The sequence below is a fragment of the Actinacidiphila epipremni genome (assembly GCF_012034175.1).
In the GTDB taxonomy this organism is placed as follows: Bacteria; Actinomycetota; Actinomycetes; order Streptomycetales; family Streptomycetaceae; genus Actinacidiphila; species Actinacidiphila epipremni.
Genome location: NZ_JAATEJ010000018.1, coordinates 1 through 57,671 on the forward strand (window position 1 = coordinate 1; position 57,671 = coordinate 57,671).

45 protein-coding genes and 2 pseudogenes (1 of these 47 running past the window's edge) are annotated in these 57,671 nt (G+C 74.6%); 19 read left to right on the plus strand and 28 right to left on the minus strand.

Features of this window, described 5'->3' with window-relative positions; genetic code table 11:
- Window positions 1–344 (minus strand): annotated as a pseudogene (locus HCN08_RS21070) (XRE family transcriptional regulator); the annotation flags it as partial.
- Window positions 345–509: 165 nt separating this feature from the next.
- On the opposite strand from HCN08_RS21070, the gene HCN08_RS21075 reads away from it, so the two are divergent.
- Complete coding sequence (locus HCN08_RS21075; protein ID WP_167984747.1) at window positions 510–680, plus strand: hypothetical protein; 171 nt, start codon at window positions 510–512, stop codon at window positions 678–680.
- Window positions 681–780: 100 nt separating this feature from the next.
- Entirely contained in the window at window positions 781–1,653 is an 873-nt protein-coding gene (locus HCN08_RS21080) for an aKG-HExxH-type peptide beta-hydroxylase (protein WP_206319055.1), read from the plus strand.
- Window positions 1,654–1,664: 11 nt separating this feature from the next.
- Here the strand turns inward: HCN08_RS21080 and HCN08_RS21085 are convergent, their stop codons facing one another.
- Both HCN08_RS21085 and HCN08_RS21090 read right to left on the minus strand, forming a co-directional pair.
- Entirely contained in the window at window positions 1,665–2,348 is a 684-nt protein-coding gene (locus HCN08_RS21085; protein ID WP_167984749.1) for a pentapeptide repeat-containing protein, read from the minus strand.
- Between the two features lie 123 nt (window positions 2,349–2,471).
- Window positions 2,472–3,785: a glycoside hydrolase family 10 protein gene (locus HCN08_RS21090; RefSeq protein ID WP_167984750.1), complete on the minus strand. Its 1,314-nt coding sequence runs from the start codon at window positions 3,783–3,785 to the stop codon at window positions 2,472–2,474.
- Between the two features lie 351 nt (window positions 3,786–4,136).
- Between HCN08_RS21090 and HCN08_RS21095 the strand changes: the two genes are divergently transcribed.
- Window positions 4,137–6,923, plus strand: coding sequence for a cellulose binding domain-containing protein (locus tag HCN08_RS21095; protein WP_167984751.1), 2,787 nt, complete (start codon window positions 4,137–4,139; stop codon window positions 6,921–6,923).
- 126 nt (window positions 6,924–7,049) lie between these two features.
- Window positions 7,050–7,907 carry a 3-hydroxybutyryl-CoA dehydrogenase gene (locus tag HCN08_RS21100; protein ID WP_167984752.1) on the plus strand — a complete coding sequence of 286 codons (858 nt, stop codon included), beginning with the start codon at window positions 7,050–7,052 and terminating at the stop codon, window positions 7,905–7,907.
- 33 nt (window positions 7,908–7,940) lie between these two features.
- Here the strand turns inward: HCN08_RS21100 and HCN08_RS21105 are convergent, their stop codons facing one another.
- From HCN08_RS21105 to infC, 9 genes are all read right to left on the minus strand, one after another.
- Window positions 7,941–8,855 (minus strand): ABC transporter ATP-binding protein, encoded by a 915-nt coding sequence (locus HCN08_RS21105; RefSeq protein WP_167984753.1) that lies wholly within the window; start codon window positions 8,853–8,855, stop codon window positions 7,941–7,943.
- A 40-nt stretch (window positions 8,856–8,895) separates the two neighbouring features.
- On the minus strand, window positions 8,896–10,056 hold the full coding sequence (locus tag HCN08_RS21110) for a PP2C family protein-serine/threonine phosphatase (RefSeq protein WP_240970297.1): 1,161 nt from the start codon (window positions 10,054–10,056) through the stop codon (window positions 8,896–8,898).
- Window positions 10,057–10,547: 491 nt separating this feature from the next.
- Window positions 10,548–13,031: a phenylalanine--tRNA ligase subunit beta gene (pheT, locus tag HCN08_RS21115; protein WP_167984754.1), complete on the minus strand. Its 2,484-nt coding sequence runs from the start codon at window positions 13,029–13,031 to the stop codon at window positions 10,548–10,550.
- Window positions 13,031–14,164, minus strand: a complete 1,134-nt coding sequence (gene pheS, locus HCN08_RS21120) for a phenylalanine--tRNA ligase subunit alpha (RefSeq protein WP_167984755.1) — start codon at window positions 14,162–14,164, stop codon at window positions 13,031–13,033. Before pheS ends, pheT begins: the two co-directional genes overlap by 1 nt.
- A 204-nt stretch (window positions 14,165–14,368) precedes the next feature.
- Entirely contained in the window at window positions 14,369–15,571 is a 1,203-nt protein-coding gene (locus HCN08_RS21125) for a sensor histidine kinase (protein WP_167984756.1), read from the minus strand.
- A gap of 43 nt (window positions 15,572–15,614) precedes the next feature.
- Complete coding sequence (locus HCN08_RS21130; protein WP_167984757.1) at window positions 15,615–16,475, minus strand: TrmH family RNA methyltransferase; 861 nt, start codon at window positions 16,473–16,475, stop codon at window positions 15,615–15,617.
- A 144-nt stretch (window positions 16,476–16,619) separates the two neighbouring features.
- A complete protein-coding gene (gene rplT, locus HCN08_RS21135; RefSeq protein ID WP_031515209.1) occupies window positions 16,620–17,003 on the minus strand; it encodes a 50S ribosomal protein L20 in 384 nt (127 codons plus the stop codon).
- Between the two features lie 98 nt (window positions 17,004–17,101).
- Complete coding sequence (gene rpmI / locus HCN08_RS21140) at window positions 17,102–17,296, minus strand: 50S ribosomal protein L35 (RefSeq protein ID WP_031515208.1); 195 nt, start codon at window positions 17,294–17,296, stop codon at window positions 17,102–17,104.
- Between the two features lie 105 nt (window positions 17,297–17,401).
- Window positions 17,402–18,094 (minus strand): translation initiation factor IF-3, encoded by a 693-nt coding sequence (infC, locus tag HCN08_RS21145; RefSeq protein ID WP_167984877.1) that lies wholly within the window; start codon window positions 18,092–18,094, stop codon window positions 17,402–17,404.
- Window positions 18,095–18,435: 341 nt separating this feature from the next.
- Between infC and HCN08_RS21150 the strand changes: the two genes are divergently transcribed.
- Entirely contained in the window at window positions 18,436–18,807 is a 372-nt protein-coding gene (locus tag HCN08_RS21150) for a DUF1844 domain-containing protein (protein ID WP_167984758.1), read from the plus strand.
- Between the two features lie 18 nt (window positions 18,808–18,825).
- Here the strand turns inward: HCN08_RS21150 and HCN08_RS21155 are convergent, their stop codons facing one another.
- The 4 genes from HCN08_RS21155 to HCN08_RS21170 all read right to left on the minus strand — a co-directional run bounded on the left by HCN08_RS21155 (window position 18,826) and on the right by HCN08_RS21170 (window position 23,245).
- A complete protein-coding gene (locus HCN08_RS21155) occupies window positions 18,826–19,629 on the minus strand; it encodes an aquaporin (RefSeq protein ID WP_167984759.1) in 804 nt (267 codons plus the stop codon).
- Between the two features lie 159 nt (window positions 19,630–19,788).
- A complete protein-coding gene (locus tag HCN08_RS21160; RefSeq protein ID WP_167984760.1) occupies window positions 19,789–20,523 on the minus strand; it encodes an SseB family protein in 735 nt (244 codons plus the stop codon).
- A 344-nt stretch (window positions 20,524–20,867) separates the two neighbouring features.
- Window positions 20,868–22,304, minus strand: a complete 1,437-nt coding sequence (mycP, locus tag HCN08_RS21165) for a type VII secretion-associated serine protease mycosin (protein WP_167984761.1) — start codon at window positions 22,302–22,304, stop codon at window positions 20,868–20,870.
- Entirely contained in the window at window positions 22,301–23,245 is a 945-nt protein-coding gene (locus HCN08_RS21170; RefSeq protein WP_206319049.1) for a hypothetical protein, read from the minus strand. The genes mycP and HCN08_RS21170 overlap by 4 nt, the downstream gene beginning before the upstream one ends.
- Before the next feature lie 930 nt (window positions 23,246–24,175).
- Between HCN08_RS21170 and HCN08_RS21175 the strand changes: the two genes are divergently transcribed.
- Window positions 24,176–25,378 carry an amino acid deaminase/aldolase gene (locus HCN08_RS21175; protein ID WP_167984762.1) on the plus strand — a complete coding sequence of 401 codons (1,203 nt, stop codon included), beginning with the start codon at window positions 24,176–24,178 and terminating at the stop codon, window positions 25,376–25,378.
- 76 nt (window positions 25,379–25,454) lie between these two features.
- Here the strand turns inward: HCN08_RS21175 and HCN08_RS21180 are convergent, their stop codons facing one another.
- Entirely contained in the window at window positions 25,455–26,483 is a 1,029-nt protein-coding gene (locus HCN08_RS21180) for a DUF2510 domain-containing protein (protein WP_167984763.1), read from the minus strand.
- A gap of 49 nt (window positions 26,484–26,532) precedes the next feature.
- On the minus strand, window positions 26,533–27,498 hold the full coding sequence (locus HCN08_RS21185) for a LysR family transcriptional regulator (RefSeq protein ID WP_167984764.1): 966 nt from the start codon (window positions 27,496–27,498) through the stop codon (window positions 26,533–26,535).
- Window positions 27,499–27,653: 155 nt separating this feature from the next.
- Between HCN08_RS21185 and HCN08_RS21190 the strand changes: the two genes are divergently transcribed.
- A complete protein-coding gene (locus HCN08_RS21190; RefSeq protein ID WP_167984765.1) occupies window positions 27,654–28,862 on the plus strand; it encodes a TDT family transporter in 1,209 nt (402 codons plus the stop codon).
- Here the strand turns inward: HCN08_RS21190 and HCN08_RS21195 are convergent.
- Entirely contained in the window at window positions 28,784–29,542 is a 759-nt protein-coding gene (locus HCN08_RS21195) for a helical backbone metal receptor (protein ID WP_322974594.1), read from the minus strand. The two genes, HCN08_RS21190 and HCN08_RS21195, sit on opposite strands and share 79 nt — an antisense overlap.
- Window positions 29,543–29,590: 48 nt before the next feature.
- Between HCN08_RS21195 and HCN08_RS21200 the strand changes: the two genes are divergently transcribed.
- The 3 genes from HCN08_RS21200 (at window position 29,591) to HCN08_RS21210 (ending at window position 32,258) form a co-directional block, all read left to right on the plus strand.
- On the plus strand, window positions 29,591–30,529 hold the full coding sequence (locus HCN08_RS21200) for a 5'-3' exonuclease (RefSeq protein WP_322974595.1): 939 nt from the start codon (window positions 29,591–29,593) through the stop codon (window positions 30,527–30,529).
- A gap of 116 nt (window positions 30,530–30,645) precedes the next feature.
- Entirely contained in the window at window positions 30,646–31,470 is an 825-nt protein-coding gene (locus HCN08_RS21205; RefSeq protein WP_167984767.1) for a polysaccharide deacetylase family protein, read from the plus strand.
- 95 nt (window positions 31,471–31,565) lie between these two features.
- Window positions 31,566–32,258, plus strand: a complete 693-nt coding sequence (locus HCN08_RS21210; protein ID WP_167984768.1) for a FadR/GntR family transcriptional regulator — start codon at window positions 31,566–31,568, stop codon at window positions 32,256–32,258.
- 101 nt (window positions 32,259–32,359) lie between these two features.
- Here HCN08_RS21210 and HCN08_RS21215 read toward each other — a convergent pair whose 3' ends face one another.
- The 3 genes from HCN08_RS21215 to HCN08_RS21225 form a co-directional block, all read right to left on the minus strand.
- Window positions 32,360–36,526, minus strand: a complete 4,167-nt coding sequence (locus HCN08_RS21215; RefSeq protein ID WP_206319050.1) for a carboxypeptidase regulatory-like domain-containing protein — start codon at window positions 36,524–36,526, stop codon at window positions 32,360–32,362.
- Window positions 36,527–36,694: 168 nt separating this feature from the next.
- Window positions 36,695–37,726: a helix-turn-helix transcriptional regulator gene (locus HCN08_RS21220; protein ID WP_167984769.1), complete on the minus strand. Its 1,032-nt coding sequence runs from the start codon at window positions 37,724–37,726 to the stop codon at window positions 36,695–36,697.
- Between the two features lie 40 nt (window positions 37,727–37,766).
- The gene (locus HCN08_RS21225) at window positions 37,767–39,464 is read right to left on the minus strand and encodes an MFS transporter (protein WP_167984770.1); all 1,698 of its coding nucleotides are present in this window, start codon (window positions 39,462–39,464) and stop codon (window positions 37,767–37,769) included.
- Between the two features lie 73 nt (window positions 39,465–39,537).
- On the opposite strand from HCN08_RS21225, the pseudogene HCN08_RS36940 reads away from it, so the two are divergent.
- The 4 genes and pseudogenes from HCN08_RS36940 to HCN08_RS21250 all read left to right on the plus strand — a co-directional run.
- A pseudogene (locus HCN08_RS36940) lies at window positions 39,538–41,523 on the plus strand (tetratricopeptide repeat protein); the annotation flags it as partial.
- Between the two features lie 938 nt (window positions 41,524–42,461).
- Window positions 42,462–43,088 carry a hypothetical protein gene (locus HCN08_RS21240; protein ID WP_167984771.1) on the plus strand — a complete coding sequence of 209 codons (627 nt, stop codon included), beginning with the start codon at window positions 42,462–42,464 and terminating at the stop codon, window positions 43,086–43,088.
- Window positions 43,088–44,431 carry a hypothetical protein gene (locus HCN08_RS21245; protein ID WP_167984772.1) on the plus strand — a complete coding sequence of 448 codons (1,344 nt, stop codon included), beginning with the start codon at window positions 43,088–43,090 and terminating at the stop codon, window positions 44,429–44,431. The genes HCN08_RS21240 and HCN08_RS21245 overlap by 1 nt, the downstream gene beginning before the upstream one ends.
- Window positions 44,428–45,411, plus strand: a complete 984-nt coding sequence (locus tag HCN08_RS21250; RefSeq protein ID WP_167984880.1) for an alpha/beta hydrolase — start codon at window positions 44,428–44,430, stop codon at window positions 45,409–45,411. Before HCN08_RS21245 ends, HCN08_RS21250 begins: the two co-directional genes overlap by 4 nt.
- A gap of 19 nt (window positions 45,412–45,430) precedes the next feature.
- Here the strand turns inward: HCN08_RS21250 and HCN08_RS21255 are convergent, their stop codons facing one another.
- Both HCN08_RS21255 and HCN08_RS21260 read right to left on the minus strand, forming a co-directional pair.
- Window positions 45,431–46,237, minus strand: a complete 807-nt coding sequence (locus tag HCN08_RS21255; protein WP_167984773.1) for a hypothetical protein — start codon at window positions 46,235–46,237, stop codon at window positions 45,431–45,433.
- 130 nt (window positions 46,238–46,367) lie between these two features.
- On the minus strand, window positions 46,368–48,053 hold the full coding sequence (locus HCN08_RS21260) for a cellulase family glycosylhydrolase (RefSeq protein WP_167984881.1): 1,686 nt from the start codon (window positions 48,051–48,053) through the stop codon (window positions 46,368–46,370).
- Window positions 48,054–48,377: 324 nt separating this feature from the next.
- Here HCN08_RS21260 and HCN08_RS21265 point away from each other — a divergent pair, with 324 nt between their 5' ends.
- The gene (locus tag HCN08_RS21265) at window positions 48,378–49,220 is read left to right on the plus strand and encodes a siderophore-interacting protein (protein ID WP_167984774.1); all 843 of its coding nucleotides are present in this window, start codon (window positions 48,378–48,380) and stop codon (window positions 49,218–49,220) included.
- 68 nt (window positions 49,221–49,288) lie between these two features.
- On the opposite strand, the gene HCN08_RS21270 is transcribed toward HCN08_RS21265, so the two are convergent.
- Genes HCN08_RS21270 through HCN08_RS21280 form a run of 3 tightly spaced genes read right to left on the minus strand, consistent with a single transcriptional unit; the run spans window position 49,289 to window position 51,764 of the window.
- A complete protein-coding gene (locus tag HCN08_RS21270; protein ID WP_167984882.1) occupies window positions 49,289–50,035 on the minus strand; it encodes an ABC transporter permease in 747 nt (248 codons plus the stop codon).
- Between the two features lie 29 nt (window positions 50,036–50,064).
- On the minus strand, window positions 50,065–51,072 hold the full coding sequence (locus HCN08_RS21275) for an ATP-binding cassette domain-containing protein (protein WP_167984775.1): 1,008 nt from the start codon (window positions 51,070–51,072) through the stop codon (window positions 50,065–50,067).
- Window positions 51,069–51,764 (minus strand): PadR family transcriptional regulator, encoded by a 696-nt coding sequence (locus HCN08_RS21280; RefSeq protein WP_206319060.1) that lies wholly within the window; start codon window positions 51,762–51,764, stop codon window positions 51,069–51,071. Before HCN08_RS21280 ends, HCN08_RS21275 begins: the two co-directional genes overlap by 4 nt.
- Before the next feature lie 272 nt (window positions 51,765–52,036).
- Between HCN08_RS21280 and HCN08_RS21285 the strand changes: the two genes are divergently transcribed.
- Entirely contained in the window at window positions 52,037–53,581 is a 1,545-nt protein-coding gene (locus tag HCN08_RS21285; protein ID WP_167984777.1) for an amino acid permease, read from the plus strand.
- 134 nt (window positions 53,582–53,715) lie between these two features.
- Here the strand turns inward: HCN08_RS21285 and HCN08_RS21290 are convergent, their stop codons facing one another.
- Window positions 53,716–54,420, minus strand: coding sequence for a TetR/AcrR family transcriptional regulator (locus HCN08_RS21290; RefSeq protein ID WP_167984778.1), 705 nt, complete (start codon window positions 54,418–54,420; stop codon window positions 53,716–53,718).
- A 147-nt stretch (window positions 54,421–54,567) separates the two neighbouring features.
- Here HCN08_RS21290 and HCN08_RS21295 point away from each other — a divergent pair, with 147 nt between their 5' ends.
- The 3 genes in view from HCN08_RS21295 to uca are tightly spaced (each overlapping or abutting the next) and all read left to right on the plus strand, a layout consistent with a single transcriptional unit that may run on beyond the window.
- The gene (locus tag HCN08_RS21295) at window positions 54,568–55,362 is read left to right on the plus strand and encodes an urea amidolyase associated protein UAAP1 (RefSeq protein ID WP_167984779.1); all 795 of its coding nucleotides are present in this window, start codon (window positions 54,568–54,570) and stop codon (window positions 55,360–55,362) included.
- Window positions 55,362–56,003, plus strand: coding sequence for an urea amidolyase associated protein UAAP2 (locus HCN08_RS21300; RefSeq protein WP_167984780.1), 642 nt, complete (start codon window positions 55,362–55,364; stop codon window positions 56,001–56,003). Before HCN08_RS21295 ends, HCN08_RS21300 begins: the two co-directional genes overlap by 1 nt.
- Window positions 56,000–57,671: the start of an urea carboxylase gene (gene uca, locus HCN08_RS21305; RefSeq protein ID WP_167984781.1), read on the plus strand. Its footprint extends 1,889 nt past the window's final position; 1,672 of the gene's 3,561 nt are visible here — the first part of the coding sequence; it begins with the start codon at window positions 56,000–56,002; its stop codon lies off the right edge, out of view. The genes HCN08_RS21300 and uca overlap by 4 nt, the downstream gene beginning before the upstream one ends.

The following is a 57,671-nucleotide window of genomic DNA, read 5'->3' on the forward strand; positions in this document are numbered from 1 at the left end:
GTGTGTCCCAGAAGGTGCGATGCAGCCGCAGCGGTGGAGTTGTTGAGGAACGACCTGCGGTTCACGGGCTGCTCCATATCGCCTGCGCAACTGTTCTGAGCCGTCGGTTCGAATCCAAGCTCTTCCAGAGAACACCCGAACACCGCCTCCAGGGCAAGCCGCGTACGCTTCCAGGGGCGTCGGGTTCTTCCCGTGACCCAATACCTCACCATGCGGTCGCTGACAGTGCCCTCTTCACCATGCTCACGCAGCCAGTCGTTCAGCACTTCGGCCAACTCCGCCTGCCCGAAGCCTGCCTCAGCGATCTTGCGCCGAAGAAGCGCATTGCCCGTCGATGCACTCACAGTAGCGACGCTGTGACATACGGGTGCCGGTGTCAAGGGACGGCCCCTTCGAGAGTTTCCGGTTCTCCGCGAGTGCGCCTCACGGAGCGTTTCCTCCTCAGGCGGATCGGCGACCCGTTCACTGAAGACCGATGCACACCGTTCCCTTCGGAAAGAGGTACGCCAGTGAAGCCCATGGTGCCGACGAGCGAGCCGGCCATCTCCGACGACGCCCTGAACGACCTGGTCTCCGCAATCAAGGAGGACCCGGTCGGGGTCGTGACCGGCGTGATGACGCGCGTGGTCGCGTCGAGGAGCGACGCGAACAACTGCATGATGGGCGGCTGGACCGCCTGACCGGCAGCCCGGCGCCCCGACTTCCGAACGCGCCCGGGGCGGGGACACCACGTCTCGGGCGCGCGCCAGACCACGTCAAGGGGGATCCCTCGTGCACTTCATGAACCTCGGCCACACCTACGAGAACACGGCGCGGATGGTCTCCGCGCTCATTCGCGAATACCCCACGGCAGAGGAACTGCCGGCCGCGTACCGAAAGGCCATCAGTACGCTCCGGCCCCTGCCGGCCCATTACAACGACGACAAGAACAACAACCACGCCGCCATCACCTTCGAGGACGGCGGATGGGCGGGCCACTGCCTCAACCACGGGATCTTCGACCACATCTTCGGCGGGGCCACGCCGAGCGACGCCGCCACTCGTGACGGCTGGCGGGGGAACATCACCGCGGCTCTCCGGCACCTCCGCGACGTGAGTCCGGGTCTCCACCGGATGGTCCGGCTGTTGGTGACGGACATCGTGGTCCTGAACTCGGGGGCGGACGGCGGAGGTTCCGCCTCCCAGATGCCCGGCGTCGTCGTCATGAGCCCTGGCCGCGGGTGGAAGGTGCCGCAGTACGCCGAGTGCCTGACACACGAGGCCATGCACCTCAACCTGTTCGTCGCAGACACGGTTTACGGCACCTTCGCCCTGCCGTCCACCGACCTGGAGGCCGACGAACACCGCGCTCTCTCGGCCGTCAAGATCGGCCGGAAGAGGCCGCTGGACAAGGCGTTTCACGCGGCAGCCGTCACCGTTCCGCTGATGTACCTGCAGCACCGGCGCGGCACCACCGAACTCATCGACCTCTACACGCAGTCGCTGCGCGACGCCTGCGCGGACCTGGCCTCGCACCGCAGCGTCTTCACCGACTACGGCGCGATGCTCCTGGACGAACTGTGCGGCTTCGCAGACGACATCGACTTCGCGCACGTCGCCAGGACCATCACCGATCCCGCGTACGCGGGATACCGGCCGGCGGTGGCCGCCTAGGCGGGCTCCCACTACTCGAAGAGGATTCCCACTTCGCGTGCAAGGCTCAGGGCCAGCTCCATTGCCCCTGGGCCTTGCACAGTTGCGCCTTTGAAATGGGCCACTCCCGCTACGTCGACCAGCGTCGAGTTCTCAAACCGGACGTTACCCATGGCGACGTTGCCGAACTGTGCACCCGTGAGGTCGCAGTTCACGAAACGCACGTTGTGCATCTCCGAGAACTGGAAGTCGGCTCCAGCCATACGGCAGTCGACAAACGCCACGGCGTAGATCTTCGCGTTCCGGTACATGGCCGGCGCACTGACACAGCTCTCGAAGGTCACGTCGCGAAAAGTGCCGGATTTCCACGAGGAGCCCGTCATACGGCTGCCCGTCACGTGACAGCGCACCAGCGACACGTTCTGCGCCGAGACCTCGGCGAAGTCACATGTCTCGATCCGCGAGTCGCTGATCTGACTCTGGCGCAGGCGAGTCCCGGCGAAACGCAGGTTGCTGAAGATGCAGCCCTCTATCTCAACCGCCTCGACGTCCCGGGCGGCCAAGTGGCTTCCGTCGTAACGCACCTGCCGAATGACCACATCATCCTCGAAGTCGTCCCTGGGGAATTCCGCTTGTCGCAGCACAGTGGGAAGGCGCGGAGAGGCCGGATTCTTCACTCGTGTGGTCTTGCCGAGTTTCCGGTCGGTTGGAGGCATGCGTCGATAGTCCGTTTCACCGATGGGGAAGCGACTGGATACTCCACCCTACGACGAGTCGGCGCTCCGTATCGACGATCTCCCTGCCACCGAAGGAGGACTCGTTCGGTTCAGCGCGTGAAATCAATGCCTCCGCCGCTGGGCGTAGCGGTCCTGGACGAGGGTCATGGCTCCCAAGGGGTCTGCGGCGACCTGCGAGGCCGAGAAGTAGACGTTGCCGCGGACCTCAGGGTAGTGGGCGCAGAGGTCGAGGTGGCGGAGGAGTTCGCGGGGGTCCTGCCACGGGGCCGGTTGGGTCGGGTCGCCGGCTTTGTAGAGGGCCTCGCCGATGTACAGATTCACACCGGTGCCTCGGACGACGTCGGACCACCAGGGGACGAGGGTCGCGTAGTCGGCGGCGGCGAAGCCGATGTTCCAGTAGACCTGGGGGACGATGTAGTCGATCCAGCCGCGCTTGACCCAGCCGCGGGTGTCGGCGTGGAGGTCGTCGTAGGTCTGGACGCCGGCGGTGGTGGCCGAGCCGAGGGGGTCGTTCGCGGCGTTGCGCCATACGCCGAAGGGGCTGATGCCGAACTGCGTGCCGGGGCGGATGGCCTTGATGCGGGCGGCGGTCTCGCGCACCAGCAGGTCGGTGTTGTGGCGGCGCCAGGCGTCGCGGTCGGGGAAGCCGGCGCCGTACGCGGCGTAGGCGGCGTCGTCGTCGAAGACCTGGCCGGCGACCGGGTAGGGGTAGAAGTAGTCGTCCCAGTGCACGGCGTCGACCGGGTAGCGGCGCACCGCGTCGAGCATCGCGTCCTGGACAAAGCGGCGGACCTCGGGCAGGCCCGGGTTGTAGTAGAGCTTGCCGCCGTAGGTGACGGTCCACTCCGGGTGCCGGCGCGCGGGGTGGGTGGGGGCGAGCAGGGCCGGGTCGGCGCTGTTGGCGACACGGTAGGGGTTGAACCACGCGTGCAGCTCCAGGCCGCGGCGGTGCGCCTCGCGCACGGCGGTGCCCAGCGGGTCCCAGCCGGGGTCGCAGCCCTGCGTGCCGGTCAGATACGCCGCCCACGGCTCGTACGGGGAGGGCCAGAAGGCGTCGGCGGTCGGGCGGACCTGGAACATCACGGCGTTGAGCCGGCGCTCCACGGCGAGGTCGAGCAGGTCCAGCAGCTCCTGGCGCTGCTGGGCGGGCGGCAGGCCGGGGGCGGAGGGCCAGTCGGTGTTGGCCACCGTGGCGATCCACATGCCGCGCAGCTCCCGCCGCCGGCCCGGCCGCCGGTGCCGCTCCCCCGCCGGCGCCCCAGCCGCAGCCGCGGCCTGAGCAGCCCGAGCCCCAGGCTGAGCAGCCCCCACCCCAGCCCCCGCCCCAGCCCGGGCCTGCGCCGGCGCCGGCAGCGCGATGGCCGCCGCCACCCCGACCGCGCCGGTTGTGAGCGTTCGCCGCGAGAGCCCTGCCATGCCTGCCTCCTGACGTCGCGCCGGCCCCGCGGCCGGGCATCGTCCATCCCTGCCCCGCGCGCCGCGCCCTTGAACGTACCGGCGCACGCGGGGCGTACGGACGGCGTCCCGCATGACGCACCGTCAACCCGCCGGGCGAGCCGGCCGGTGAGCGGTACGAGCCCCCCGTGCGCCCCGCCGCCCGCCCCGGCAGGGCGGGACCCCCGCGGCCCGGCACCGGCTCACAGGGCTTCTCCGGGAGGAATGCGAGCGCTATCATCGGACCTCTCGTGGGAGCGCTCCCACGCGCATGCACCTCCCCCACCCGCACCGCGCTCCCGTCCGTCCACCCCCACACACAAGGACGTACGCATGCTTCGCAGACCCCTCGCCGCGCTCGTCGCGGCGCTCTCCCTCATCGGCGGCGCCCTGGGCGTCGCGTCGGCCACCGCCGCCGCCACCGGCGCCACCGGCGGCTCCGGCGCGGCGGCGCAAGCCGCACCCGCCGCCGTGGCGGACACGTACACCTGGAAGAACGTGCAGATCGAGGGCGGCGGCTTCATCCCCGGCATCGTCTTCAACCAGTCGGAGAAGAACCTCGCCTACGCCCGCACCGACATCGGCGGCGCCTACCGCTGGAACCAGTCGACGAAGTCCTGGACCCCGCTGCTGGACTCGGCCGGCTGGACGGACTGGAACCGCAACGGCGTGGTGAGCCTGGCCACCGACGCGCTCGCACCCGACAAGGTGTACGCGGCGGTCGGGATGTACACCAACTCCTGGGACCCGGACAACGGCGCCATCCTGCGCTCCTCCGACCGCGGCACGACCTGGCAGGCGACGGCGCTGCCCTTCAAGCTCGGCGGCAACATGCCGGGCCGCGGCATGGGCGAGCGGCTGGCGATCGACCCGAACAAGGACAGCGTGCTCTACTTCGCCGCCCCCAGCGGCAACGGCCTGTGGCGCAGCACCGACTCCGGCGTGACCTGGGCGAAGGTCGCCTCCTTCCCCAACGCCGGCACCTACGTCGCCGACCCCACCGACAGCACCGGCTACCAGAGCGACAACCAGGGCGACGTGTGGGTGACCTTCGACCCGCGCACCGGCACCAAGGGCAGCACCACGCAGACCATTTACGTCGGCGTCGCCGACAAGGACAACACCGTCTACCGCTCCACCGACGGCGGTACGACCTGGTCGCGGCTGGCCGGCCAGCCCACCGGCTACATCGCGCACAAGGGCGTCCTGGACAGCGTCAACGGCTACCTCTACCTCGCCACCAGCGACACCGGCGGCCCGTACGACGGCGCCAAGGGCCAGGTGTGGCGGTACGCGACGGCCACCGGCACCTGGACGAACGTCAGCCCGATGTCGGACGCGGACACCTACTTCGGCTACAGCGGCCTGAGCGTGGACCGGCAGCACCCCGGCACGGTCATGGTCACCGGCTACAGCTCCTGGTGGGCGGACACCCAGATCTTCCGGTCCACCGACAGCGGCGCCACCTGGACCCGCGCGTGGGACACCCCCAGCTACCCGACCCGCAGCGACCGCTACACCATGGACATCTCCGCCTCCCCGTGGCTGAGCTGGGGCGGCAACCCGGCGCCGCCCGAGGAGGCGCCCAAGCTCGGCTGGATGACGGAGTCGCTGGAGATCGACCCGTTCGACTCCAACCGCATGTGGTACGGCACCGGCGCCACGCTCTACGGCACCGACAACCTCACCAACTGGGACACCGGCGCGAAGTTCACCGTCAAGCCCAACGCCAAGGGCCTGGAGGAGACCTCCGTGCAGGACCTGATCAGCCCGCCCACCGGCGCCCCGCTGATCAGCGCGCTCGGCGACCTCGGCGGTTTTAGGCACACCAGCCTCGACACGGTGCCGCCGATGATGTTCACCCAGCCGAACTTCACCACCACCACGAGCCTGGACTACGCCGGGACGAACGCGAACATCGTCGTCCGGGTCGGGAACATCGACTCCGGCGCGCATGTCGCCTTCTCCACCGACAACGGCGCCAACTGGTTCGCCGGCACCGACCCCTCGGGCGCGAGCGGCGGTACGGTCGCGGCGGCGGCCGACGGCAGCGGCTTCGTGTGGAGCCCGTCGGGCACCGGCGTCCAGCACACCACCGGCTTCGGCTCCTCCTGGCAGGCGTCCACCGGCATCCCCACCGGCGCGGCCGTCGCCTCGGACCGGGTGAACCCGAAGAAGTTCTACGGCCTGTCCGGCGGCAGGTTCTACGTCAGCACCGACGGCGGCGCGACCTTCACCGCGACCGCGGCGACCGGGCTGCCCGCCGACAGCGGCAAGCTCAAGGCGCTGCCCGGCACCGAGGGCGACGTGTGGGTCGTCGGCGGCTCGGGCTCCACGTACGGGCTGTGGCACTCCACCAACTCCGGGGCGTCCTTCAGCAAGCTGGCCAATGTGCAGGAGGCCGACACCATCGGCTTCGGCAAGGCCGCGCCCGGCGCCTCCTACCAGGCGCTCTACACCAGCGCGAAGATCGGCGGGGTGCGCGGCATCTTCCGCTCCACCGACGCCGGCGCGAGCTGGGTGCGGATCAACGACGACGCCCACCAGTACGGCGTGACCAACGCGGCGATCACCGGCGACCCGCGGGTCTACGGGCGGGTGTACGTCGCGACGAACGGGCGCGGGATCATCTACGGCGACACGTCGGACACCTCGGGCGGCGGTACGACCCCGCCGACGACACCTCCGACCACTCCCCCGACGACCCCGCCCACCACGCCGCCCACCACACCTCCGACGACTCCGCCGACCACACCGCCCACGACCCCGCCCACCACGCCGCCGACGAGCGCGCCGGCCGGGGCGTGCACGGTCGGGTACACGATCACCAACCAGTGGCCCGGCGGCTTCCAGGCGTCGGTGACGGTCACCAACAAGGGCAGTGCGGCCGTGGCCGGCTGGAAGGTCGGCTGGTCCTTCGGCGCCGGTGAGACGGTGACGTCGCTGTGGAGCGCGGACTACTCCCAGAGCGGCGCGGCGGTCACGGTGACCGCGCCGGGCTGGGCGACCACGATCCCGGCCGGCGGCAACGCCGTCTTCGGCTTCACGGGCGCCGCGCCCGGCACCCCGGCGGTACCGGCCGCCTTCACGCTCAACGGCACGGCCTGCGCCAAGGGCTGACCGACCGCCGGGCCCGCCCGTCCGCCGCGAGCCGGCGGGCGGGCCCGGCGCCGCGTCCGCCGGCGGCCCGGGTAACGTACCGGAGGGTAGGCAGGTGGCGGCGGAGCAGCGTGAAGGGCTGGTCGAGTGGGAGACATCGAGCGCGTCGGAGTCGTGGGCGCCGGTCAGATGGGGTCCGGTATCGCCGAGGTGTGCGCGAAGGCCGGGCTGGACGTCCGGGTCGCGGAGACCACCGGTGAGGCGCTGGAGCTGGGCCGGGGGCGGCTCACCAACTCCCTCGGCAAGGCCGCCGAGCGAGGCAAGATCACCGAGGAGCAGCGGGACGCGGCGCTGGGCCGGCTGAGCTTCACCACCGACCTCGGCGAGTTCGCCGACCGCGACCTGGTCATCGAGGCGGTCGTGGAGGACGAGCGGGTCAAGACCGACATCTTCAAGGTGCTGGACCAGGTGGTGCGGCGCGAGGACGCGATCCTGGCGTCCAACACCTCCTCGATCCCGCTGGTACGGCTCGCGGTCGCGACGTCACGGCCGGACCGGGTGCTCGGCATCCACTTCTTCAACCCCGCGCCCGTGCAGGCCCTGGTGGAGCTGATCCCGGCGCTGACCACCGGCAGCGAGACCTTCACGCGCGCGGAGGACTTCGTCGCGAAGGTGCTGGGCAAGCACGCGATCCGGGCGCGGGACCGCTCGGGCTTCGTCGTCAACGCGCTGCTGGTGCCGTATCTGCTGTCGGCGATCCGGATGTACGAGTCGGGTATCGCGACCCGCGAGGACATCGACAACGGCATGGAGATGGGCTGCGCCCACCCGATGGGGCCGCTCAAGCTGTCGGACCTGATCGGCCTGGACACGGTCGCGGCGATCGCCGACTCGATGTACGCGGAGTACAAGGAGCCGCTGTACGCGGCGCCGCCGCTGCTGCAGCGGATGGTGGACGCCGGACGGCTCGGCCGGAAGTCCGGGGCGGGCTTCTACCCGTACTGAGCGGGTTCGCGGGGCCGCGGCGGCCCGGGCCCGTCAGCCGGCCGGGCCCGGGGGGCCGGGGTCTGCCGGCCCGGGGCCGTCGGAGTGCGACTCGTACGCCTTGACGACGTCGTCGGTGGGGCCGTCCATCAGCAGCTCGCCCTTCTCGATCCACAGCACCCGGTCGCAGGTGTCGCGGATGGCGTTGTTGCTGTGGCTGACCAGGAAGACGGTGCCGGCCTCCTTGCGCAGCTCGCGGATCCGCTCCTCCGAGCGCTTCTGGAAGGCGAGGTCGCCGGTGGCCAGCGCCTCGTCGATGAGCAGCACGTCGTGGTTCTTGGCGGCGGCGATGGAGAAGCGCAGCCGGGCGGCCATGCCGGAGGAGTAGGTGCGCATGGGCAGGGAGATGAAGTCGTCCTTGTCGTTGATGCCGGAGAAGTCGACGATGCCCTGGTAGCGCTGCTGGATCTCCTCCTGGGACATGCCCATGGCCAGGCCGCCGAGGATGACGTTGGTGGCGCCGGTGAGGTCGTTCATCAGGGCGGCGTTGACGCCCAGCAGGGAGGGCTGGCCGTCGGTGTAGACCCGGCCGCGCTCGGCCGGCAGCAGGCCGGCGATGGCCTTGAGCAGGGTGGACTTGCCCGAGCCGTTGGAGCCGATGATGCCGATGGCCTCGCCGCGGTAGGCGGTGAACGTCACGCCCTTGACGGCGTGCACGGTCTGCACGGTGGGGGCCTGCTGCCGCAGCAGCAGCCGGCGGAAGGCGGCGGTGGCGTTGCCGCGGCCGGTACCGGAGCCGTAGACGCGGTAGACGACGTGCAGGCCGTCCACGATGACGGTCGGGACCCGCGGCGGCTGCGGCCCGCCCGGCGGCGACTGCGGCGGGGCCGCCTCCCGCGCGGACTGCTCGGCCACGGCGGTCCTCCCTCGGTGGACGCGGACGCTTCCCTTCCGTCCACCGTCGCGCATCGGCGCGGGCGAGGCCAGCGATGTTCTCCGAACGGGCGAGCTAGGTCGCCGACAGGGCCGTGTCGAGGGGGATGCCGGGGCGGGGGCCGCCGTCGCGCAGGAGGACCAGCAGGGCGAGGTCGTCGTCGCAGCGTCCGCCGGTGTGACGCACGACCGCGGCGCGCAGCAGCGACGCGACGTCCGTGCCGCGCACCCGGCGGGACGCCAGCTCCGCGACGGCCTCGGACAGCGCGAAGAAGCGGCCCGCGGCGTCCCGGGCCTCGGCCACGCCGTCGGTGTGCAGCAGCAGGCCCTCGCCGGGCTCCAGCCGGTCCCGGCTCACCAGGACGGGAGTGCCGGCCGGGTCGAACAGGCCGAGCGGCGGCAGCGGCTCGGCCAGCGGCAGCAGACCCGTGCGCGGGCCGAGGACGTACGGCGCGGGGTGGCCGCAGTTGACGGCGAGCAGCGCGCCGTCCTCGGTGAGCTGCACGATCTGCAGGGTCGCGAACTCCTCGGCGTCCTCCGCCTCCTCCGGCGCGGCGCCCGCCGCGCCGGCGCGCTCGGCCAGGTGGCGCTGCATCGCGCCGTCCAGCCGGCCCAGCACGCCGGCGAGTTCCGGCTCCTGGTGGGCGGCCTCGCGGAAGCTGCCCAGCAGGGCGGCGACCAGGCCGATCGCGGGCAGGCCGTGGCCGCGGGCGTCCCCGATCAGGACGCGCACGCCGAAGGGGGTGGCCAGGACCTCGTAGAAGTCGCCGCCGATCCGGGCGCCGTGGCTGGCGGAGACGTATTCGCCGGTCACCAGGAGGCCGCCGACCTTGCGGGGCAGGGAGGGCAGCAGGACCTGCTGGGCGGCGGCGGCGATCTCGCGGGTGCGGTCGAGCTCGGCGGTCATGAGGGTGTGGCGGCCGGCGGTCCACATCCCGGCGGCTATCACCGCGAGCACCGCGCCGGCGGCGCCCGCGGCGGTGCCCGCCGAGAGCTGCACGGAGTCGTCCGCGATGTCGGTGCCGAGCGCGGCGAGGGCGAGCGTGCCGCTGGCCAGGACGTCGAGGCGGCGGGCGCCGGTCGCGACGGTGAGCGCGGGGGTTGCCACGAGGGCGGGCAGGACGTCGGTGCCGTCGGGCACGGCCCAGGCGAGCAGGCCCATTGCGGTGAGCCACCCGGCCGACATCACGGCCCACGGTGCGCGGGCCCGCCCCCAGAGGGTTCGCTTCAGCCTCATCCAGCCGGCTCCCCCTTGCGGCTCGCGTCGACGCGCACCATTCTTGCGCCCCGAGCTCGCCCTTCGCGCCTCCCGAGGCCCACCCTCACCCGAACGAGCGAGCTTCCCCTCCCCCCGTTGCCGCCCCACCCTGCCCCTCGGGCCCGTCCCCCCCCCGGGGCTGCGCCCCGAAGAGCCCCTTGAGCCCGTCCCGCGAACGTCCCTTTCGCCATGGCTTGCCGCGCAGTTCCCCGCGCCCCTGGTTTGCCGGCCCGCGCGGCAAAAGGCCGGCTCACGAGGGGCCGGCACGTGCGCGTGAGGGCAACCAATCAGGGGCGCGGGGAACTGCGCGACCAGCCCACGTGGACGGATGGTCGCAGGACGGGCTCAAGGGGCTCTTCGGGGCGTAGCCCCGGGCGGGGGACGATCGCGGGGCGGGCTCAAGGGGCAGGGCGGGGCGCAGCCCCGAGGGGGAAGGGCGGGCGCCCCTCCCCCCGGGCTCGCGGTGAGCGTTATGCGCCGCGGAGGGTGGCGTCCGTGTGGCTCGCCGCCGAGGCGATCGCGGCGTCGCGGGCGGCGGAAGCCTCCTCCGCGGTGAGGGTGCGGTCGGGGGCGCGGAAGCGGAGCGCGTAGGCGAGGGACTTGCGGCCCTCGCCGATCTGCGGACCGGTGAAGATGTCGAAGAGGCGGACGGACTCCAGGAGTTCGCCCGCCCCCGCGCGCAGCGCGGCCTCGACGTCCGCGGCGGGGACAGCCGCGTCCACCACGAGCGCGACGTCCTGCGTGGCGACCGGGAAGGTCGACACGCGCGGCCCCGTCGCCCGTTCGCCGCCCGCCGCGGCGAGCAGGTCGAGGTCGACCTCCATCGCGGCGGTGCGCTCGGGCACCCCGAAGGCCTTGCTCACCCGCGGGTGCAGCTCACCGGCGTGGCCGACGACCTGCTCGCCGGCGAGCAGCACCGCGCACCGCCCGGGGTGGAAGGGCGCGTACTGCCCGGCCCGCACGGTGAGGGCGACGCCCGTCTCGCGGGCCACCGTACGCGCCGCCTCGATCGCGTCCGCCCAGCTCGCGGGCTGCGCCCCGCCCCACCAGCCGGCGAGCTCGCGCGCCCCGGCGAGGACCACGCCGACCCGGCGCGGCTGCTCGGGCAGCGCGGCCTCCAGCGCGGCGATCTCCTCGGCGGTCGGGCGCCGGTCGACCGGCAGCCGCGGCGGGAGCAGCCGCTCGGCGCGGGGCAGGAAGACCAGCCCGGTCTCGAAGAGCGCGACGTCGTGCGCGCCCCGCCCGACGTTGCGGCGCAGCGTCGCCAGCAGCCCGGGCAGCAGCGTCGTGCGCAGCGACGGCTCGGTGTCGTCGAGCGGGTTGGCGAGCCGTACGGTGCGGCGCCGGGCGTCGTCCGCGTCGAGGCCGAGCTGGTCGAAGGTCCCGGCGCTGACGAAGGGGTAGCTGGGCGCCTCGACGTATCCGGCGCCGGCCAGCGCCCGGCCGACCCGGCGGCGCAGCAGCTGGTTGCCGGTCAGGCCGCGGCCGGCGGGCGGCTTGGGCAGCGTGGAGGGCAGGTTCTCGTAGCCCTCCAGCCGGATGACCTCCTCGGCGAGGTCGTTGACGTAGTTCAGGTCGGGCCGCCACGAGGGCACGGTGACGGTCAGCTCGTCGGAGCCGGTGACGTCGCAGCCGATCTCCTGGAGCCGGCGCACGACGGTCTCGCGGCCGTACGCGGTGCCGGCGACCTTGTCGGGGTGGTCGGCCCGCATGGTGATGGCGGTCGGCGCGACCGGCGCGGCGATCTCGGTGACGCCGGGCCCGGCGGTGCCGCCGGCGAGCAGCACCAGCAGGTCCACCGTGCGCTGGGCGGCGGCGGAGGTGGCGAGCGGGTCGGTGCCGCGCTCGAAGCGGCGGGACGCCTCGGAGCCGAGCTTGTGGCGGCGCGAGGTGCGGGCGATCGGGATCGGCGCGAAGTGCGCGGCCTCGATGACGACGTCGGTGGAGCCGCCGTCGGCGATCTCGGTGCCGGCGCCGCCCATGACGCCGGCCAGTCCGACGGGCCCGGAGTCGTCGGTGATGACCAGGTCCTCGGGGTCGAGGGTGCGCTCGGCGCCGTCCAGCGTGGTGAGCTTCTCGCCGGCCCGGGCGCGGCGCACCACGATGGGCCCGCTGAGCCGGGAGCGGTCGTAGGCGTGCAGCGGCTGGCCCAGCTCGATCATGACGTAGTTGGTGACGTCGACGGTGAGCGAGATGGGCCGCATGCCGACCTTCTGCAGCCGGCGCTGCAGCCAGATCGGCGAGGCGGCCTCGGGGTCGATGCCGGTGACGGTGCGGGCGGTGAAGCGGTCGCAGCCGGCCGGGTCGGCGAGGGTGACGGGGTAGCCGTCGCCGTTGTGCGCGGGCACGTCGAGCAGCGCGGGGTCGCGCAGCGGCACGCCGTAGGCGATGGCGGCCTCGCGGGCGACACCGCGGATCGACAGGCAGTAGCCGCGGTCGGGCGTGACGGCGATGTCGAGGACCTCGTCGACCAGTTCCAGCAGCTCGATCGCGTCGCTGCCGGGCTCGGGGCCGGGCTGGAGCACGATGATGCCCTCGTGGTCGTCGCCCATGCCCAGTTCGCGCGCGGAGCAGATCATGCCGTGCGAGACATGGCCGTACGTCTTGCGGGCGGCGATCTGGAAGTCGCCGGGCAGGACGCCGCCGGGGAGGATGACCACGACGAGGTCGCCGACGGCGAAGTTGCGGGCGCCGCACACGATCTCCTGCGGCTCGCCGGTGCCGTTGGCGTCGCCGACGTCGACGGTGCAGAAGCGGATGGGCTTCTTGAAGCCCTCCAGCTCCTCGATGGTCAGCACCCGGCCGACGACGAGCGGGCCTTTGACGCCGGCGCCGAGCTGGTCGACGGTCTCGACCTCCAGGCCGGCGGAAATGAGCTTGGCCTGGACGTCGCGGCCGGTGACTCCGGCGGGCAGGTCGACGTACTCCCGCAGCCAAGAAAGCGGGACCCGCATCAGATCTCCATCCCGAACGGGAGGGTGAAGCGCACGTCACCCTCGACGATGTCTCGCATGTCCTCGACGTTGTGGCGGAACATCAGCATCCGCTCGATGCCGAAGCCGAAGGCGAAGCCGCTGTACTTCTCCGGGTCCACCCCGCACGCGGTGAGCACCCGGGGGTTGACCACGCCGCAGCCGCCGAGCTCGATCCAGCCCTCGGAGGAGCAGGTGCGGCAGGGGCGGTCGGGGTTGCCGACGGACTCGCCGCGGCAGACGTAGCAGAGCATGTCCATCTCGGCGGACGGCTCGGTGAAGGGGAAGTGGTTGGGCCGCAGCCGGGTCGTCATGCCCTCGCCGAACAGCGAGACGACCATGTGGTCGAGGGTGCCCTTGAGGTCGGCCATGGTCAGGCCCTCGTCCACCGCGAGCAGCTCGACCTGCGCGAAGACCGGGGTGTGGGTGGCGTCCAGCTCGTCGGAGCGGTAGACGCGGCCCGGCGCGATCACGTACACCGGCAGCTCGCGCTCCAGCAGGGCGCGGATCTGCACCGGCGAGGTGTGGGTGCGCAGCACGACACCGGACTCTCCCCCACCGGAGCCTCCGTCCTCGGGTCCGGCGACGAAGAAGGTGTCCTGCGTCTCGCGGGCCGGGTGGTCGGGCGGGAAGTTCAGCGCGTCGAAGTTGAACCACTCGGCCTCGACCTCGGGGCCTTCTGCGACCTCGTAGCCCATGGCCGTGAAGATGTCCTCGATGCGCTCGGACAGCGTCGTCAGCGGGTGCCGGGCGCCGGCCGGGCGGCGGTCGTAGGGCAGCGTGACGTCGACGGACTCCTCGACGAGCACCCGGGCGTCGCGCTCGGCCTCCAGCTCGGCCTGCCGGGCGGCGAGCGCCTGGTTGACCGCGCCGCGGGCCTGGCCCACCCGCTTGCCCGCCTCGGCCTTGGCCTGCGGCGGGAGGGCGCCGATCTCCCGGTTGGCCAGCGCCAGCGGCGAGCCGCCGCCGGTGTGGGCGGTCTTGACGTGGGTGAGCGCTTCCAGGTCGCCGGCCGCGGCGATCGCGGCGAGCGCTTCGGCGCGCATCCGCTCGATCGCTTCCGGCTTCAGCGCCTCGACCTCGACAGGGTCGTAGGACTTGTTGGGTGCCGACATCTCTTCCCGTTCCGAAAATGGACGATGGTGGTGGGCGCCGTCGCGGGCCACCGCATGGCGGTGGGATCGCGGTGGAGGCTGTGCTGCGTTGTGCTGCCTGTGCTGCCCGACCGGACACATGCCAGGACCCGAGTCTACTGGCGCCGGTACGACCGGCGGTTTCGCCCGTCGTGACCTTCCCGGAGGCCCGGCGGCGGTGCCGCTTCAGGCCAGGTACGCGGGGGCCCCGATGGGCAGCGTAAATCGGAACTCGGCGCCGCCGCCGGCGGCCCTGCCGACGGTGATCGTGCCGCCGTGCGCCTCGACGATGCCCTTGACGATGTAGAGCCCCAGGCCCGTGCCGCCGCGCTTGCTGCCCCGCCAGAAGCGGGTGAACACGCGGCTCATGGACTCCTCCGGGATGCCGGGACCCTCGTCGCTCACGGTGACCGCGGTCGCGTCGGACCGCCGCTCGCCGTCGTCGCCCGGGACGTCGGGCGCCACCTCGATGGTGACGGTTCCCTCGCCGTGGCGCACCGCGTTTTCCAGCAGGTTGCCGAGCACCTGGTCGATCTTGTCCGGGTCGGCCCACAGCGCGGGCAGCGGCTGCGCGACCCGGACGTGGAAGCGGTCGGGCTGCTGGCCCGCGGCGACGTGCGCGTCCACGTGCCGGCGTACGGCGGCGGCGAGGTCGACCGGCTGGCGGCGCACCTCCAGGCGCCCGGAGTCGATCCGGGAGATGTCGAGGAGCTCGGCGATGAGCCGGGTGACGCGGTTGGCGTCGGCGTCGACGGTCTCCAGCATGAGCTTCTTCTGGTCGTCGGTGAAGCGCTCCCATTTCGCGAGCAGCGTCGCGGTGAAGCCCTTGACCGACGTCAGCGGGGAGCGCAGCTCGTGCGCGACGGTGGCGATCAGCTCGGCGTGGCTGCGTTCGGTGCGCCGCCTGGCCTCGGTGCCGCGCAGCGTGACCACCAGCCGCAGCACCGGGCCCGCGGGCCGCTCGCGTACGTACCGGGCGGCGACCAGCACCTCGCGCCCGCCGGGCAGCAGCAGGTTGCGCTCCGGCTGGCCGGTGCGGATGGGCAGTCCCCCGTACGGGTCGGTCAGCGGCCACCAGCGGCGGCCCTCCAGGTCCTCCAGCGGCAGCGCCTGCTCCACCGGGCGGCCGAGCACGTCCTGCGGGCGCAGCCCGCTGATCCGGGCGGCGGCGGCGTTGAAGCACACCACCCGGCCGGTGCGGTCGGCGACCAGCAGCCCGTCGGGCAGGTCGTCGGGGTGCAGCGCGAAGCCGTCGGCGGTGCCGCCCGCGGGGCTGCCGGCCGGGCCGGGATACGGGCCGGGCGCCGGGCCCTCGCCGGGGTCGTGGGGCTGTGCGGCCAGGACCGTCACCCCGCCCTGCGCAGCCTTGTCTGACGCCGTGACACCCATGAGCGCCGCCCCCCTTTCCGGGTCGCCCGGGCGAGCCACCCTACTAGGTGGACGTAACGCTGCGGCACCCTCCGGGCGCACGCTGCTCCCTCGCGGAGGCGTAGAGGCACACCGCGGCGGCGGTGGCGAGGTTGAGGCTCTCGGCGCGCCCGTGGATGGGGACGCGTACGACCTCGTCGGCCAGCGCCCTGGTCTCCTCGGGCAGGCCCCACGCCTCGTTGCCGAAGATCCACGCGGTGGGGCCGCGCAGCGTGCCCTCGTCCATCTCCGCGTCGAGGTCGCGCTGCCCCGCGCCGTCGGCGGCCAGGAGGCGTACGCCGGCGGCGCGCAGGCCCTGGACGGCCTCGGTGACGGGCACGCCGACGGCGACGGGCAGGTGGAACAGGCTGCCGGCCGAGGCGCGGACGGCCTTGGGGTTGTAGAGGTCGACGGAGGCGTCGGTGAGGACGACGGCGTCGGCGCCGGCCGCGTCGGCGCAGCGCAGCACGGTGCCGGCGTTGCCGGGGTCGCGGACGTGGGCGAGCACGGCGACCAGCCGGGGGCGGGTGCGCAGCACCTCGGCGAAGGGCGTGTCGAGGAAGCGGCAGATCCCGACGACGCCCTGCGGGGTGACGGTGTCGGAGATCTCCGCCATGACCTCGGGGGTCGCGGTGAGCACCGGCGCCCCGGCGGCGCGGGCGGCGGCCACCAGGTCGGCGTGCCGCCCGGCGGCCTCGGGGGTGGCGTACAGCTCGACGAGGGTGCGCCCGGCCGGGCCCCCGGAGTGCGCGATCGCCTCCCGTACCGCCTGCGGCCCCTCGGCCAGGAACCGCCGCTCCTTGCCGCGGAAGCTGCGCCGGGCCAGCCGGTGCGCGGCGGTGACCCGCGCGGAGCGCAGCGAGGTCAGCTCGGGGGTGGTGGCCATGGGGGTGGTGGCTCCAGGGGGTTCAGTGGCCTCGGCCGGGTGCGGCGCCAAGTCCGGGTCCGGGTCCGAGGGGGCAGCGAACGGGCCCGCGGGGGCGATGCCGCCCACGGGCCCGGGGTACCGCGCTGTGCGCTCGGTGGGGTGTCACGCCGCCTTCGGGGCGTTCACGTCCGCGGGCAGCGCCTTCTGCGCGACCTCGACCAGCGCCGCGAAGGCGTTGGCGTCGTTGACGGCGAGCTCGGCGAGGATCTTGCGGTCCACCTCGACGTTGGCGGCCTTCAGACCCTGGATGAAGCGGTTGTAGGTGATGCCGTTGGCGCGGGCCGCGGCGTTGATCCGCTGGATCCACAGCTGGCGGAAGTCGCCCTTGCGCTTCTTGCGGTCGTTGTAGTTGTAGACCAGGGAGTGGGTGACCTGCTCCTTGGCCTTGCGGTACAGGCGCGAACGCTGACCGCGGTAACCGCTGGCCTGCTCGAGGACCGCCCGGCGCTTCTTCTGGGCGTTGACTGCCCGCTTGACGCGTGCCACTTGATAACTCCTTCTAGGGGACCGCGGACGTACTCACGCGGCCCGAAAGCGAATGGACTCCCGACCCGGGACGGCGCGCCCCGGACGGGGCACGGCCGTCACTTGCCGAGCAGCTTCTTGATCTTCTTGGCGTCCGGGGCGGCGACCTCGACGGTGCCGGTCAGCGCGCGGGTCTTGCTGGACGGCTTGTGCTCCAGCAGGTGGCGCTTGCCGGCGCGCTCGCGCAGCACCTTGCCGGAGCCGCTGATCTTGAAGCGCTTGCTCGCACCGCTGTGCGTCTTGTTCTTCGGCATGGCGCCGTAGTCTCCTCGTCGCTGGCCTCCCGTGCGCCGCTCGGGCACACGGAGAGCGTCAGTTCTGCATTACCACCCGGAGCCGGGGCTCCGGGACGTCTCGTCTCAGCCGGCGTCGGCCGGAGAGTCGGCCGCTGCCTCGGCCGGGGCCTCGGCGTCCGCGTCCGGCTCGCCCGGGGCCTCGCCCTGGCGGCCTGCCTTGCGGGCGGCCTGGGCCTCGCGGGCCTCGGCCATCGCCTCGGTCTTCTTCTTGTGCGGACCGAGGACCATGATCATGTTGCGGCCGTCCTGCTTGGGGTTCGACTCGATGAAGCCGAGCTCCTGGACGTCCTCGGCGAGCCGCTGGAGCAGGCGGAAGCCCAGCTCGGGGCGGGACTGCTCGCGTCCGCGGAACATGATCGTGATCTTGACCTTGTCACCCTGCTTGAGGAACCGGACGACGTGACCCTTCTTGGTGTCGTAGTCGTGCGGGTCGATCTTCGGCCGGAGCTTCATCTCCTTGATGACCGTGTGCGCCTGGTTCTTGCGCGCCTCACGGGCCTTCATGGCCGACTCGTACTTGAACTTCCCGTAGTCCATGAGCTTGCACACGGGCGGACGGGCGTTCGCCGCCACCTCGACCAGGTCGAGGTCGTACTCCTGCGCAAGCTCCAGGGCCTTGGCAAGCGGCACGATGCCGACCTGCTCGCCACTGGGACCGACAAGTCGCACCTCGGGAACGCGAATCCGGTCGTTGATGCGGGGCTCGGCGCTGATGGGGCCTCCTCGGTTGCACCACGCGGCCGATCTGGCGGACAGCCGCGCGTGAGTCTGTCTTCTGTGGACCGACCCGTACCCCAGGCGTTCAGCGTCAGCAAAAACGCCCCGTACGGGACACAGGCGGGGCTCCTCACAACCGGGAGCACCGCCGCGTTATTCCGCGGGGCGCATCGGACGGCACCGGGCGGCGCGTACGCCGGAGGGCGTACGATCCGGACCGGACCGTCTGACCGGGACCCGTCGGCCTTCCGGCCGCTCGGGTGGGAGATCGGAGCCTCCACTTGATGGTCGGACACACCTGTGCCCGACCGGTCGTCCCCCCAGCATAGCAGCGCCGGGCCAAGGGCCGTAATCGGCCGGACGGGGCATATCGTGTCGGCATGAGCGACGTACCTGTCCCCCCCGGCCCCGACCAGGCCCCCGGCTTCGACGACCTGACCCGCGACATCGCCGACGTGCCCGCCGTCGAGGTGATCACCACGGTCGCCGTCCACCTGATGAGCGCGGCGGCGGTCAACCTGGGGCTGGCGGAGGAGGGTGCGCGGCACAAGGACCTCGACGAGGCGCGCAAGCTCATCCAGGCGCTGGCCGGGCTGGTCACCGCGAGCGCCACGGAGATCAGCTCCTTCCACGCCGCGCCGCTGCGCGACGGCCTGAAGTCGCTCCAGCTCGCCTTCCGCGAGGCGTCGGTCGTGCCGGACGAGCCGGGCCAGGGCCCGGGCGAGAAGTTCACCGGCCCGGTCTACGGCTGAGGCTCCGGGGGCCCGGGCTCACGCCTCCGGCCGGCCTTCCGCCCTGGCGGCCGTCTCCTGCTCGGCCGCCGCGGCCCGGGCGGCGTGCACCGCGGCCAGGGCCGGGTGGCTGACCTCGTGGGCGAGTGCGGCGAGCACCGCGCCGATCGGCGGCGCGACCAGGAACAGCCACACCTGGCTCAGCGCCGGGCTGCCGGCGAAGAGCGCGGGCGCGAGGCTGCGCGCCGGGTTCACGCCGGTGCCGGTCAGCGGGATGCCGATCAGGTGCACCGCGGCGAGCGCCATCCCGATGGGCAGCCCGCCGAAGCCGAACACCGCGACCCGGTGGGTGACCGCGAGCCATACGAAGACCAGCAGGAACGTCAGGATGATCTCGGTGACGAACGCGCCGAAGATGTTCACCCCGATGGCGGAGCGGAAGCCGTAGCCGTTGGTGCCGAAGGCGCCGTGCGTCTGGAGCCCCGGCACCTGCTTGGCGACCAGCAGCAGCAGCGCGGCGCCCACGATCGCGCCGAGGAACTGCGCGACCCAGTATTCGACGGCGGTGCGTACGGTGATCCGCCGGGCGACCAGCATGCCCAGCGTGACCGCCGGGTTGACGTGGCTGCCGGAGATCGGCCCGATCGCGTACGCGATGGCGAGCAGCGTCAGGCCGAAGGCGAGCGCGATGCCCAGCGTGCCGATGAACTCGCCGGAGAGCACGGCCGCGCCCACCGCGAAGAAGACCAGCAGGAGCGTGCCGAGGAATTCGCATACGAACGCGCGCTCGTCGTCGGCCGTGCGGCCCTCGGTGATCCTCTTGTAGACCTCTCGGCTGTCCATCCGCGCCTCCGTGACGGTGGTCGGTGTCCGCTCTCGTATTGTCGGCGCGGCGGAGGAAAGCCACATCTCGGCGGTATCCGGGCGACGGAGGGCGGCGGAGGCGGGGAACGGGCGGGGGTACGCCCGGGGGCGTACGGGACGGCGTGGCGGTCGTACGGCTCAGCGGGTGAAGAGCGGTTCGCCCGGCAGCGCGGCGCCGGCCGGCAGGAGGGCGAGGTCCAGGCCCTGGCGCAGGGCGCCGCGCAGCGTGTCGTCGGCGGCGAGGGCGGCGGCGAGCGCCCGGCCGGTGGCGGCGACGTCGGCGTCCGGCGCGAGCACCAGGCCGAGCGTGCCGTCGCTGCCCCGGCCCGGTGTGAGGTGGGCGCGCACGACGCCCGGCTCGGCGGCGACCGCGGCCCGCAGCGCGGCCCGCACCTCCGGGTCCGCCAGCGGCTCGGCCCGGCCGGGCCCGAGCGCGGCGGCCCGCAGCGCGGCGCCGGCCAGCTCGTACGGCACCGGCCCGGCGAGGTCGATCAGCAGCGTGTCGGCGCCTTCCTGCGCGAGCGCCTGCAGGGCCTGGCGCAGCGGTACGGCGACCGGCCGGGCGTCCGGCCGCCAGGCGGCGAGCGCGGCGGTGGAGGTGAACGCGGGCAGCGCGCGGCGGCCGTCCGGGGCCTGGATCGTCGGCACCGCCATGTCGCTGGTCTTCTCCCGGCGCAGCCCGTCGGGGCCGGTCTCCGCCTCGCCCAGCACGGCGACAACCGGGACGAGCAGCCGCGCGGAGTGCAGCGCCTCGATCACCGCGCCCTCCCGCCCCGGGTCGGCCCGCCACGCCGCGAGCGCCGCGGCCAGCGCGGGGACGGCGGAGCCGTCGTCGTCGGGGTAGCCGGGGTCCGGGATGTTCTTCAGCGCCACCCGTGCAGCCTATCGGCCGACCCGCCCGCCTCCGGCGGGGCGGGTGGGGGCGGGCGCGGCCCGCGGCCCGGGGCGTCGTGTGCGGGCCGGCGCGCCCGCTCCCCCCACGCGGCGCGTGGCGGCGAGCGCGGCCCGTGCGGGGCCCGGCGGCCCGGGGGATCGCGTGCGGGCCGCCTTACGGCTGCGCGACGCCGGTACGTACGTGCGGGGGCGCGGCGGACGGGGCGAGAGCTGCCCGTGCGGGGCTCACCTGCCGGGCCGGCGTTACGGCTGCGACGCCGGTACGCGCGGGGCGCGGCGGACGGGACGAGCTGCCTGCGCTGGGCTCCCATGCCGGGTCGGCGTTACGGCTGCGAGGTCGGTGCGTGTGGGGGTGCGGCGGGTGGGGGGGTGCGGCGGGGGCGGGACCAGAGGATGCCGGCCGTCGCTACCAGCGCCGCGCCGATCGCGGCGAAGGCGGCGGCGACGCCGTTGCCGAGGACGCTGGAGCCCTGGGCCGGGCGCGGGGCGGGGTCGGCGCCGTGGGCGCTGCCGAAGTAGCGCTGGGGGTAGTCCGCGGGGACGGGGGCGAGCGGCGCGGGCTTGAGCTTCGCGGCGGCGGCGAGCGCGGCGGCCGGGTCGATCTCGCCGGTGCCGAGCTCGTCGCTCCGGCCGCCGTCGGGCTTGTGCCGGGTGGTGGACTGGAGCACCTGCTTGATCTGCAGCGGGCTCAGCTCGGGGTAGGCGGACCTGAGCAGCGCAACCGCCCCGGAGGCGTACGCGGACGCCGCGCTCGTACCGAGCCCGTCGTAATACTTGCGGTCGGGGTCGGCCATGACGATGTCCTCGCCGGGCGCGGACACCGAGGCGTACCAGCGGTGGGTGGAGAAGGCGGGGTGGCGGCCACTGGAATCGACCGCGGCGACCGCGATGACGCCGGGGTAGGCGGCGGGGTAGGAGGAGCGGTCGGTCTTGTCGCCGCTGTTGCCCGCGGAGGCGACCACGACGACGCCCTTGCCCAGCGCGTACTGGATCGCGTCGGCCTCGGCGGCGACCGGCGCGGCGGTGGCGCTGTCGTCGCCGAGGGAGAGGTTGATGACGTCGGCGCCGTGGTCGACGGCCCACCGGATGCCCTCGGGCAGCGCGCTGCCGCGGCTGGACCTGGCCTTGTCGCGCTGCGGGTCCTTGTCCTCCAGGATCACCCGCACGGGAAGGATCTTCGCCTCGGGCGCGAGGCCCAGGACGCCCTCGGTGCGGCCGGGCCCGTGGCCGTGCCCGGCGATGAGCGCGGCCATGCCGGTGCCGTGGTTGGCCCACGTCTTGTCGCCGCGGGCGGCGCCGAAGCCGATGAGGTCGGTGCCGGTGAGCACCTGGCCGGTGAGGTCGGGGTGGGTGGCGTCGACGCCGGTGTCCAGGACGGCGACGGTGACGCCCGCGCCCTTGGTGGTCTGCCACGCCTTCTGGGCGTGCAGCGCGGTGAGGGCCCACTGCCGGTCCCTGATGCTGTCCGCGGCGGCGGGCCCGCCGCCGGCCGTGAGCAGCACGACGGCCGCGGCGCCGGCGGCCCCGCCGGTGAGCAGCCGCGCGCGCAGCCGCGGGCGGAGGGCGCCGCGCCCCGCCGGCCGGGATGCGGTCCGTGCGGCCCGCGGGGCGGCGGGCGCGCTCGGGGGGCGCTCGGCGTAGGCGCCGGTGCGCGAGGCGGCGCCCGGCTGCGCACCCGGGCCCGCGGCGGGCCCGGAGGGCTCCGCGGCGGCCGGGGCCGGGGGCGGTGTGCCGCCGGGGCGGCGGGTGCGGTGGCTCATCGGGGCTTCTCCGTCGCCGCGGGGGTGGTCGTGCGGGCGCCCGTCGTCGGGTGGAGCTCGGCCGCGACGGTCGCCTGGAGCCGGTCGTCGACGGCCTTGGCCAGGCCCGTGGCGTCGAAGCCGAGGCCCGCCTGGGCGGGGGCGGTGGTGGCGCCGGCGGCGTTCGCGAGGGCCGCCGGCTGCGGGGTGGGGACGGCCCTGCCGTCGGCGAAGCCGCTGACCGCGTAGACGACGAAGGGCAGGTTCGCCGAGACCCGGACGTCCCAACTGCCGCGCTGCGCCGCGCCGAAGCGGCCCGCGGCGGTGCCGGGGAAGGCCACCGGGCGCGGGATGAGGTCGATGCGGTCGCCGAGGTGCTCGGCGGTCCAGCGCTGCGCGAGCGCCCGCATGCCGGCCGCGTCGCCGGCGGTGACGAGCACGCCGACCGTCGTCACGGTGGTGGAGGTGCTGTCGACGTAGGTCGCGCGCAGCAGCTTGGCGCAGCCGGTGGGGGCGAGCACCCGGTCCAGCAGCGGGTCGAACGCGTCGGTGCAGTCGCCGGGTTCGGCGATCCCGATCCGGGTCCAGGTCCGGTCCGCGCCGCCGGGCCCGGCGCCCTTGCCGGCCACGACGGGCGGCAGCAGCGTATCGACCGGCGCCTCCCGCCACACCTGCCGGGCCTGCGCGAACTGCGCCGGGCTCCCGGGCGCCGCGGCGGGCGCGGCCTTCGGCTGGTGCTCCAGGACCGCCCCGGCGGTGGCCCCGCCGATGAGCCCGAGCCCCAGCACGAGGCATACGGCGACGGCGCCGCGTACGGCGACGGTCCGCCGGGGCGCGGGGGTGGGCGCGGGGGCGTACGGGCCGGGCGCGGGGCCGCCGTACGGCCCGAACGGCGGCGGGGCGGCGGCGGGCGCGGGGCTGACCCGTACCGGCCGCGGCGGCTCCACCGGCACCGGCGGCACATGCGCCCCCTCCCCCGCACCCGGCCCGCCCTGCGGCGGCACGGCGGGCGCCGGCGGTGCGGCGGGGCGCCGGGGGGAAGCGGGGGCGGCCGGATCCGTTCCCGGGCCGGCGGGCGAGGGCGCGGGACCGGGGGCGTCCAGGCCGCCCACCCGGGTGCCGGGCCGGGGCGGCGGCGGTGCGGCAGGGCGAGCCGGCGGGGTGCCAGGCGGAGCCACCGGCGACGCGGCAGGCGCAGCCACCTGCGGCGGGGCAGGCGCAGCCACCTGCGGCGGGGCAGGCTGGTCCGGTGACGGGGCGGACGGGGCCGGGGGCCGCGTGGCGGGCGGAGCTACCGGCGGCGCGGCAGGCGGAGCCGGGGGCCGCGTGGCAGGCGGAGCTACCGGCGACGCGGCAGCCGCAGCCAAGGGCGACGCGGCAGGCGCAGCCAACGGCGACGCTGCGGACGGGGCCGGGGGCCGCGCCGCGGACGGGCCCGGGGGCCGAGCGGCAGGCGGGCCCGGGCGGTGAGGGGACTGCGGGGGTGGGGAGTCGGCGGATATCCGGGGGAGTTCGTGCGTCTCCTCCACCTCCGACGTGCCCGGGTCCGGGAGCCGGGTGGACGGGTTCGGCGGTGGCGGGGCCGGGCGGTGCCGCGGCGGCGGGGGCGTACGGTCCGGGGAGGGCGGTTCGCCCTGCGTGTCCGGCGCCGCGGTGCGCGGGCGGCGGGTGGGGAACGGAGTCGCCGGGGGTTCTCCGTTGTCCACTCCGGTGCTCACCCGGCGCCCCCTCGACCTCTACGTGCACGGCTTGCGCGTCACTCTACGGGGTTGTCGGGGCCCTCGGTTCCCACCCGTGCCTCCCGCCGCAGGAGGCGGCCCCCGCGGGGCCGCCGTACCGGCATCGGGCCCCGGCCCTACCGCTCGGTAGGGCCGGTCTGGCAAGCTGCGGCCATGTCAGAGCGCGCAGCCGACCGCGCCCGGTACGACCGGGCCACCGCCCATCTCGACGCCCCCCTCGCCCTCGTGGACCTCGCGGCGTTCGACGCCAACGCCGCCGATCTGGTGCGGCGCGCGGCGGGCAAGCCGATCCGGCTCGCGACCAAGTCGGTGCGCTGCCGGGCCCTGCTGGAACGCGCCCTGGCCCATGAGGGGTTCGGCGGCCTGATGTCGTTCACCCTCGCCGAGTCGCTGTGGCTGGCCCGCGCCGGTTTCACCGACGTCCTGCTGGCGTACCCGTCCGCGGACCGCGCGGGGTACGCGGAATTGGCCGCCGATCCCAAGCTCGCCGCCGCGGTGAGCGTCATGGTCGACGACGTCGCCCAGCTCGACCTCATCGACGCCGCCCGCGGCTCCGGCACCGAGACGGTCCGGGTGTGCCTCGAACTGGACACGTCCTTGCGGAAGTTGGGCGGCCGGCTGCGGATCGGCGCGTTGCGCTCGCCGCTGCACGACCCGGAGCGGCTGGCGGAGCTGGCCCGTGCGGTCACCCGGCGGCCGGGCTTCCGGCTGGTGGGCCTGATGGGCTACGAGGGCCATGTCGCGGGTGTCGGCGACGCCGTGCCGGGACGGCCGCTGCGGTCGCTGGCGATCCGGGTGATGCAGTCCACCGCCCGCAAGGAGCTCGCGGCCCGCCGGGCGGACGCGGTGCAGGCGGTGCGGGCGGTCGAGCCGGGCCTGGAGTTCGTCAACGGCGGCGGCACCGGCAGTGTGCAGCACACCGCGGCGGAGGCGGCGGTGACCGAGATAGCCGCCGGGTCGGGCCTGTACGTGCCGCGGCTCTTCGACAACTACACGTCCTTCCACGGCCGGCCGGCCGCGCTGTTCGCGCAGCCGGTGGTGCGCCGGCCGGGCGTCGGCGTCGTCACCGTCCTCGGCGGCGGCTACCCGGCCTCCGGCGCGCCGGGACCGGACCGGCTGCCGGAGCCGTATCTGCCCGAGGGGCTGCGCTACGACCCGCAGGAGGGCGCGGGCGAGGTGCAGACGCCGCTACTCGGCTCGGCGGCCGACGACCTGCTGATCGGTGACAAGGTGTGGTTCCGGCACGCGAAGGCCGGCGAGATGTGCGAGCGGTTCGCCGAGCTGCACCTGCTGGACGGCGACGAGATCGCGGCGGTCGTGCCGACGTATCGCGGCGAGGGCAAGACCTTCCTCTGACGGCTGGGCCGCACCCGAAAGGCCCGTCCCACCACTGCGGGTGGGACGGGCCTACGTACGCCCCGGTCACGGGAGGTCAGACGCCGGTGCCGCCGGTGCCGCCCGTGCTGCCGCTGCCGTGGCTGGTGTCGGACTTGATGCCCTGCGCGATCTGGTCCATCACGTCCTGGCCGGGGGCCTTGTCGGTGATGTCGAAGCCGAACCGGACCAGGACCAGCTGCTTGGTGGTCGGGGACGGGAAGACCAGCGACTCGACGTAGCCCTTGGTGCCGGACGCGGTGACGACCTTCCACCGCACCAGGTAGCCCTTCTGCCCGGCGACGGTCACCGCGCCGGCCTTGATCTGCTGGTGCGAGGTGGTCGCGCCGTAGGTGTCCTTGCTGTACGAGTTCGCGGCGTTCGCGGCGATGTCCTGCTTGGCGGCGGCCTCCGCGGTGGTGGCGGAGATGTCCGCGGCGAGCGTCGGCATCGAGAAGACGCCGCCGAGCGAGCACGTACCGCCCTGGGTGCCGGGGCAGTCGTAGTCGCCGGTGGTCACGCCGGCGCCGGTGGTGCCGTCCTGGCCGGTCCAGCCGTCCAGGACCGGCAGGCTGATGGCGTCGTAGGCGTCGATGGCGGTGCTGCCGTCGCCGCGCCCGTCGCCGCCGCCGCTCGTGCCGCCGTTGTCGCCGCCGCGGTCACCGCCGGTGCCGTCGTCGCCGCCGCTGCCGCCGTCGGACGGCCGGGGCGCGGGCAGGTTCCGGCCGCCGGTGCGGGTGGGCGTCGGGGAGTTCTTGGCGTCGTCCTTGCCGTCGTCGTTCTTGCCGAGCACCAGGACGCCGGCGACCACGGCGGCTATCAGCACCACGGCGGCGACCAGCGCGATCACCACCGTGCCGGTGCGCTTGCCGCGGTCGCCGTTCGGGCCGCCGATCACGTCGGAGGGGTAGCCGGGGTAGCCCTGGTAACCGGGGTAGCCCGGGTGGACCTGCGGCGCGGCGGGCGGTACGGGCGCGGTCCGCGTGTACTCCGTCCACGTGGAGCCGTCCCACCAGCGTTCCATCGCCGGGCTGTTGCCTGTGTGCCCGGGTTCTGGATACCAGCCGGGCGGGGTCGAGGTCGTCACGGCGGTCACCTTATGGTCTTTCCATGAGAATCCCGTAAGCGCGTCCGGTTTACATACTGCGCAGTGCGGCTTTCGCGCCGGCGGCCGGCCGGGTGAGGGCGAGCAGGTCGCGGGCGGGGCCGGCCGGGCGGTGGCCGGCGGGCCACACCGCGCGCAGCGCCCGGCGCAGGTCGAGTCCGGCCACGGGCACGGCCGCCAGGCGGTGCGCGGACAGCTCGTCGGCGACCGCGAGCTCGCTGAGCACCGCGGGCCCGGCGCCGCCGACCGCCGCGGACTTCACGGCGGTGGTGGAGGCGAGTTCGAGCAGCGGTACGGCCGGCGGTCCGCCGTGCGCGGTGAGCGCGGCGTCGAGGACCTGGCGGGTGCCGGAGCCCTCCTCGCGCAGCAGCAGCGGGGTGGCGGCCAGTTCGGCCGCGGGCAGCGGGCGGCGGCGGGCCGCCCACGGGTGGCCGGGCGCGACGACGACCAGCAGCCGGTCGCGCCCGATGACGGCGGCGTCCAGCGCTGCGGGCACGTCGAGGCCCTCCACGAACCCCAGGTCCGCCTCCCCGGCGGCGACCTGCTGGGCGACGACCACGGAGTTGCCCGCGGCGAGCGACACGGCGGTGCCCGGGTGCCGGGCGTGCAGCGCGGTCAGCCAGCCGGGCAGCAGGTATTCGGCGACCGTCATGCTCGCCGCGACCCGCAGCCGCGAGTCCCGCCGGCCGCGCAGGGCCCGCGCGCCCGCGTCGAAGTCGGCCGCCGCCTCCAGGACCCGCCGGGCCCATTCGGTGACGACGGCGCCCTCCTCGGTCAGGGCCGAGCCGCCCGTCGAGCGCCGGACGAGCGCGACGCCCAGCTGCCGCTCCAGCGCCCGCATCCGGCCGCTCGCCGCGGGCTGGCTGATGCCCAGCTCGCGGGCCGCCCGCCCGAGGCTGCCCAGCCGGGCGACGGCCATCAGCAGCTCCATCGCCCCGAGGTCGGGCACGCGCCGGGACAGCGCCCCGCCGGGGTCGCGCTGCTCGCTGCCGGTCATAGGGCCAGCGTATGTCCGCGGCGGGGGTGGGTCGTGCCGCCGCGGGAGGGCGGGGGGCTCGCCGCCGCGGGAGCGCGCGGGTCATAAGCGGCGGCTATGACCTGATAGCCCGCGGGGTGCTACCGGCGGCGCCCGGCGCGCAGGAGTGTGAGGGCATGGTCACCACAGCTGCCGCCGCCCGCTCCCTGCTCCGCCACCACGCCTTCCGCGGGGTCGGGCCCAACTGGTACGCGGGCGTGATGGGCACCGCGATCGTCGGCAACGCCGGGGCCGCGCTGCCGGGCTGTCCCGGCTGGCTGCGGGATGCGGGTACGGGGGTGTGGGTGCTCTCCGTGGTCGTGCTGGCGCTGGTGCTGGCCGCCCGGGCGGTGCACTGGGCGCGGCACCGGGAGGCGGCGGTGCGGCATCTGCACGATCCGGGGGTGGCGCCGTTCTACGGGTGCCTGCCGATGGCGCTGCTCGCCGTGGGTGCGGGGGCGCTCGCGGCGGGGCCGCGGGTGGTGGGCGAGCGGGCCGCGGTGGGGATGGACTGGGCGCTGTGGTCGGCGGGCACGGCCGGCGCGCTGCTGGTCGCGGTCGCGGTGCCGTACCTGATGGTGACGCGGCATCGGATCGGGCCGGCGGACGGCTCGCCGGTGTGGCTGCTGCCCATCGTCGCGCCGATGGTCGCGGCGGCGGTCGGGCCGGCGCTCGTACCGCATCTGGCGGTCGGCGGGCGGCAGGCGCGTGAGGCGCTGCTGCTGGGGTGCGTGGCGATGTTCGGGCTGAGCCTGCTGGCCACGCTGATGACGCTGCCGCTGGTGTGGGGCCGGCTGCTGCGGCACGGCCCGCTGCCGCTCGCGGCGACGCCGGCGCTCTTCCTGGTCCTGGGGCCGCTGGGCCAGTCCACCACGGCGGCCGGCGCGTTCGCGGACGCGGGCCGGTTCGCGGTGCCGGGTCCGTATCCGGCGGCGCTGCGCGGCTTCGCGGTGCTGTACGGGGTGCCGGTCATGGGCTTCGCGCTGCTGTGGCTGGCGCTGGCGGCGGCGCTGGTGGTGCGGGCGGGCCGGCGCGGGATGGGCTTCTCGATGACGTGGTGGGCCTTCACCTTCCCGGTCGGCACCTGCGTGACGGGCGCGGCCTCGCTGGCCCGGCACACGGGGCTGCACGCGGCGTCGTGGCTGGCGGCGGCGCTGTACGTGCTGCTGGTGGCGGCGTGGGCGGCGGCGTTCGGGGGTACGCTGCGCGGCCTGCTGGCCGGTGACCTGCCGGTGCCGGCCGCCGCGCCCGCGGTCCACCCGGTACGTCAGCCGGTCGCCGCCGCGAGCGCCGCGGCCAGTGCCGCGGGGGCCTCGGTCAGCGAGGGGCCGTACCAGGTGAGGTGACGGCCGCTCGGCAGGGCGGCGGGGACGCCGGGGAAGGCTTCGGGGCCGTCGCCGGCGGTGAAGCGGTAGGGCTCGTCGGGCAGCACGACCAGGTCGGGGCGGGCGGCGAGCAGGTCGGGGAGGGGCACGCGGGGGTAGCGGTCGGGGTGGCCGGCGTAGAGGTTGCGGACGCCGAGGCGGGCGAGCAGGTCGCCGGCGAAGGTGTCGCGGCCGAGCACCATCCACGGGCGGCGCCAGATCGGCACGACCGCGGTGCGTACCGGCGCCGCCGCGGTGACATCCCGCCAGGCGGCCCGCGCCGCGTCCAGCCATGCCGGGCGGGGCAGTCCGCAGGCGCCCACCAGCAGCCGGTCCAGCTCGGCGAAGGCGTCGGGCAGCGAGCGCACCCGGGTGACCAGCACTTCCAGGCCGGCCGCCCGCAGCGCGTCGAGGTCGGCGGGGCGGTTCTCCTCCTCGTTGGCGACGACCAGGTCCGGGGCGAGCGCGGCGACCGCCGCCACGTCCGGGTTCTTCGTGCCGCCGATCCGCGGTACGTCCAGGTCCGCGGGGTGCGTGCACCAGTCGGTCGCGCCGACGAGCAGCCCGGGCCCGGCCGTCACGGCGACCGCCTCCGTCAGCGACGGCACGAGCGAGACGACCCGGCGTACGGGGCGGGCGGGCCCCGGGTTCTGGTGTGGCACCGGCCCACCGTACGGCCGGTTGTCGGTGCCGCGTGCCATGCTGGCCCGGTGAGCGACCAGAATCCCGGCAGCGGCGGCGGCCTGCTGCTGCTCGACACCGCGAGCCTGTACTTCCGCGCGTATTTCGGCGTGCCCGAGTCGGTGAAGGCGCCCGACGGCACGCCGGTCAACGCGGTGCGCGGGCTGCTGGACTTCATCGCCCGGCTGGTCGCCGACCACTCCCCCGCCGGCCTGGTGGCGTGCATGGACGCCGACTGGCGCCCGCAGTGGCGGGTGGAGCTGATCCCGTCGTACAAGGCGCACCGGGTCGCCGACGCGAGCGAGGGCATCGAGGAGGTGCCCGACACGCTCTCGCCGCAGGTGCCGGTCATCGAGGCGGTGCTGGACGCGCTCGGCATCGCCCGGGTGGGGGTGCCGGGTTACGAGGCGGACGACGTGATCGGCACGCTCGCGGCCCGGGCGGCGGGCCGGGTGGACATCGTCACCGGCGACCGCGACCTCTTCCAGCTGGTGGACGACGCGCGCGGGGTGCGGGTGCTCTTCCCGCGCAAGGGCGTCGGCGATCCGGACGTGGTGGACGAGGCGGCGATCGAGGAGCGGTACGGCGTACGGGCCCGGCAGTATGCCGACTTCGCGGCGCTGCGCGGCGATCCGAGCGACGGCCTGCCGGGCGTGAAGGGCATCGGCGAGAAGACCGCGGCGCAGCTGGTCTCGGAGTACGGCGACCTCGCGGGGGTGCGGGCGGCGGCGAAGGACCCCTTCTCCCGGCTGACGCCGGCCCGGCGCCGCAACATCGCCGCCGCGGCGGACTACCTGGACGTGGCGCCCGCGGTGGTGGCCGTCGCGAAGGACGTCCCGCTGCCGGCGTTCGACCCGGCGGTGCCGTCCGCCCCGGCCGCGCCCGCCGCGCTGGAGTCGCTGGCGCAGACGTGGGGCCTGGGCGGTTCGCTGACCCGGCTGCTGGCGGCGCTGGCCGCGAGCGGCTAGCGGATCGCCGGCCGGGCGGCCCGCGACCCCCAGGTCAGCCAACTATACGCCGTGGGTATAGTGCACAGCGTTTCCACAGGAACGCCCCCCGCCACCCCACCCACGGAGGTCCCGCCATGCCCGCTCAGACCCGCAGGACGCGCCGGACGGCGCTGCTGTCCGGGCTCGTGGCGCTGAGCCTCGGCCTCGCCCTCACGGGCTGCGCGACATACGACGCCCAGTCGCCGCGGGACGCCCGCGAGCACGCGTACAAGGCGGCGGGCACGACGGGCAGCACCGCGGGCGAGGGCCACCCGGCGGGGAGGTCGGCGGCGCTGCCGGCCGGGGCGGTGGACTGCCGCACGGCCAAGTGCATCGCGCTGACCTTCGACGCGGGGCCGAGCGCGCACACCCCGGCGCTGCTGAAGGTGCTGGCGGACAAGAAGGTCCGGGTGACGTTCTTCCTGCTCGGCCACAACCATGTCGACAAATACCCCGACCTGGTGCGGCAGATGGCCGGCAACGGCAACGTCCTCGGCAACCACTCCTGGACCCACCCCCGGCTGACCGACCTGGAGCCGGCGCGGATACGCGCCGAGCTGGACCGCCTGGACGACGAGGTGGAGCGGCTGACCGGGCAGCGCCCCACGCTGATGCGCCCGCCGCAGGGCCGCACCGACGAGAAGGTGTCGAAGGTGTGCAAGGAGCTGGGCCTGGCGCAGGTGCTGTGGAGCGACACCGCGAGCGACTACGCCACCACCGACACCGCGCTGATAACGAAGCGGATACTCAAGGACGCGAGCCGGGACGGCATCATCCTGCTGCACGACCTCTACGACGGCACCGTGCCCGCCGTGCCCGGCATCATCGACGCGCTGCGGGCCCAGGGCTACACCTTCGTGACGGTCCCGGAACTGCTGGCCCCCGCCGCCCCCGAGCCCGGCAGGGTCTACCGGCCCTGAGCCCCGCGGGCCCGCCGCCGGGCCGGGCCGCGGCAGCGCGGCTACGCTGGCCGGAGAGGACTCCTCGGGCGACCCGACCTGGGAGGTGAGCGGCCATGGCGCTCGGTTCGCTGCGGCCCGGCCCGCTGGTGGAGCAGGCCACCGAGCATCTGCGCGAGCAGATCGTCGCCGGGCGCTGGCCGGTCGGCACCCGCCTGCCGGGCGAGACGGCGCTCGCGGCGTCGCTGGGCGTGGGCCGCTCGACGGTACGGGAGGCGGTACGGGCGCTGGCCGGCGCCGGGCTCGTCACCTCGCGGCAGGGCGCGGGGGTCTTCGTGGTCCGCACGCGGCCGGACGAGGACTTCGGCACCCGGCTGCGGCGCGCGGCGGTCACCGATGTGTACGAGGCCCGGGCGGTGGTCGAGGTGCAGGCGGCCCGGCTCGCCGCGCGGCGCCGCACCGCGGCGGACCTCGCGGGCCTGGAGTCGGCGCTGACCGCCCGCCGGGAGGCGGCCGGGCGCGGCGGCGCGGCGCTCGTCGACGCGGACCTCGCCCTGCACGCCGGCGTGGTGGCCGCCGCCCGCAACCCCGTGCTGACCGATCTCTTCGCCGAGTTCGCGCCCGCGCTGCGGGCGGCGCTGATCGGCCTGGCCGCGCTGCCGGGCCCGGACGGCTCGGGCCGGGCTCCGGTGGACGGCGACGCCTCGCACATCGCGCTGGTCGCGGCGGTCGCCGCCCGCGACGGGGACGAGGCCGCGCGGCTCCTGGAGGCGGAGTTCGCCGCACCGCCGGCCCGGCCGCGCGGCTGAGCCGCCCGTACGCCCACCCGCAGCCGGACCCGTACCGGTAGGCGCGGACGAAGGCGGGGCCCCCGGCGTACCGGGAGCCCCGCCTCGTCAGTGCGCCGGCGTCAGTCCTTCAGCAGGGCGAAGTCCGCCGTCGTCGTGCCCCCCTTGGTGATCTTGACCGTCGTCGTGGTCGGCTGGTAGCCGTCCTTGGCGATGATCAGCTGCAGGGGGTTGTTGCGCACGTCGAGCCACAGCGCGTACGTGCCGTCCTTGGTGGTCTTCAGGGTGTAGTGGGTCGTCCAGGTGTTGATCTGGACGGTGGCGCCCGCGAGCGGCTGGCCGCCCGAGGTCACCGTGCCGGTGATCTTGCCCCAGGTGGCCGGGGGCTTGACCGTGAAGGCGACGCCCACCGACGGCACCGCGTACGGGGTGTCGCTGGCGACGCCGAGGGAGGCGGAGAAGGTGCCGGGCTGGGTGATCTCCGGCACCGCCGCGTTGAGGCCGACGGTGACGGTGGTGCTGGCGCCGGCGGCCAGGGTGACCGTGGTGGCGCTCTCGGTCAGCCAGCTGACGTCGGTGCTGTCGGACTGGTCGTAGCCGGCCAGCACCTCGGAGGTCTTGGCCGGGATCTGCCCGGCCAGGCCGCCGACCGCGTAGAAGCCGAGGCTGCCGCCGCCGCGGTAGAGCGAGGCGTTGGCGTTCGGCAGCGCGGTCCAGGTGTTGTCGGCGGGCGAGTAGGACCAGGTCTGGTTGGTCAGCGCGCCGCCGTCCTCGATGGCGCCGCCCTTGACCAGCAGCAGGCCGTTCGCGGCGGTGTAGGCCGCGCCCCACGCGTCGGTGGGCTGGTCGGCGATCGGCGACCAGGAGTCGGCCGCCGGGTCGTAGACGTAGGCGTGGCTGATGCTGCCGGCGTCGGTGGTGCCGCCGGAGCAGTACAGCTTGCCGCCGACGCCGCCGCAGGCCTCCCACGCGACGGGCTCGGGGTAGGCGGCCAGCTGCGCCCAGGTGTTGCTCGCCGCGTCGTAGGCGGTCACGTCGGTGGTGCCGCACGCGGTGGCGGTGCAGCCGCCGACCGAGTACAGCTTGCCGCCGAGCACCGCGCTGCCCGCGCCCGCGTAGGGCTTGGGCGAACTGGCGCCGGTGCTCCAGGAGTTGGACGCGATGTCGTAGATCTCCAGCTTGCTGTCCGGTGCGCCGGAGGCGCCCCAGCCGCCGACGGCGTAGAGCTTGTCGCCGATCGTGCCGTGGGCCGCGGCCTCCCGGGTGTCGGCGGCGGAGGCGAGCTTGGTCCAGGCGCCGCTGTCCGCGCTGTACGCGTACAGGTCGCTGGTGTCGGCCAGCCCGTCGTAGCCGTAGCCGGAGTAGACGGTGCCGTCGTGGGTGAAGACGGAGTTGTCGCCCACCGCGGTCGGCAGGTCGGGGATGGTCGTCCAGGCGTCGCCGGCCGCGGGTTCCGCGGCGGGGGCGGCGGCCTTGGCGCCGGGCTTGGCGCCGGCCTTGGTGCCGTGCGCGGCGAGCGCGTGCGGCGAGTAGTGGCCCGCGACCAGGTTGAGCGGGGCGCCGGCTTTCTGCACGACCGCGCCGCCCGGGGTCTCGCCCAGGGTGACGGTGGCCGGCGCGCTGCCGGTGTTCTTGATCGTCAGGACCTGCGAGGTGCTCTTGCCCCACGCGACGGTCTTGTCGATCGAGGCCGGGGTGACCTTGATCCGGCCGGCCTTGAGCGACAGGTCGCGCTCGACCGCGCCGTCCGCCGCGATGGCGGCCTTGGCGGACGCCCCGGAGTAGCGGGAGGCCGCCGCGGTCACCTGGTGCTTGCCGGTGACGTGCGAGAAGAACCAGTAGAAGCCGTCACCGAGGTTCGGGTCGTCCGGGGTGGCGACGGTGGTGGCGTGGTCGTCGGGGTGGTCGGTGCTGGTGACGGTCGCGCCGTCGACGCCGTCCTTGGTGTTGGCGTCCTTGACGATGCCGACGACCAGGCCGCCGGGCACCGGGTCGAAGGACCGCTTGCCGACGAAGACGTTGTCGAGCTGCCACCAGTACGCCCAGGTGCCGGTGTAGTGGAAGCGCAGCCGGACGTCGCTCTTGCCGCCGAAGTCGCTCAGCGGGATCTCGACGTGCTTGCCGGTGACCGAGGTGGTGGTCTGCTTCCACACGCTGGTCCAGGTGGTGCCGCCGTCGGCGGAGACGTCGACGCTGGCGGTGGAGTTGGAGAACTCCTTGTAGTCGGTGTCGAAGGACAGCAGCGGGTCGGCGGTGCCGCTCAGGTCGTACGACGGCGAGAGCAGCGAGGTGTCCTGGTGCAGGCCCTGGCCGATGGTGTCGCTGTCGACGATGGCGAAGCCGCCGCTGCCGCCGGTGCGGTTGCCGCGGCTGCCCGGGTCGTCGAAGACCCAGCCGCCGGTGGTGCCGTCGGCGTCGGCCACGCTCCAGCCGGCCGGCGCGGCGGTGGTGGAGGTGAAGGGCTCGGTGGGGCCGTCGAGGTGGACGGTGTAGCCGGGCGCGTCGGTGGAGGCGCTGTCCACGGGCACGGCGACGTTGAGCGACTGGTCGCTGTCGCCGACCTGGACGGTCTTGTCGACCGGCTTGTAGCCGGGGTAGTTGGCGGTGACGTGCAGGGTGTAGGTGGAGTCCGCCGGCAGCGTCAGGGAGTACGAGCCGGTGGCGGGGTCGGTGTAGACCGGGCCGCCGGGCACGCCCTGCGCGCTGACCGTGGCGTACAGCGGCCAGCCGTGGCCGCCGCCGTCGCTGACCCGGCCGGTGACCGTGTGGGTCGGCACGGCGTCGAGCGCGAAGGACTCGGTGACGGTGGCGCCGTCGGCGAGGTCCACGCCGGCCGCGCTGCCGCTCTGGTAGCCGTAGGCGGCGGCCGTCAGGTCGTACGTCCCGGGCGGCACGTCGAGGGTGTACGTGCCGTCGGCGGCGGTGGTGGCGGTGTTGTCGCCCGCGGTGACCTTGGCGCCGGCGATCGGCGCGCCGGTGGCGTGGTCGGTGACGGTGCCCTTGAACACGCCGTGCGGGCCGCTGGTGAAGGCCGCGAGGCCGTTGGGCGTGCCGAGGCCGGTCGGGCCGTCCCAGCCGGGGCCGGCGGTGCACAGGGCGGCGGGGCTGCACGAGCCGTTGTCGCCCTCGGTCACGTCGTTGAGGGCGCCGGGCTTGGCGTAGGGGTAGGCGTTGGGGTACGTGCCCGCGCCCGGGGTGCCGGCCGCCGCGTAGACGCCGGCGATGAGCGGGGAGGCGGCGCTGGTGCCGCCGTAGACCGCCCAGCCGTCGTTGCCGTAGGTCTGGTAGACCGACACGCCGGTGACCGGGTCGGAGACCGCCGCGACGTCGGCCTCGCCCCGCTTGCCGCACACGGTGTCGGCTACCGCGCCGGCCTGGAAGGACGGCTTGGGCTCGTACAGCGAGCACCCCGAGCCGGGCCCGCCGTACGCGTTGTTCCACACCGACTCGCTCCAGCCGCGCGTGGTGCCGGGGTCGCGGGTCAGCGAGGTGCCGCCGACCGCGGTCACGTACGGCGAGACGGCCGGGTAGCTGACGCCGTATCCGTCGTCGCCGCTGGAGGCGACCATCGCGACGCCGGGGTGGTTGTAGTACGGGTCCATCTCGGTGGCCTCGGACGGGTCCTCACCGCTGCCGGGCGTGCTGTCGTAGCCCGTGCCGTAGGAGTTGGACACGTACTTGGCACCGAGCGCGACGGCCTGGTCCACGGCGGCGCCGAGGTCGTCGAAGTAGCTGGAGTCGGCCTCGACGAGCAGGATGTGCGCCAGCGGGGCGGCGGCGGACACCATGTCGAGGTCGAGGGAGATCTCGCCGGACCAGTCGGGGTCGGGGTCCGGCAGGTCGCTGCCGCCGCGCTGGCTGACCTTGCTGAAGCAGCCGTTGTCGGTGGTGCAGGCCGGCAGCCCGTACTGGGCGCGGTAGACGGCGAGGTCGGCTTCTGCGGTCGGGTCGTCGTAGGCGTCGACGATCGCGACGGTCTGGCCGGCCCCGCCGTCGGCGGGCAGCGCGTACGCGCTCTGCAGGTCGGTGGCGCCGAACCCCTCGGGTGTGGTGGCGTGCGGCTGGAGGCCGGCCTTGGCGGGCACGTCGGTCCGGCGCAGCGCCAGGCACGAGAAGTGCCCGGGCTGCGGTGCGTCGCACTGGCGGACGACGTCCGGCCGCTGCGAGGGTGCGGCGGCGGCCGGTGCCGCGGCGGGCAGTTGCAGCCCGACGACCGCGAGGGCGGCCGAGGCGAGGGACGCCACCACACCGGCGGTGCGGCGGCTGGGTCTGAGAACGGGTATGCGCAAGGGGGTTCTCCCTGAGGCAGCGGAAACCACCTGTGGCGGCGGGCGTCACGGTGGTCACGGTCGATCGGACCGCTGGCGTATACATGTGCCTCAGGTGCACCAAGGATTCGCCAAATGGTTGTCGAATACCTGACACCCTGTGTTCCGCTGGGCGGAGTCGTTTTCCCGTCAACCGGACGGTCTGTGCGCACTTCCCGGTAAGTGCCCCTCGGGGTGGCCGTCCTGGTGGCCGTCGGACCGGCCCTCCGGGTGGTCGTCCGGGGCGTCGTCGAGCCAGCCGTGCCGGGCGGCGTGCCAGACGAGCTGGATGCGGTTGTCGACGCCCGCCTCGCGCTGCATCGCGGCGACATGCCGCTGCACGGTACGCACCGCGACGCCCAGCGAGCGGGCCATCGCGGCGTCCGTGCTGCCGCTCACCAGCATGCCCAGCACCCGCAGCCGCAGGGCGCTGCGCGGCTGCTGGGCGTCGGGGCGGCGGCCGAGCGGGACGCCGCCGGCCCACACCGCGTCGAACAGCGCGGTCAGCGCGTCCAGCAGCGGCCCGGCGAGCACCACCAGCATCACCGGGTCGGCGGCGTCGTCGTCCGGCGGCGGGAGCAGGGCCACCTCGCCGTCGGCGATGCCCAGCCGGGCGGGCAGCCGGCCGGTGACCCGGACGGTGGTGAGCGGGTCGCCGGGCGGGCCGAACGCGCCGGCCGCCTCCAGGCCGGCGCGTTCGAAGACCAGCCGGCGCCGTACACCCGGCGGCAGCGGGTCGAGCGGGGCGAGCGCGGGGCCGGGCACGAACGAGGTGATCTCGCGGCGGGCGGAGCCGCGGAAGTCCTCGACCCGGCGGGCGATCGCGGCCCGGCCCGCGACGACCTGGACGGCCTCGTCGGCCCGGTGGCCCTCGTGGACGCGCTGGTACTCCGCGTCCAGCCGGTCCAGTAACTCCCCGCCCAGCCGCAGCTGCTCCTGCGCCCGGGACAACAGCGGCCGGAAGCCGGCGTGCGGCGGCACCGGGTACCACCGCCCGTCCCGGCCCCGCCGCGCCAGCCCGCGCGCCGCCAGCTCCCCGCAGGCCGCCTGCCCCCGGTCCGCCGGCACCGCCATCTGCCGGGCGAGTTCGGCCGCGGCGACCCCCCTGGTCGAGACCAGCAGCGAGTAGGCGCGGTCCGCGTCCGGGCTCAACCCCAAAGCCTCAAACGGACGTTCGGTCATGCCGCCGCACAATAGCCTGCCGGCGGGCCGGCCGCCCGACTTACCTCAGGGCGGCCAGCTCCCGTGCTACGGCCGCCTCGTGGGCGGCGGCGTCCTCGCGGGCGCGGCGCGGGCTCCAGCGGCCGGACATCAGGAAGACGAACGGCAGGAAGAGGACCTGCCCGGCGACGCAGATCCACCACCAGGTGCGCCACTGGCCGGGGCCGTCGTGCGCGGCCCGCTGGACCTTCGTGCCGTACTGCTGGAGGACGGCGAGCTGCGGCTGGGCCCGCTGGACGGTGGCGAGGTCGGCAGGGCCGACTTCCTGGACGGCGCGGGCGGTGACGTCGGCGGGGGCCTTGCCCGGCGGGTACGTGCCGAGCTCGGCGAAGACCTGCGGGTGGGCCGCGACGATCGCCAGCGCCGGGGCGGCCTGCCGCTGCGCCGCGGTGACCTGCGGGCCGTGGTCGACCAGCGGGGTGACCGAGGTGACCAGCACCGGGATCAGCGCGGAGGAGACCGCGACCACGATCCGTATCGTCCAGCCCCACACGGCCAGGCCCGTCGCGGTCGCGGCCGGGTTGTGCTTCTCGACGGTCTCGGTGAAGCCCGCCATCCACGGGCCGTAGGCCACCCCGCTGAAGACGCCGATGCCGACGAACAGCCAGGCGAAGGTGTAGTAGCCGGTCCCCGGGTGGGTGGCCCGGGTGGCGAAGACCGCCGTCACGGCGATCGAGCCGACCGCGCCGGCGATCATGAAGGGCTTGCGCACCTTGAGCCGGTCCGACAGCAGCCCGACCGCGACCAGCGCGAGGGCGTTGGCGGCCCAGTACCAGTTGGCGACGGCGTTGGCGCGCTGCTCGCTGTAGCCGTAGGTGGTGGCGAAGTAGACGACGAAGTTGCCGACCGCGGCGAAGTACAGCAGCAGGAACAGCGCGATGCCGAGCCCCGAGCCGGCGATGTCCCAGCGCAGCATCTGCCGCCACTGGGTGCCGCGGCGCAGCGTGCCCGGGTCGATGCCCTGGGCGCGGGCCTCGACGAGCGCGCGGTCGCGCAGCGAGACCATGATCTGGTCGCGCAGCGCCGGGGACAGCTCCCGCAGGGCCACGAGCGCCACGACGAAGACGACCAGCCCGGCGAGCGCCGAGTAGCGCAGCTCGTCCTGCCAGCCGGAGGTGTCCAGCGTCTGGCTGGTGACGGTCGTGACGACCAGGCTGCCGACGACCGGCCCCATCGTCCACGCGCCCATCGCGGTCGCCCGCCCCAGCTGCGGCGAGAAGTCCCGGATGAGCGCGGGCGTGGCCACCAGCACCATCCCCTCGATCACGCTGACCAGCGCGAACAGCACCAGATACGTCGACTTGCCGCCGGCGTTCGGCAGCCCGAAGAACACCAGCAGCGAGGCGACCAGCAGCCCGTAGACCACCATGTTGGCCCGCCCCCAGCGGTCGGCGAGCCCGGCGACGAGCGAGGCGAAGGCTCCGACGGCGTTGCCGATCACCGAGACCCACACGAAGTAGCGGTAGGTCATGCCGAAGTGCGTCATGATCGACGTGGCGACCGCGTACTGCACGTAGAGCATGTAGTAGAGCACGACGGTGGTGACCACCACGATGGCCAGGTACCCGATACGCGCCCCGGTCGCCGGATAGCCGCCGAGGTCCCGGCGGTAGAGCCGCCGCAAGGGCGTACGGGCACGGGGGTCCGCGGGCTGCGGGCCCGGTCTGGCGGCGTCGGACGACGTGGGTGTGGCGGACATACGGCTCCTCCAGGGATACGGAAACGGGTGGGGTGACGGAGGTGTCCGCGCAAGGTAGTACCGACCGGTCGGTATGCCTAGAGGGTGCGCGCGAGGTCGTCTTCGTACGACGGCATGCCCCGGCGCGCGGTGCGCCGGTACGGTGGAGGACGTGAATGGGGGGACGGACGAGCCACCGCCGCGGGCCCGGCGCTCCGGGGGGCCGCCCGCCGGGTCGCTCCTGTGGGGGGACTGGGTCGAACCGGCCCCCGAGGACAAGCTGCTGACGGACCCGCAGGTGCCCGAGCACCGCCGCATGTGCGGCAGCTGCGGGGTGCCGGTGGGCCGTTCCTACGTCGAGGGCCACCCGGGCCGCACCGAGGGCTTCTGCCCCAGCTGCGGCACCCGCTTCTCCTTCACCGCCAAGCTCGCCGCGGGCGACGTGGTCGCCGGCCGCTACGACGTTGCCGGCTGCCTGGCGCGCGGCGGCAGCGGCTGGGTGTATCTGGCCCGGGACCGCGCCACCGGCGAGCACGTCGTCCTCAAGGGCGCGCTCGACAGCGCGGACCCGCAGGCCGGCGCCGCCGCCCAGGCCGAGCGCCGGGCGCTGACCGCCCGCTACCACCCGGGCATCGTGCGCATCGTGGACTTCGTCGGCCACGAGGACGTCCGCGGCGGCACCGGCGCCGGCGCCCGCAGCGGCGACCGGACCGGCGACCGGACCGGCGACCGGACCGACTACATCGTGATGGAGTACGTGCCCGGCCCGTCGCTGCGGGAGCTGGCCGCCGCCGGGATCCCGCTGGCGACGCTGCTGACCGTGCTGCGGGACGTGGCCGAGGCGCTCGCCGGGATGCACGCGGGCGGCCTGCTCTACTGCGACATGAAGCCGGACAACGTCATCGTCGGCCCCGACCGCGTCACCCTCATCGACCTCGGCGGGGTCCGCCCGATCGACGACGACACCACGCCCATCCTCGGCACGCCCGGTTACGAGGCCCCGCAGGAGGAGCTGGAGCAGCACGGCCCGACCGTCCGCTCCGACGTCCACACCCTGGGCCGCACCCTCGCCCGGCTCGCCCCGCACTGCACCGACTGGCAGGACGCGCAGGACACCCCGGACGGCTCCGTGGCCCTGGAGTCCGTCCGGCGCCTGATCGAGGGCACCACCGCCCCCTTCGAGCGCCGCCACCCCAGCGCCCGGCATGTCGCCGGCCAACTCGGCGGGGTGCTGCGGGAGCTGCGGGCCGAGCAGGGGGTGGTGGTCGCCGAGCCGGGCGGCGCCGGGCTGTTCGCGCCCGCCGGGGACAGACCCACCGCGGTGTGGGCCCCGCTGACGGCGGCGTGGTGGCTGCGCCGGGTGGACGGCCCGGCCGTGGACGGGCTGCCCGCTCCCCCGCCCGCCCGGGCCGGGCTGCCGCGGCCGGACCGGGAGCACGCCGAGGCCGACCTCTGGCTCGGCGAGTGGGACCGCGGGCTCACCGCGCTGGCCGAGGGCCGGGCCGACGTGGCCGCCGGGTGCTTCGACGCCGTCTGGACCGCCTTACCCGGCGAGCCGGCGCCCAAGCTCGCGCTGGGGCTGTGCCACGAGACCGCCGGCCGGCCCCGGGAGGCCCGGCGCCTCTACCGCTGCGTCCGCTCGCGCGACCCCGGGGACGCCGCCGCCGCCTTCGGCCTCGCCCGCACGCTGGCCGCCGAGGGCGCCCGCGACGAGGCCGTCGCCGCCCTGGACTCCCTGCCGGCGCGCTCGCCCCACCGCCCGGCCGCCGACGCCGGGGCGGTGCTCACGCTGTGCGCCGTCCTGGCCGCGCCGGACGGTCCCCCGCGGGCCCCCTCGCCCGGCCACCTCGCCGCCGCCGCCGAGCGGCTGCGCCGCCTCGACCCGCCGGGAACGCCCGAGGGGCGCGAGGACCGCGCGGTGCTGGCGGCCCTCGTCTGGAGCAGCGTCCGGCAGGGCCCCGCCCCGGACATCTCCCGCGCGCTCGGCGAGGACGTCGCCAGCACGGCCCCGGCCGAACTGCGGGCCGCGCTGGAGCGGCTGGCCGACACGGCGCAGGACCCGGCGGAGCGTACGGCCGTGCTGGGCGCGGCGGTACGGATCGGGGTCGGCACGGCGGCCGGGACCCACGACGTGCGCGCCGCTTCCCCGCCCGCGGAGCCGGCGCGCCCGAACCTCTCGCTGAGCTACGGACGCCGTCTCTCGGAGGGCGAGAGCATGGTGTACGTGGCGGTCGCGGTGCGGGACCTCCGCCGCTCGCGCAGGCTGTTCCACCGCCCGGACCTGTACCTGGACCTGCGCTGTGAGCCGGACGTCCGGCTGGTGATGATGCAGCAGATCCTCCCCGAGCCGATGGACGTCCTGGATCGGGTCCGCCGGATACCGACGGGCCGGCGCATCCCGGTGTCCGAGGACTGCGCCTTCCACATCGCGCTGCGGATACGGGCCGGCCTCACGCCGGGCACGGAACGCCCGGTCGCCCGGCTGCGGCTGCTCGGCGACTCGGGCGCCCTGGCGGGCACGTCGACCGACGTGGTGGTCCGGCTCGACCCCGCGCCCGGCCCGGCGCGGCCCGGCGTGTGGGCGGTGCCGGCTTCCGGCGGGGAGCGGGAACCGGGAGGCCCGGCCGAGCGGCGGGCGGCCCTGGAGGCACGCGCGGCGGCGGATCTCGCGGCGGCGGACTTCGGGCAGCCGGACGCCCTCGACCGGCGCGGGCCCGCGGCGGCTCGCCGCGGCGCTGCGGAAGCGGCGGCCGTCGAAGCGGTCCTGGCCGGGGACCCGGCGACCGCGGCGGCCATCATCGCGGGGAACCCGGCCGCCGCCGCTGCCGTCCTGGCCGCGTATCCGGCCGCCGTGACCGGCCTCGTCCGGATGCTCGCCCAGGGCGGCCTTCCGGGGGTCGCCGGCGATCTGCACCGCCGGGAACGCTCCACCGCCACCCGCACCCGCGCGCGGACGACCTGGCATCCGCGCCAGGCGGACCCGGTCTCCCCTCCCGCCGGCTCCCCCGGTACGGCTCCGTGGACTCGCGCCTGCACCGTATCCACCGCGGCGGCGGCCACGGCGCGAACGCCTTCGGCCCCTACGAGCCGCCGTACGAGCCGCCCGCCCGCGCCCGGGGGCCGCAGGCACCGCACTACTGCGAGAGCTGCGGCCAGCCGCTGGCGGCGGCGGACACCGTCTGCACGACCTGCGGGACGCCCGTCGCGCCCGCGCCGGATCCCGCGGCGGGGCGGCCCGCACGCGACGGCGCCGCCGCCTCCGTGCCGCCGCCGCTGGCCGGCGCCCGGATCTGGTGCCCCGACGAGAGCGCCGTGCAGTCCGGCCGGCCCGTGGCCGTACGGTTCGCCTTCGCGCCCGAAGGCGCACCCGGCGCCGGGGAGCCGCCGCTCGCCGAGCCCGTGCCGCTGCGCATCCTGCTGGAGTCCGAGGCCGCCGCCGTCCACCCCGTCACCCGTGTCACCGAGCTGCGCCCGGACCGTACGACCGAAGCGGTGGAATTCGCCGTCACGCCCGAGCGCACCGGGCTGGCGCCGCTGCACTTCAGCGTCTACCGCGACCGGGACGGCCAGCTGCTGCAACGGGTCAGCGCCGAGCTGCCGGTGGACGCGCGGGGGTTCCCGGACGTGGAAGTCGAGGTCCTGTGATGGCGCTGCACCTGACCTCCCGGGTCGTGCTGGACCACACCGACGGCATGCGCCAGGTCGCCCAGCACACCTACAACCGGCAGCGCTCCATCCATCTGCGCTTCAGCCGCGACCCGCGCGGCGACGGCTACGAGGTGCAGGCGTGGGGCAGCGCCTTCCCCGAGGACGGCTCCGGCGGCTACCGGGGCCGCACCCGGCACTCCGCGGCCGAGATCGCCAACGCGGTCGCGGTGCTGCGCGACACCTGGCAGCGGCATCTGGTCGAGCACCGGCACACCGGCCCCGACGGGCGGACGGTCTACCCCTTCGTCGAGGACGTGGACTGCTCCGCAGCCGCCGACTGCCTGCACGGCGCCGAGCGGATCGGCCTGCGGCTGGCGCGCGCCGGGCACACCCTGTTCACCACCCTCTTCGGCGCCGAGCCGAGCCCCGGCGCCGGCCCGGGCCCCGGGCCGGCGCCGGACGCGGACTTCGGCGACCCCGGGACGGCCGAGATCGCCGGCCACCTGCGGGCGGCGCTGCGGACCGCCGAGCACGCGGTCACCGTCGAGTCCGACGACCTGTTCGTGCCCTGGGGGCTGCTCTACCTGCCGCCCGGCACGGACCGCGAGCTGTACGGGGCGGCGCCGGCCTGGTCGTACGACGGCTTCCTCGGCCACCGGCATGTGGTGGAGCACGGGTTCTCCCGCACCCGCGGCTTCGACAGCAGGATCACCGTGCCGCGCGCCCGCGTCACCGTGGGGCTCAACGTGGACGAGCGGGTGGACGAGGAGTACCCGCAGACCCCGTACGTCGAGCGGGTGATCCGGTTCTTCACCGACCGCGCGGACGTCGTCGTGCGCCGCAGCAAGGACGAGCTGGCCGACGCGCTGCTGGCCCGCACCCTCGACGAGCAGATCACCTGCTTCGGCTGCCACGCCGAGGTCGGGGGCACCGGCCCGGGCCCGGGGCCGTATGTCGTGCTCGGCGACGACGAGGAGATCTACGGCGCCGACATCCTCGCGTGGCTGTCCGGGCAGCCGCTGCCCTCCCGGCCGCTGGTCTTCGTCGGCGCGTGCCAGGGCGGCCAGCTCGCCTCGGTGTTCTACCCCAGCTTCGGGCACCACCTGCTGCAGCACGGCGCGCGCTGCCTGCTCGGGCCGCAGGTGGACCTCCCGCGGGCCTTCGCCGGCGCGTACACCGAACGGCTCTTCGAGGCGTTCCTGGAACCCGGCGCGAAGCTCGGCGACGTGGTGCGGGCGCTCGCCCGCTCCTTCGCCGCCGAGCAGGGCAACCCGCTCGGGCTGATCTTCTCCCTCTACCGCGGGATGGACGTGCATCTGTGGCCGGCGACGGACAAGTGACCGCACCGCACGCGGTGGTCGACCTCGACGCCCGCGGCGACCTGGTGGACCCGGGCACGGGCGCGCCGGTGCCCCCGGAGGCGGCGGGTGCGTTCCTGGGCCGCCGGCTGGCGGTGCCGCCGGACGCGACCGACATCGTGGTGTTCGTCCACGGCTGGCGGAACACCCCGGCGCAGGCGCTGGCCCGCTCGGCGGCCTTCTTCTCGCTCGTGGAGTCGGTGCACGCGGCGGCCCCGGACCGCTACCCGGGCCTCGGGCCCTGGCGCGGCTACTACGTGACGGTGCGCTGGCCGTCCATGAGCGACCCCTTCCTCACCGGCTACCGGCGGATCCGCGAGCGGGCCCACGCGATGACGACCGGCGGTCACGCCGGCCAGGTGCTCGGCCAGCTGCTCGGCTACCTCGACGCCGCGCGCCGCACCCCCGGCCGGCCGCCCACCCTGCGCGGCGCCGGCGGCCAGTACCTGCACTGCGTGGGCCACTCCTTCGGCGGCCGGTTCCTCACCGAGGCGGTGCAGGCCGCCGCCGGCGACCGGCCCGCCGTCCTCGGCTGGAACCGCGCGGACCCGCGCTACCCGTACACCGTCGACACGCTGCTGGTCTTCCAGATGGCCGCGCCCCGGCCGGTCTTCGCCGAGCGCTTCCCGCGCATCCTGCACGACGCCCCGATCAACGGCCCGGTCGCGCTGACCTTCTCCCGCGCCGACCGCGCGACGGGCCTGTGGCACCGCCTCGCCGAGGGCGCCCCCGGCATCGGCTTCGCCGGCGCCACCGCCCCCGCCGACCACATCGCCACCACCCCCCTGCTCCCCGCGGACCGCCCCTACACCCGCGACGACTTCCCCCGCCGCATCGCCAACATCGACGCCACCTGGCGCTTCCGCCGCGGCCACCACTGGCACCCCTCCGGAGCCCACTCCGACTTCCACCACCCCGAATCCGCCCACCTCCTCCTCTCCCTCGCCACCCTCGCCCGCTGACCGCGCCTGCCGCGCGCGGCTAGAACCCGGCGAGGATCCGGGCGAGTTCGTAGGCACGGTCGGAGCCGGGCGGGACCGTCGCGTCGAGCCGCCGCAGCCGCCTGAGCGTGTTGTTGTCCATCCGCTCACCTCCCCCCGCCTCGATGACGCGGCGCAGCGCCCGGAGCGCCCAGTACTGGCCGAACGGCTTGTCCTCACGGTCGATGAGGCTGTCGACCAGCGGGATCAGCAGGGCGGCGTCCGGGCGGACGTACAGGCGGACGTAGGCGGTCAGCCGGGTTCCCCGGCTCGGGCTCTCAAGGCCGGCCGGCAGGTCGACGTCCTCGCCGTCCTCGACCGCGGAGATCATCCGCCCGACGACGGTCGTCATCGCGTTGGTCCGGGACTCACCCGGCGGCAGCCCGGCCCGGATCCGGTCGTACTCCCCGGCGAGCTCCGCCAGCGCCGCGTTGCCGCCCGCCGCCCTGGCGTCCTGCCGGGCCAGGTCGCGCGCCTCCCCCGTCTCGGCGATACGCCGTGCGCTCCGCGTCTCCCCGGCGAGTGCGTCCACCCGCCTTTCCATGTCGCGGAACTCGAAGCCGCCGAAGGGGGTCTGGACCGACTTGAACAGCCCGTCGAGCCAGGGGATCAGCGCCACGACCAGCAGCCCCAGCGTGATCAGGTCGATCTTGAGGTGCGGCCACACCACGTGGACCACGCCGAGCACGACGGCCACCGAGGTCAGCACGGTCTTCGCCACCAGCCGGCCGCGCTGTGCCGCGTCCGTTCCAGTGCCAGTGCCGGTGCCGGCGCTCGCGCTCGCGCTCGCAGAAGACTCCTCGCTCATTCCCCCACCACCCGACAGGCCGGCCGCCGGGCGGGGCCGTTCCGCCCCCAGCGTAGTGAGCGCACGGGGGGCTCAGCACGGCGCAGGCCGGCTGGTCGGGGGGACCAGCCGGCCTGCTTGGGGGTGGGGGTCAGGAGGCGGTGCAGGTGAGGGTGGGGGGTGTGAAGGTGCCGGAGGCGGTGCCCTGGAAGCCGAAGCTCGTGGAGGCGGAGGCGCCGAGTGAGCCGTTGTAGCTCAGGTTGGTCGCGGTGACCGAGGTGCCGGTCTGCTGGACGGTGGCGCTCCAGGCGCTGGTCTCCTGCTGGCTGCCGGGCCAGGTCCAGGTGACCTTCCAGCCGTGGATCCCCGCGCTGCCGGCGGTGACGGTGACGGTCGCGGTGAAGCCGGCGTCCCACTGGTTGTCGACGTGCAGCGTCGCCGTGCAGCCGCTGCTGCCCGTTCCGCCGGTGCTGCCGGACGTGGTGCCGGTGCTGGTGCCGGTGGACGTACCCGTGGAGGTGCCGGTGGACGTGCCGGTGGACGTGCCGGTGCTGGTGCCCGTCGAGGTGCCCGCCGTCGTGCCGGACGACGTGCCCGAGCTGGTGCCGGTCGACGTGCCGGTGCTCGTGCCCGTCGAGGTGCCGGAGGACGTGCCGGAGGACGTGCCGCCGTTCGTGCTGCCCGTCGAGCCGCCGAAGGTCGGGGCCTTGATGCTGGCGAGGTAGCCGTCCTTGACCGTGTCGACGGTCTGCCAGTCGTCCTTCAGGATGCCGCCGGTGTCACCGGAGTCGGGGTTCCAGGACCAGAAGGTCCAGCTGAAGCTGTTCCCGCCGTTGCCGGAGGTCGGCAGCATGTAGCTGACGAGCGCCTTGAGCCACTGCTGGTCGATCGTGGACTGCAGCGTCGTGCCGAACTCGCCGACCCACACCGGGGCGATGTTCTGCTTGAAGAGGTAGCCCCAGTACTTGTCCCACACGGCCGGCATGTTGGCCGGGAACGTCGGGTCGGTGAACCAGGTCTGCTGCGAGACGGACGTGGCGTAGTCGTGCGCGGAGTAGACCACGCGGTTGGCCACGTTCAGCTCCACCGGGTACTGCCCGGCGCCCATCAGGTTGCCGCCCCACCAGCCGGAGACGCCGTCGAAGGTCTGGATGCCCTCGACGAAGATCAGCAGGTTGGGGTTGACGCCGAGGATCGCGTTGCCGGCCCGCTCGGCGGCCAGCCGCCAGTCGATGGTGGTGTCGCCGCAGCCCCAGCAGGCCGGGTCGTGCGGCTCGTTGTGCAGGTCGATGCCGACGACGGCGGTGTTGCCCTGGTAGCGGGTCGCGAGCGCCTTGAGGTTGGTGATCCAGGTGGACTCCGGGACGGTGGCGGTGTACCAGAGCGCGGACTGGCCGCCGGCGTCCGGGCGGTGCCGGTCGAGGATGACCCGCAGGCCGATGGAGCCGGCGTAGTTGACGATCTTGTCCATGACCTGGAGCGGGCTCAGGCCCTCCAGGTCGGCGTTCATGTTGTAGAAGTTGATGCTGTTGGCGGTGGCGCCGGACTTGAAGATGTCGTCGCTGTAGGGCAGCCGGATGGTGTTGTAGCCCAGCTGCTTCATCTGGTCGATCATGCTCTTGTAGTCCCGCGACCACAGGCCGTGGACGACGTTGTTGCTGGTCTCGAAGCCGAACCAGTTGATGCCCGCGATACGCACCGCCTGGTTGTTGGAGTCCAGGATCTGCCGGCCGCTGGTGTGCCAGTAGCCGGTGCCCGCGTCGGCGGCCGGCGCGGCGGCTGCCGGGGCCGCGGCGGTGGCGTGGCTCTGGCCCGCGAGCGACACCAGGGCGAGCATCGCGGCGGCGACGGCCGCGGCGAGTACCACCCGCAGCCGGCGCAGACTTCTCAGCGGACTGCGGACGTCCGGATAGGGAACCACGGTGCGCTTCCTCTCGGTGGGGGGATGGAACGCTTCGGTTCGTGGTGTGAGGGGCTGCCCGCGGTGGGCAACCAGCCATGGGAGCGCTCCCACTGGCTACAAGGTATGGAAGCGACGCCACCCGACAACCGTCAAGGGGTCGTACCGCGTTCACAGCTTGAAGCCGGCTGCGGCACGGCGCCGCCGGACGGGGTTAGGCTTGCCTAAGTACGGGTGTCTCCGGCAGAGAGCGGGTTCCTCATGGCAGACCGACCGGCACGCAGGTCCCCCCGGGCCCGGCACGCCACCGTGGCGCGCACCGAGCGCCTGACGCCGCACATGCTGCGGGTGGTGCTGGCCGTCGATCCCGCCGACCGGCCGGAGATCGGCGAGTTCACCGACCACTACGTCAAGCTGCTCTTCCCGCCCGCGGGCGTGGACTACCCGCAGCCGCTGGACATCGAGGCGGTACGGCGCGACCTGCCGCGCGAGCAGTGGCCGCGGACCCGGACGTACACCGTACGGGCGTGGGATCCGGACGCGGGCGAGATGACCGTGGACTTCGTGCACCACGGCGACGAGGGCCTGGCCGGGCCGTGGGCCGCCACCGCGCGGCCCGGGGACGGTATCGACTTCATGGGCCCCGGCGGCGGCTACGCGCCCGACCCCGCGGCGGACTGGCATCTGCTGGCCGGCGACGAGAGCGCGCTGCCGGCCATCGCGGCGGCCGTCGAGGCGCTGCCGCCGGGCGCGCCGGCGAAGGTCTTCGTGGAGGTCGCCGATCCCGCCGAGGAGCAGAAGCTGCTCGGCGGGGGCGACGCGGAGGTGGTGTGGCTGCACCGCGGCGGGCGGCCGGTCGGCGAGGCGCTGGTCGCCGCCGTGACCGGCATGGACGTGCCCCCGGGTGACGTGCAGGTCTTCGTGCACGGCGAGGCGGGCTTCGTCAAGGAGCTGCGCCGCTTCGTCCGGGTGGAGCGCGGGGTGCCGCGCGAGCGGCTGTCGGTGTCCGGCTACTGGCGGCGCGGCGCGGACGAGGACGGCTGGCAGTCCTCGAAGCGCGAGTGGAACGCCGAGGTGGAGCGGGAGCAGGAGGGCGGGGCGTAACCCCCGCGCCTTTGCGTACGTACGCGGCCGGCCCGTCGTCGCGGAGACCGGCCGCGTACGTGAAGGCGTCAGACCGACTGCTGGTAGGAGCGGAAGGTGCGGGTGGACAGCCACACCGCGACGACCGCGAGCGCCAGCAGCGCGCCGCCGCGGCCGAGGACGTCGCCCCAGTCGGGGTCGGCGGCCATCGCCGAACGCCCGGAGACCAGCGCCCAGTTGACGGGGTTGAAGGCGGCGACGTGCCGCATCCAGGAGGGCATCAGGCCGGGTGCCATGAAGGCCGAGGAAAGGAACGTCAGCGGCAGCAGCAGGAAGCTGTTGATGCCGATGATGCTCTCGCGCTGCCTGACCAGCATGCCGACCGCGTTGGAGCTCGCCCCGAAGACGGTGCCGAGCAGCGCCGACACCACGATCAGCACCAGCAGGCCGAGCACGCCGCCGGGGTAGTCCGCGCCGCCGAGCTTGCCGAGCAGCACGATGAGCACCGACTGGGCGGCCGTACTGAGGCCCTGCTGCACGACGTTGGCGTTCATCAGCGCCGCGCGGCTGACGGGTGTGGTCAGGAAGCGGTTGAGGGTGCCGCGTTCGATCTCCTCCAATGTGCCCATGCCGGCCCACATGTTGGAGGACACCGCGCTCATCACGACGACGCCCGGCACGAGGTAGTCCAGGTAGGAGCCGGCGCCGAAGCCGGGCAGTTCGACGACCTTGTGGAAGAGGGCGCCGAACAGGAAGAGCCAGATGACGGGTTGGACGAGCGTGACGACCAGGAAGATCGGCTGGCGCATGATCGCGGTGAGCTGGCGCTGCGTCATGTACCAGGTCTGGTGCAGGGTTTCGGTGCTCACGCGGCGCCTCCCGCGCTCTTCGCGCCGGCCGCTTCCTCGGCGTCGGCGAACCGCCGCCCTGCGTACCGGAGATAGACGTCGTCGAGGGAGGGGCGGGCGACGGTGACGGACGCGACGGTGGCGCCCTGCTGTTCGAGGACGGCCAGCACGTGCGGTACGGCGGCGGGTCCGTCGTCGGCGCGGGCGGCGATACGGCGGCCGTCGACCGCCACCTCGCGTACCGCGGCGAACTCGCCGAGCGCGGTGGCCAGCAGCCGGGCGTCGACCTCGTCGGGCGCGTCGCGCAGCTCCACATGGACGGCGTCGCCGCGCAGTTCGCCCTTCAGCTCGTCCGGGCTGCCCTCGGTCACGACCCGGCCGCGGTCGACGATGGCGATGCGCTCGGCGAGCCGGTCGGCCTCCTCCAGGTAGTGCGTGGTGAGCAGGATCGTCAGGCCCTCGTCGCCGGCCAGCCGGGATATCTCCTGCCACATGGCGGTGCGCGCCTCCGGGTCGAGGCCGGTGGTGGGCTCGTCGAGGAAGAGCACCTGCGGGCGGTGCATGAGGCCGAGCGCCACGTCGAGGCGGCGCTGCATGCCGCCCGAGTAGGTGCGCACCTGCCGCTTGGCCGCCGCGGCGAGGTCGAAGCGGGCGAGCAGCTCGTCGGCGCGGGCGGTGAGCGCGGTGCCGCGCATGCCGTGGAGCCGGCCCTGGAGCAGCAGGTTCTCCCGGCCGGTGGCGACGGGGTCGGCGCCGGACTTCTGCGCCACGACCCCGATCGCGCGCCGGACGCGGTCGGGGTGGCGCAGCGCGTCGTGCCCGGCGACCCGGGCGGTGCCGGCGTCGGGGCGGGCGAGGGTGGTGAGGATCTTGACGGTGGTGGACTTGCCGGCGCCGTTGGGGCCGAGCAGCCCGAAGACGGTGCCGGCGGCGACGGTGACGCCCATGCCGTCCAGGGCCTTCACCCCGCCGGCGTACGTCTTGGTCAGCCCGCCGGCTTCGACGGCGGGCGCTGCGGTGGTCATGCTGGTGGGTCCTCCGGGTCGGGCGCGTGGGGCGCGGAAAGCGGGGCGGATGGGGCGGGAGCGGGTGGGGCGGGGGGCAGGACGGGGCGCTCGGGCGGCTGCTCCGGGCCGGTTTCGAGCTCGGACCAGCTCTCGGGCAGGTGGCCGGTCTCGTGCCAGCCGCGCCAGTCGGCGAGCCCCGGCAGGGTGCCCGCGGTCAGCTCGTCGAGCACTCCGCGGACCCAGCCGGCCTGGGCTTCGCACATATGGGCCTGGTACTCGGTCTCGATGAGGAACAGCCGGGGCAGTTCCGCGCCGAGCTTGGCCAGCACCCCGCGCAGCGCCGCCGCCTGGACCTCCAGGGCGGACAGCCGCTCGGCGAGCAGTTCCGCGGCCTCGTCGGGGTGCAGGGCGGCGATGAGCGAGAGGGCGGCCTCGAAGACCGGGTATTCCGGGACGGGTACGGCGACGAGGTCGGCGAGCCAGTCGTGCATCTCGGTGCGGCCCTCGTCGGTGAGGCCGTACAGGGTGCGTTCGGGCCGGTTGCCCTGCCGCTGGACGCCGGCGACGGTGACGAAGCCGTGTTTCTCCAGGTTCTGCACCACGGTGTAGAGCGAGCCGTAGTTGATCTTGATGCTGTGTTCCTTGCCGCGCTGCCGCAGCAGCCGTGCCATCTCGTACGGGTGCATGGGGCGCTCGGCCAGCAGCACCATGACCGCCAGCGCCAGCGGGTTGGACAGTTTGCGCCGCTTGGCCACGGCACCACCCCCGATTCCTCGTGGCCGTATATCCGGCACCGAACATATCGCGTCTGGCGCTCTTCTGACAAGCGATGTATCGCGAATGCCAGCGGGAGTCTATATCGCGTGTCGCCCGGCGGTGCGTGAGCACTTCGGCCCGCGACCGACATGGCCGCGTCATCGGGGCGAAACACCCCGTTCCTAATTTCTGTCAACCGACAGGAACACCGGACAGGGGGCCTCCCATGACTGCCAGCGCACCGCCGGACGCCGGCGCCGACCCGCGGGACTCCGCCCGGCTCGCCGACTTCGGCTACCGGCAGGAGCTGCACCGCAGCCTCGGGCGCTATGCGTCCTTCGCCGCCGGCTTCTCCTTCATCTCGGTCCTGACCACCGTCTTCCAGTTCTTCGCCTTCGGCTACTCCTTCGGCGGCCCGCGGTTCTTCTGGACCTGGCCCGCCGTGCTGCTCGGCCAGTTGCTGGTCGCCGCGTGCTTCGCCGAACTGGCCGCCCGCTACCCGATCTCCGGCGCGATCTACCAGTGGTCGAGCCGGCTGAGCAACGCCGTCTTCGGCTGGTTCGCCGGCTGGATCATGGTGATCGGGCAGATCGTGGTGGTCGCCGCCGCCGCGCTCGCCCTCCAGGTGGTGCTGCCCGCGGTGTGGTCCGGCTTCCAGGTCGTCGGCACCGACACCTCGCCGGTGTCCTCGGACGGCGCGGCCAACGCGGCGCTGCTCGGCATCGTGCTGCTGGCGCTCACCACCGCGGTGAACCTGCTCGACAACCGGGTGATGTCGCTGGTCAACCGGATCGGCGTCACCGCCGAGATCATCGGCGCCGTGCTGATCATCGTGCTGCTCTTCACGCACGCCGACCGCTCCCCGTCCGTCACCGTCCACTCCGGGGGCGGCGGGTCCGCGCTGCTGGTCGCCTCGATCGCGGCGGCGTACGTGATGATCGGCTTCGACAGCGCGGGTGAGATGAGCGAGGAGACCCGGCACCCGCGCCGGGTCGCGCCGCGCACCATCCTCACCGCGCTCACCGCGGCCGGCGTGCTCGCCTCACTGCTGGTGCTGGCCGCGCTGATGGCCGCCCCGAGCCTGAGCGACGGGCACCTGGGCACCGACGGCCTGTCGTACGTGCTGACCAGCCGGCTCGGCAGCGGGGTCGGCCGGGCGCTGCTGTGCGACGTGGCGCTGGCGATCGCGGTGGCCACGCTGGCGATCCAGACGTCCGCGACCCGGATGCTCTTCTCGATGGCCCGCGACCGCGCGCTGCCCTTCTCCGGCACCCTCTCCCGGGTCTCGCCGCGCACCGGCCAGCCGCCGGCGCCCGCGCTGGTGGTGGGCGCGCTGGCCGCCGCGGTGCTGCTGATCGCCTTCGCCTCGCCCGACGCGTGGCTGGCGATCGGCACGACCTGCATCGTCATGCTGTACCTGGCGTACTCGATGGTGACGGGCCCGCAGCTGCTGCGCCGGCTGCGCTCGCCGCTGCCCGCGGCGGTGGACGAGTCCGGCGCGCCCGCCTTCTCGCTCGGCCGCTGGGGCGTGCCCGTCAACGCCGCCGCGCTGCTCTACGGGCTCGCCATGACGCTCGACCTCGCGTGGCCGCGGGCGGCGGTCTACGACCCGTCGGGCGGCCACTGGTACTTCAGGTGGTTCACCCTGCTCTTCCTGGCCGGGACCCTGGCGGCCGGCTGCGCCTGGCGCGGGGCGCGGGCGCTGCGGGCGCGGCGTGCGGCGCGGCTGCCGGCGGCCGGGCAGGCGGTGGCGCAGCCCAGCACGCCGTGAGCGCGGGGGCGGGCGGCGCTGGACCGCGGGCGGTGTCCGGGCGGGCCGGGCGCCGCCCGCCGTCGCGCTCGGGCCGCGCTCGGGCCGCGCTCGGGGGGCGCTCAGGCCATGTCCGGGCCATGCCCGGGCCGCGCTCAGGCCGGCCGGCAGCCCGTCAGGCGCAGGGCCGCGTCGGCGGTGGCGGCGGCGAAGGCGGGCGCGGGGTGGGTGCGGGGAGTGAGGATGACGCCCTCGATGAGCGCGAAGAGCAGGTCCGCGCGCAGGCCCAGCTCCTGCGGCCCGAGCGCGCCGCCGGCGGCGGTGGCGGCGAGCAACGCCCCGTAGGCGGCGCGCAGTTCGTCCCGGGCGGCGCGGAAGGGCGTGAAGCGCTCGGAGCGGACCTCGGGCAGCAGGTAGAGCGCGCCGAGGTTGTACGGGCCGGCGCACAGCAGCGCGACGTCCGCGCGGCACAGCTCCCACAGGCGCTGCTCGGCCGGCCGCGCGGCGTCGGCGAGCAGGGCGTGCGCGAGGGCAAGCGACGGGGTGACGGTGCCCTCCAGCAGCTCGGCGAGCAGGTCCTCCTTGCCGCCGACGTAGTGGTACATCGACGCCTGCCGCATGCCGGCCCGCTCGGCGATGGCCCGGGTGGTCGTCGCGGTGTAGCCGCGGGTGGTGAACAACTCCGCGGCGGCGGCCAGCAGTTCCTGCCGGGGGCTGAGCCCGCTGTCGGGCCGGGCCTGCGCCCGCGGCCGGCCGACCCGCCGCCCGCCGGCCCCGTACCCACCGCCCGTACCGCCCGTACCTCCGCCACCGCCCGCACCGCTCCCGCCGCCCGTACCGTCCGCACCGCTCGTCCTCACCGCGCGATCGTCGCACAGCGCCCGGGCTCCCCGCCGGTCGGCGGGCCGCGGTGAGGGGGCGGTAACCGGGCCGCAACTCACGGGCAACGGGCCGGAATCCGCACCGACCTAATTTCTGTCGCACGACAGAAATGAGGGAGGTGCACCGTGGCGACAGGGACGACGTACGGGGCCAGGGACCACGCCCGGGCGCAGCAGGGCCGGCGTACCGCGGCGATGCCGCTGGTGCCGGCGCCCGAGGGCCTGGTGTGGGCCGAGAACGTGGCGGGCGGCAACTACACCCACAAGGCCGTGGCCCGCGGCACCGAGCTGCGGCTCGCCGACCCGACCGGCACGGCCTGCGCGCATGTGCTGCTGTACGTCACCGGCGCGCCCTGGGAGCGGCTGAACGTCGCGGACACCGTCAAGGTGCAGTGGAACGCCTACCTGGGCGCGGGCCGGCTGCTGCTGTCCGACCAGGGCCGGGTGCTGGCCTCGCTGGTCGCCGACACCAGCGGGCGGCACGACACCCTGTGCGGGACGTCCACGGCCGCCCGCAACACCGCGCGCTACGGCGACGGTTCGCCGCACGGCGGCACGCCCGCCGGCCGCGAGCTGTTCAAACTGGCCGCCGCCAAGCACGGGTTGGCCCCGCGCGACCTGCCGCCCTCGCTGTCGTTCTTCCAGGGCGTGCGCGTCGAGCCGGACGGCGCCCTGGAGTTCACCGGCTCCGCGGGCCCCGGCACCGCGGTGACGCTGCGCGCCGAGATGCCGCTGACGGTGCTGCTGGCGAACGTGCCCCACCCGCTGGACCCCAACCCGGCGTACGTGTGCGGTCCGCTGGAGGTGCGGGCCCGCGCCGGGCAGCCGACCGGCCCCGGCGACCCGCTGTGGGACGACACGCCCGAGGGGCGCCGGGCCTTCCAGAACACCGCCGAGCACCTGACCGCCAGGGGGCTGTGATGACCGCCGTGACCGTACCCGCCCGCGCGCCCTGGTCCGCGGTGGTCCCCGCCGGGGGCCTGCTGACCGTCACCGACCTGCACGGCAACCAGGCCGTCGACTTCCTCGTCTACGACGCCGCCGACACCGCGGTCCGCTACAGCGCGCCGGACACCCTCCAGGCCCAGGGCAACATCTTCCTCACCACCGGCAGTGTGCTGCTGTCCAACGAGCACACCCCGCTGATGACGGTCGTCGCCGACTCCTGCGGCGGCCACGACACCATCGCCGGCGCCTGCTCCAAGGAGTCCAACACCCTGCGCTACGGCCACCACACCTGGTCCCAGCACGCCTGCGTCGACAACTTCCTCGCCGAGGGCGCCCGTTGGGGCCTGGGCAAGCGCGACCTGGTCGGCAACGTCAACTGGTACATGAACGTGCCCGTCGAGGACGACGGCACCCTCGGCATCGTCGACGGCCGGTCCGCGGCGGGCCTCGAAGTGACGCTGCGGGCCGAGCGGGACGTGCTGGTGCTGGTCTCCAACTGCCCCCAGATCAACAACCCCTGCAACGGCTTTGACCCGACACCGGTACGCATGACGGTCACTGCACCCGAAGCACCCGAAGCACCGGACGCACCCGAGGCGGCGGGGACCCGATGAGCTTCGACACCCTGCTGGTCGCCAACCGCGGCGAGATCGCCGCCCGCATCATCCGCACCGCCCGCGGCATGGGCCTGCGCACCGTCGCGGTCTTCTCCGACCCCGACCGCGGCGCGCCCCATGTGCAACTCGCCGACGAGGCGGTCCGGTTGGGCCCGGCGCCGGCCAAGGAGAGCTACCTGGACGCCGCCGCCGTGCTGGCCGCCGCCCGGGCCACCGGCGCCGGCGCCGTCCACCCCGGCTACGGGTTCCTGTCCGAGGACGCCGGCTTCGCCCGCCGCTGCGAGGCCGAGGGACTGGTCTTCGTCGGGCCGCAGCCGCGGCATCTGGAGGTCTTCGGCGCCAAGCACACCGCCCGGGAGGCCGCGCGGGCCGCCGGCGTGCCGCTGCTGCCCGGCACCGGGCTGCTGCCCGGCCTCGACGCGGCGCTCGCCGCCGCCGAGAGCCTCGGCTACCCGGTGATGCTCAAGGCCACCGGCGGCGGAGGCGGCATCGGCATGCGCGCATGCGGCTCCGCCGCCGAACTGGCCGCCGCCTGGGAGCCGGTGCAGCGCGCGGCGGCGGCCGGCTTCTCCTCCGCCGGGGTCTTCCTGGAGCGCCTGGTACGGCACGCCCGGCATGTCGAGGTGCAGGTCTTCGGCGACGGCCGCGGCGGTGTCGTGACGCTCGGCGACCGCGACTGCTCCCTCCAGCGCCGCCACCAGAAAGTCCTCGAAGAGGCCCCCGCGCCCGCCCTGCCGGCCGCCGTACGGGAGCAACTGCACGACAGCGCCCGCGCGTTGTGCGCCTCGGTCGGCTACCGCTCGGCCGGCACGGTGGAGTTCGTCTTCGACGCCGAGCGCGAAGAAGCGTACTTCCTGGAGGTCAACACCCGCCTCCAGGTGGAGCACCCGGTCACCGAGGAGACCTACGGCGTCGACCTCGTGGCGTGGATGCTGCGGCTGGCCCGCGACGGCGAAGCCCCCGCGAAGCCGCCCCGGCCCACCGGGCACGCCGTCGAGGCCCGCGTCTACGCCGAGGACCCGGCGCACGGGCACCGGCCGAGCGCCGGCGTGCTCACCCGGGTGCACTTCCCGCCCGGCGTCCGGGTCGACACCTGGGTCGCGACCGGCACCGAGGTCACCACCTCCTACGACCCCCTGCTCGCCAAGATCGTCGCCCACGGCGCCGACCGCGCCCAGGCCCTGGACACACTTGCCGCCGCCCTGGCGGCGACCCGGATCGACGGCATCGAGACCAACCTCGGCCTGCTGCGCGCCGCCCTCACCGCACCCGCGCTGCGCACCGCCCGCCACACCACCGCCACCCTCGACGGCGTCACCGACACCTCCCGGCGTATCGACGTGGTGCGGGCCGGCACCCTCACCACCGTCCAGGACTGGCCCGGCCGCACCGGGCTGTGGCACGTCGGGGTGCCGCCGTGCGGGCCGATGGACGACCTGTCGTTCCGGCTCGGCAACACCGCGCTCGGCAACGACGAAGGCGCCCCCGGCCTCGAATGCACCCTCCAGGGACCGGCGTTGCGCTTCAGCCACGCCACCACTGTCTGCGTCACCGGGGCGCCCGCGCCCGTCACCCTCGACGGGCTGCCGGTGCCGCAGTGGGAGCCGGTCACCGTGCCGCCCGGCGCCGTCCTGGACGTCGGGGCGCCGGCGGAGGCGGGCCTGC

Coding starts and splice junctions, on each gene's coding strand:
- HCN08_RS21270 (WP_167984882.1), bottom strand. CDS start 50,035: ATGACGCAGCGCCAGCTCACCGCGATCATGCGCCAGCCGATCTTCCTG.
- pheS (WP_167984755.1), bottom strand. CDS start 14,164: ATGTCGGCACCCAACAAGTCCTACGACCCTGTCGAGGTCGAGGCGCTG.
- HCN08_RS21185 (WP_167984764.1), bottom strand. CDS start 27,498: ATGACCGGCAGCGAGCAGCGCGACCCCGGCGGGGCGCTGTCCCGGCGC.
- HCN08_RS21110 (WP_240970297.1), bottom strand. CDS start 10,056: ATGAGGCTGAAGCGAACCCTCTGGGGGCGGGCCCGCGCACCGTGGGCC.
- HCN08_RS21220 (WP_167984769.1), bottom strand. CDS start 37,726: ATGACCGAACGTCCGTTTGAGGCTTTGGGGTTGAGCCCGGACGCGGAC.
- HCN08_RS21130 (WP_167984757.1), bottom strand. CDS start 16,475: ATGGCCACCACCCCCGAGCTGACCTCGCTGCGCTCCGCGCGGGTCACC.
- mycP (WP_167984761.1), bottom strand. CDS start 22,304: ATGAGCCACCGCACCCGCCGCCCCGGCGGCACACCGCCCCCGGCCCCG.
- HCN08_RS21150 (WP_167984758.1), top strand. CDS start 18,436: ATGAGCGACGTACCTGTCCCCCCCGGCCCCGACCAGGCCCCCGGCTTC.
- HCN08_RS21275 (WP_167984775.1), bottom strand. CDS start 51,072: ATGACCACCGCAGCGCCCGCCGTCGAAGCCGGCGGGCTGACCAAGACG.
- HCN08_RS21210 (WP_167984768.1), top strand. CDS start 31,566: ATGGCGCTCGGTTCGCTGCGGCCCGGCCCGCTGGTGGAGCAGGCCACC.
- HCN08_RS21265 (WP_167984774.1), top strand. CDS start 48,378: ATGGCAGACCGACCGGCACGCAGGTCCCCCCGGGCCCGGCACGCCACC.
- HCN08_RS21090 (WP_167984750.1), bottom strand. CDS start 3,785: ATGGCAGGGCTCTCGCGGCGAACGCTCACAACCGGCGCGGTCGGGGTG.
- HCN08_RS21155 (WP_167984759.1), bottom strand. CDS start 19,629: ATGGACAGCCGAGAGGTCTACAAGAGGATCACCGAGGGCCGCACGGCC.
- HCN08_RS21080 (WP_206319055.1), top strand. CDS start 781: ATGAACCTCGGCCACACCTACGAGAACACGGCGCGGATGGTCTCCGCG.
- HCN08_RS21175 (WP_167984762.1), top strand. CDS start 24,176: ATGTCAGAGCGCGCAGCCGACCGCGCCCGGTACGACCGGGCCACCGCC.
- HCN08_RS21285 (WP_167984777.1), top strand. CDS start 52,037: ATGACTGCCAGCGCACCGCCGGACGCCGGCGCCGACCCGCGGGACTCC.
- HCN08_RS21105 (WP_167984753.1), bottom strand. CDS start 8,855: ATGCGCGACGGTGGACGGAAGGGAAGCGTCCGCGTCCACCGAGGGAGG.
- pheT (WP_167984754.1), bottom strand. CDS start 13,031: ATGCGGGTCCCGCTTTCTTGGCTGCGGGAGTACGTCGACCTGCCCGCC.
- HCN08_RS21255 (WP_167984773.1), bottom strand. CDS start 46,237: ATGAGCGAGGAGTCTTCTGCGAGCGCGAGCGCGAGCGCCGGCACCGGC.
- HCN08_RS21280 (WP_206319060.1), bottom strand. CDS start 51,764: ATGGTGCTGCTGGCCGAGCGCCCCATGCACCCGTACGAGATGGCACGG.
- HCN08_RS21085 (WP_167984749.1), bottom strand. CDS start 2,348: ATGCCTCCAACCGACCGGAAACTCGGCAAGACCACACGAGTGAAGAAT.
- HCN08_RS21225 (WP_167984770.1), bottom strand. CDS start 39,464: ATGTCCGCCACACCCACGTCGTCCGACGCCGCCAGACCGGGCCCGCAG.
- HCN08_RS21125 (WP_167984756.1), bottom strand. CDS start 15,571: ATGGGTGTCACGGCGTCAGACAAGGCTGCGCAGGGCGGGGTGACGGTC.
- HCN08_RS21095 (WP_167984751.1), top strand. CDS start 4,137: ATGCTTCGCAGACCCCTCGCCGCGCTCGTCGCGGCGCTCTCCCTCATC.
- HCN08_RS21260 (WP_167984881.1), bottom strand. CDS start 48,053: ATGCTCGCCCTGGTGTCGCTCGCGGGCCAGAGCCACGCCACCGCCGCG.
- HCN08_RS21245 (WP_167984772.1), top strand. CDS start 43,088: ATGGCGCTGCACCTGACCTCCCGGGTCGTGCTGGACCACACCGACGGC.
- HCN08_RS21300 (WP_167984780.1), top strand. CDS start 55,362: ATGACCGCCGTGACCGTACCCGCCCGCGCGCCCTGGTCCGCGGTGGTC.
- rpmI (WP_031515208.1), bottom strand. CDS start 17,296: ATGCCGAAGAACAAGACGCACAGCGGTGCGAGCAAGCGCTTCAAGATC.
- HCN08_RS21190 (WP_167984765.1), top strand. CDS start 27,654: ATGGTCACCACAGCTGCCGCCGCCCGCTCCCTGCTCCGCCACCACGCC.
- HCN08_RS21205 (WP_167984767.1), top strand. CDS start 30,646: ATGCCCGCTCAGACCCGCAGGACGCGCCGGACGGCGCTGCTGTCCGGG.